51 protein-coding genes and 2 pseudogenes (2 of these 53 only partly in view) are annotated in these 57,671 nt (G+C 56.0%); 31 read left to right on the top strand and 22 right to left on the bottom strand.

The genetic code is table 11. The annotated features are described in order from the left end of the window. On the top strand, positions 1–1,268 hold the 3' portion of the coding sequence (locus MRS74_RS06480; protein WP_254579458.1) for an MFS transporter. It extends 4 nt beyond the left edge of the window; only the last 1,268 of its 1,272 coding nucleotides appear in the window; its start codon lies off the left edge, out of view; its stop codon occupies positions 1,266–1,268. 327 nt (positions 1,269–1,595) lie between these two features. On the opposite strand, the gene MRS74_RS06475 is transcribed toward MRS74_RS06480, so the two are convergent. Together MRS74_RS06475 and MRS74_RS06470 are read right to left on the bottom strand one after the other, a co-directional pair. Beyond that, complete coding sequence (locus MRS74_RS06475) at positions 1,596–2,366, bottom strand: NAD(P)-binding domain-containing protein (RefSeq protein WP_254579457.1); 771 nt, start codon at positions 2,364–2,366, stop codon at positions 1,596–1,598. A 94-nt stretch (positions 2,367–2,460) separates the two neighbouring features. Further along, positions 2,461–2,664 carry a hypothetical protein gene (locus tag MRS74_RS06470; protein WP_254579456.1) on the bottom strand — a complete coding sequence of 68 codons (204 nt, stop codon included), beginning with the start codon at positions 2,662–2,664 and terminating at the stop codon, positions 2,461–2,463. Positions 2,665–2,819: 155 nt separating this feature from the next. On the opposite strand from MRS74_RS06470, the pseudogene MRS74_RS06465 reads away from it, so the two are divergent. Together MRS74_RS06465 and MRS74_RS06460 are read left to right on the top strand one after the other, a co-directional pair. Then, positions 2,820–3,370 (top strand): annotated as a pseudogene (locus MRS74_RS06465) (IS5 family transposase); the annotation flags it as partial. Between the two features lie 24 nt (positions 3,371–3,394). Further along, positions 3,395–3,865, top strand: a pseudogene (locus tag MRS74_RS06460) (integrase core domain-containing protein); the annotation flags it as partial. 58 nt (positions 3,866–3,923) lie between these two features. Here MRS74_RS06460 and MRS74_RS06455 read toward each other — a convergent pair. The 3 genes from MRS74_RS06455 to MRS74_RS06445 form a co-directional block, all read right to left on the bottom strand. Then, positions 3,924–4,289, bottom strand: a complete 366-nt coding sequence (locus tag MRS74_RS06455; protein ID WP_254579455.1) for a nucleotide pyrophosphohydrolase — start codon at positions 4,287–4,289, stop codon at positions 3,924–3,926. A 97-nt stretch (positions 4,290–4,386) separates the two neighbouring features. After that, positions 4,387–6,777, bottom strand: coding sequence for a DNA/RNA helicase domain-containing protein (locus MRS74_RS06450; RefSeq protein WP_254579454.1), 2,391 nt, complete (start codon positions 6,775–6,777; stop codon positions 4,387–4,389). Positions 6,778–7,022: 245 nt separating this feature from the next. Then, on the bottom strand, positions 7,023–7,283 hold the full coding sequence (locus tag MRS74_RS06445; RefSeq protein ID WP_254579453.1) for a hypothetical protein: 261 nt from the start codon (positions 7,281–7,283) through the stop codon (positions 7,023–7,025). 654 nt (positions 7,284–7,937) lie between these two features. Between MRS74_RS06445 and MRS74_RS06440 the strand changes: the two genes are divergently transcribed. The 7 genes from MRS74_RS06440 (at position 7,938) to MRS74_RS06415 (ending at position 13,855) form a co-directional block, all read left to right on the top strand. Beyond that, positions 7,938–9,311, top strand: coding sequence for a tyrosine-type recombinase/integrase (locus MRS74_RS06440; RefSeq protein ID WP_254579452.1), 1,374 nt, complete (start codon positions 7,938–7,940; stop codon positions 9,309–9,311). Between the two features lie 239 nt (positions 9,312–9,550). Further along, positions 9,551–9,760, top strand: a complete 210-nt coding sequence (locus tag MRS74_RS24190; protein WP_368671253.1) for a transposase — start codon at positions 9,551–9,553, stop codon at positions 9,758–9,760. A 118-nt stretch (positions 9,761–9,878) separates the two neighbouring features. Beyond that, on the top strand, positions 9,879–10,043 hold the full coding sequence (locus tag MRS74_RS06435; protein WP_254579451.1) for a hypothetical protein: 165 nt from the start codon (positions 9,879–9,881) through the stop codon (positions 10,041–10,043). A gap of 138 nt (positions 10,044–10,181) precedes the next feature. Continuing rightward, complete coding sequence (locus MRS74_RS06430; protein WP_067296601.1) at positions 10,182–10,877, top strand: isochorismatase family protein; 696 nt, start codon at positions 10,182–10,184, stop codon at positions 10,875–10,877. A gap of 138 nt (positions 10,878–11,015) precedes the next feature. Further along, positions 11,016–12,026 carry a TRAP transporter substrate-binding protein gene (locus MRS74_RS06425; protein ID WP_254579450.1) on the top strand — a complete coding sequence of 337 codons (1,011 nt, stop codon included), beginning with the start codon at positions 11,016–11,018 and terminating at the stop codon, positions 12,024–12,026. A gap of 51 nt (positions 12,027–12,077) precedes the next feature. Beyond that, on the top strand, positions 12,078–12,566 hold the full coding sequence (locus MRS74_RS06420) for a TRAP transporter small permease (protein ID WP_067296611.1): 489 nt from the start codon (positions 12,078–12,080) through the stop codon (positions 12,564–12,566). Beyond that, positions 12,563–13,855 carry a TRAP transporter large permease gene (locus tag MRS74_RS06415; protein ID WP_254579449.1) on the top strand — a complete coding sequence of 431 codons (1,293 nt, stop codon included), beginning with the start codon at positions 12,563–12,565 and terminating at the stop codon, positions 13,853–13,855. The genes MRS74_RS06420 and MRS74_RS06415 overlap by 4 nt, the downstream gene beginning before the upstream one ends. Before the next feature lie 581 nt (positions 13,856–14,436). Here MRS74_RS06415 and MRS74_RS06410 read toward each other — a convergent pair. Next, complete coding sequence (locus tag MRS74_RS06410; RefSeq protein ID WP_254579448.1) at positions 14,437–14,574, bottom strand: hypothetical protein; 138 nt, start codon at positions 14,572–14,574, stop codon at positions 14,437–14,439. 97 nt (positions 14,575–14,671) lie between these two features. Here MRS74_RS06410 and MRS74_RS06405 point away from each other — a divergent pair, with 97 nt between their 5' ends. Next, complete coding sequence (locus MRS74_RS06405; protein ID WP_254579447.1) at positions 14,672–14,842, top strand: hypothetical protein; 171 nt, start codon at positions 14,672–14,674, stop codon at positions 14,840–14,842. A gap of 911 nt (positions 14,843–15,753) precedes the next feature. Here the strand turns inward: MRS74_RS06405 and MRS74_RS06400 are convergent. From MRS74_RS06400 to MRS74_RS06390, 3 genes are all read right to left on the bottom strand, one after another. After that, positions 15,754–17,271 (bottom strand): NCS1 family transporter, encoded by a 1,518-nt coding sequence (locus MRS74_RS06400; RefSeq protein WP_254579446.1) that lies wholly within the window; start codon positions 17,269–17,271, stop codon positions 15,754–15,756. 74 nt (positions 17,272–17,345) lie between these two features. Next, complete coding sequence (locus MRS74_RS06395; protein WP_254579445.1) at positions 17,346–19,124, bottom strand: hydantoinase B/oxoprolinase family protein; 1,779 nt, start codon at positions 19,122–19,124, stop codon at positions 17,346–17,348. Positions 19,125–19,140: 16 nt separating this feature from the next. After that, complete coding sequence (locus MRS74_RS06390; RefSeq protein WP_254579444.1) at positions 19,141–21,231, bottom strand: hydantoinase/oxoprolinase family protein; 2,091 nt, start codon at positions 21,229–21,231, stop codon at positions 19,141–19,143. Between the two features lie 251 nt (positions 21,232–21,482). Here MRS74_RS06390 and MRS74_RS06385 point away from each other — a divergent pair, with 251 nt between their 5' ends. Then, positions 21,483–22,379: a LysR family transcriptional regulator gene (locus MRS74_RS06385; RefSeq protein WP_254579443.1), complete on the top strand. Its 897-nt coding sequence runs from the start codon at positions 21,483–21,485 to the stop codon at positions 22,377–22,379. A 590-nt stretch (positions 22,380–22,969) separates the two neighbouring features. On the opposite strand, the gene MRS74_RS06380 is transcribed toward MRS74_RS06385, so the two are convergent. Continuing rightward, positions 22,970–24,178, bottom strand: a complete 1,209-nt coding sequence (locus MRS74_RS06380) for a beta-ketoacyl synthase N-terminal-like domain-containing protein (RefSeq protein WP_254579442.1) — start codon at positions 24,176–24,178, stop codon at positions 22,970–22,972. Between the two features lie 290 nt (positions 24,179–24,468). Between MRS74_RS06380 and MRS74_RS06375 the strand changes: the two genes are divergently transcribed. After that, complete coding sequence (locus tag MRS74_RS06375) at positions 24,469–24,642, top strand: beta/alpha barrel domain-containing protein (RefSeq protein WP_254579441.1); 174 nt, start codon at positions 24,469–24,471, stop codon at positions 24,640–24,642. Positions 24,643–24,809: 167 nt separating this feature from the next. On the opposite strand, the gene MRS74_RS06370 is transcribed toward MRS74_RS06375, so the two are convergent. The 4 genes from MRS74_RS06370 to aptA all read right to left on the bottom strand — a co-directional run bounded on the left by MRS74_RS06370 (position 24,810) and on the right by aptA (position 29,307). Further along, positions 24,810–26,126: a TRAP transporter large permease gene (locus MRS74_RS06370; protein WP_254579440.1), complete on the bottom strand. Its 1,317-nt coding sequence runs from the start codon at positions 26,124–26,126 to the stop codon at positions 24,810–24,812. Beyond that, entirely contained in the window at positions 26,116–26,667 is a 552-nt protein-coding gene (locus tag MRS74_RS06365; RefSeq protein ID WP_067296639.1) for a TRAP transporter small permease subunit, read from the bottom strand. Before MRS74_RS06365 ends, MRS74_RS06370 begins: the two co-directional genes overlap by 11 nt. A 129-nt stretch (positions 26,668–26,796) precedes the next feature. Next, positions 26,797–27,780, bottom strand: a complete 984-nt coding sequence (locus MRS74_RS06360; RefSeq protein WP_254579439.1) for a TRAP transporter substrate-binding protein — start codon at positions 27,778–27,780, stop codon at positions 26,797–26,799. A gap of 210 nt (positions 27,781–27,990) precedes the next feature. Further along, the gene (gene aptA, locus MRS74_RS06355; RefSeq protein ID WP_254579438.1) at positions 27,991–29,307 is read right to left on the bottom strand and encodes an omega-aminotransferase AptA; all 1,317 of its coding nucleotides are present in this window, start codon (positions 29,305–29,307) and stop codon (positions 27,991–27,993) included. 410 nt (positions 29,308–29,717) lie between these two features. Here aptA and MRS74_RS06350 point away from each other — a divergent pair, with 410 nt between their 5' ends. Then, positions 29,718–30,650, top strand: coding sequence for a LysR family transcriptional regulator (locus MRS74_RS06350; RefSeq protein WP_254579437.1), 933 nt, complete (start codon positions 29,718–29,720; stop codon positions 30,648–30,650). Positions 30,651–30,680: 30 nt separating this feature from the next. Here MRS74_RS06350 and csiR read toward each other — a convergent pair whose 3' ends face one another. After that, positions 30,681–31,376, bottom strand: a complete 696-nt coding sequence (gene csiR, locus MRS74_RS06345; protein WP_254579436.1) for a DNA-binding transcriptional regulator CsiR — start codon at positions 31,374–31,376, stop codon at positions 30,681–30,683. A 177-nt stretch (positions 31,377–31,553) separates the two neighbouring features. Between csiR and glaH the strand changes: the two genes are divergently transcribed. From glaH to MRS74_RS24185, 4 genes are all read left to right on the top strand, one after another. Further along, positions 31,554–32,534: a glutarate dioxygenase GlaH gene (glaH, locus tag MRS74_RS06340; RefSeq protein WP_254579435.1), complete on the top strand. Its 981-nt coding sequence runs from the start codon at positions 31,554–31,556 to the stop codon at positions 32,532–32,534. Between the two features lie 157 nt (positions 32,535–32,691). Next, positions 32,692–33,915 carry an L-2-hydroxyglutarate dehydrogenase gene (gene lhgD / locus MRS74_RS06335; RefSeq protein ID WP_254579434.1) on the top strand — a complete coding sequence of 408 codons (1,224 nt, stop codon included), beginning with the start codon at positions 32,692–32,694 and terminating at the stop codon, positions 33,913–33,915. Between the two features lie 180 nt (positions 33,916–34,095). After that, positions 34,096–34,416 carry a transposase gene (locus MRS74_RS06330; RefSeq protein WP_254579433.1) on the top strand — a complete coding sequence of 107 codons (321 nt, stop codon included), beginning with the start codon at positions 34,096–34,098 and terminating at the stop codon, positions 34,414–34,416. Continuing rightward, the gene (locus MRS74_RS24185; protein WP_368671252.1) at positions 34,413–35,126 is read left to right on the top strand and encodes an IS3 family transposase; all 714 of its coding nucleotides are present in this window, start codon (positions 34,413–34,415) and stop codon (positions 35,124–35,126) included. Before MRS74_RS06330 ends, MRS74_RS24185 begins: the two co-directional genes overlap by 4 nt. A gap of 496 nt (positions 35,127–35,622) precedes the next feature. Here the strand turns inward: MRS74_RS24185 and MRS74_RS06325 are convergent, their stop codons facing one another. The 4 genes from MRS74_RS06325 to capB all read right to left on the bottom strand — a co-directional run bounded on the left by MRS74_RS06325 (position 35,623) and on the right by capB (position 42,296). After that, the gene (locus tag MRS74_RS06325) at positions 35,623–36,981 is read right to left on the bottom strand and encodes a purine-cytosine permease family protein (RefSeq protein WP_254579432.1); all 1,359 of its coding nucleotides are present in this window, start codon (positions 36,979–36,981) and stop codon (positions 35,623–35,625) included. Between the two features lie 324 nt (positions 36,982–37,305). Continuing rightward, a complete protein-coding gene (locus tag MRS74_RS06320) occupies positions 37,306–38,262 on the bottom strand; it encodes an AraC-like ligand-binding domain-containing protein (protein WP_254579431.1) in 957 nt (318 codons plus the stop codon). Positions 38,263–38,425: 163 nt separating this feature from the next. Continuing rightward, positions 38,426–40,507: a caprolactamase subunit alpha gene (gene capA / locus MRS74_RS06315; RefSeq protein ID WP_254579430.1), complete on the bottom strand. Its 2,082-nt coding sequence runs from the start codon at positions 40,505–40,507 to the stop codon at positions 38,426–38,428. Between the two features lie 28 nt (positions 40,508–40,535). Next, positions 40,536–42,296, bottom strand: a complete 1,761-nt coding sequence (gene capB, locus MRS74_RS06310) for a caprolactamase subunit beta (protein ID WP_254579429.1) — start codon at positions 42,294–42,296, stop codon at positions 40,536–40,538. 496 nt (positions 42,297–42,792) lie between these two features. On the opposite strand from capB, the gene MRS74_RS06305 reads away from it, so the two are divergent. From MRS74_RS06305 to MRS74_RS06285, 5 genes are all read left to right on the top strand, one after another. Continuing rightward, the gene (locus MRS74_RS06305; RefSeq protein WP_254579428.1) at positions 42,793–42,987 is read left to right on the top strand and encodes a helix-turn-helix transcriptional regulator; all 195 of its coding nucleotides are present in this window, start codon (positions 42,793–42,795) and stop codon (positions 42,985–42,987) included. Positions 42,988–43,277: 290 nt separating this feature from the next. After that, the gene (locus MRS74_RS06300; RefSeq protein ID WP_254579427.1) at positions 43,278–43,934 is read left to right on the top strand and encodes an inovirus Gp2 family protein; all 657 of its coding nucleotides are present in this window, start codon (positions 43,278–43,280) and stop codon (positions 43,932–43,934) included. A gap of 30 nt (positions 43,935–43,964) precedes the next feature. Continuing rightward, complete coding sequence (locus MRS74_RS06295) at positions 43,965–44,489, top strand: helix-turn-helix domain-containing protein (protein ID WP_306421963.1); 525 nt, start codon at positions 43,965–43,967, stop codon at positions 44,487–44,489. 85 nt (positions 44,490–44,574) lie between these two features. After that, the gene (locus MRS74_RS06290; RefSeq protein ID WP_254579426.1) at positions 44,575–44,856 is read left to right on the top strand and encodes a hypothetical protein; all 282 of its coding nucleotides are present in this window, start codon (positions 44,575–44,577) and stop codon (positions 44,854–44,856) included. Between the two features lie 160 nt (positions 44,857–45,016). Continuing rightward, entirely contained in the window at positions 45,017–46,477 is a 1,461-nt protein-coding gene (locus MRS74_RS06285; protein WP_254579425.1) for an ATP-dependent DNA helicase, read from the top strand. Between the two features lie 200 nt (positions 46,478–46,677). On the opposite strand, the gene MRS74_RS06280 is transcribed toward MRS74_RS06285, so the two are convergent. Beyond that, positions 46,678–48,573: an AICE-type RepA C-terminal domain-containing protein gene (locus MRS74_RS06280; protein ID WP_254579424.1), complete on the bottom strand. Its 1,896-nt coding sequence runs from the start codon at positions 48,571–48,573 to the stop codon at positions 46,678–46,680. 418 nt (positions 48,574–48,991) lie between these two features. After that, entirely contained in the window at positions 48,992–50,086 is a 1,095-nt protein-coding gene (locus tag MRS74_RS06275; RefSeq protein WP_254579423.1) for an IS5 family transposase, read from the bottom strand. Between the two features lie 192 nt (positions 50,087–50,278). On the opposite strand from MRS74_RS06275, the gene MRS74_RS06270 reads away from it, so the two are divergent. The 8 genes from MRS74_RS06270 (at position 50,279) to radC (ending at position 57,446) form a co-directional block, all read left to right on the top strand. Beyond that, positions 50,279–50,644: a hypothetical protein gene (locus MRS74_RS06270; protein ID WP_254579422.1), complete on the top strand. Its 366-nt coding sequence runs from the start codon at positions 50,279–50,281 to the stop codon at positions 50,642–50,644. Next, entirely contained in the window at positions 50,637–51,455 is an 819-nt protein-coding gene (gene bet / locus MRS74_RS06265; protein WP_254579421.1) for a phage recombination protein Bet, read from the top strand. The genes MRS74_RS06270 and bet overlap by 8 nt, the downstream gene beginning before the upstream one ends. Positions 51,456–51,526: 71 nt before the next feature. After that, positions 51,527–52,582: a YqaJ viral recombinase family nuclease gene (locus MRS74_RS06260; protein WP_306421962.1), complete on the top strand. Its 1,056-nt coding sequence runs from the start codon at positions 51,527–51,529 to the stop codon at positions 52,580–52,582. A 112-nt stretch (positions 52,583–52,694) separates the two neighbouring features. Further along, positions 52,695–53,654: an AAA family ATPase gene (locus MRS74_RS06255; protein WP_254579420.1), complete on the top strand. Its 960-nt coding sequence runs from the start codon at positions 52,695–52,697 to the stop codon at positions 53,652–53,654. Between the two features lie 131 nt (positions 53,655–53,785). Then, a complete protein-coding gene (locus tag MRS74_RS06250; RefSeq protein WP_306421961.1) occupies positions 53,786–54,769 on the top strand; it encodes a DUF3150 domain-containing protein in 984 nt (327 codons plus the stop codon). Positions 54,770–54,795: 26 nt separating this feature from the next. Next, complete coding sequence (locus MRS74_RS06245) at positions 54,796–55,041, top strand: hypothetical protein (RefSeq protein ID WP_254579419.1); 246 nt, start codon at positions 54,796–54,798, stop codon at positions 55,039–55,041. 131 nt (positions 55,042–55,172) lie between these two features. Beyond that, positions 55,173–56,864 carry a VWA domain-containing protein gene (locus tag MRS74_RS06240; protein WP_254579418.1) on the top strand — a complete coding sequence of 564 codons (1,692 nt, stop codon included), beginning with the start codon at positions 55,173–55,175 and terminating at the stop codon, positions 56,862–56,864. 84 nt (positions 56,865–56,948) lie between these two features. Further along, positions 56,949–57,446, top strand: a complete 498-nt coding sequence (gene radC / locus MRS74_RS06235) for a RadC family protein (protein WP_254579417.1) — start codon at positions 56,949–56,951, stop codon at positions 57,444–57,446. A 157-nt stretch (positions 57,447–57,603) separates the two neighbouring features. Here the strand turns inward: radC and MRS74_RS06230 are convergent, their stop codons facing one another. Further along, positions 57,604–57,671, bottom strand: partial view of a hypothetical protein gene (locus tag MRS74_RS06230; RefSeq protein ID WP_254579416.1) — the end only. It continues 589 nt past the right edge of the window; the window shows 68 of its 657 coding nt (coding positions 590–657); the start codon falls outside the window, past its right edge; its stop codon occupies positions 57,604–57,606.

The raw sequence follows: 57,671 nt of genomic DNA, 5'->3' as shown, positions 1-57,671 counted from the left end.
AATCTCTTTCCAGCACTGGGTTTGCGCTGTTCGGTGCAGCGCTGGTCGCGATCAGTTACGGGCTCGCGCGCTTCGCCTTCGGGCTCTTCGTGCCCCCTATTCGCGCCGAGCTGGAACTAACGCCGTACGTGATCGGCATCATCGGCGCGCTGCCGCTCATTAGTTTCTTGCTGGCCACGCTGGTCGCGCCGTTCACCGCCGATCGCCTCGGTGCCCGCAACACGGCGGTGCTGTCCGGTGGTTTTGCCGTCGGCGGTCTGGCGCTGATCAGCCAGGCCTCTGACGCTCTATCGCTCGGCGCAGGCGTGTTCGCTTGCGGGATCTGCACCGGCCTGATGATGCCGGCGCTCACGGCCGCCATGCAGGCGCTGGTGAAACGCTCGCTGCACGGACGCGTAAGCGCGGTCATGAACGCGGGTACCAGCATTGGCGTGGCCGTTGCGGTACCGTCGGTTCTGTTCCTAGCCGGCGCCTGGCGTTTCGCTTACCTGTCCTTTGCCGTTATGGCGGGCATCGGGATGGTTGCCGCGTGGTACTTTATCCCCTCTGTGTCGCGGATCACGCCGACGGACGCAGCGCCGCCGCCTCCGATCAGCACCCTGCAGTGGTCGCGTCTATTCAGGCTCTCGCTGTTTGCATTCGTGATGGGCTTCGTCGCCTCGGCATACTGGATCTTCGCGCCCGACCTGATGACCACCCTCGGCGCCCTGCCGCCCAGCGCAACCGGGTGGTTGTGGCTAGCGGTTGGCATCGCCGGTCTCGGAGGTGCCGTGGTGGCCGACCTGGCCGACCGCAACAACCCACCCATCACGCACGCATTGATGCTGACAATGCTGTCCGCGAGCCTGGCATTGCTCGCCGCCAGCCCCGGTCAGATAGCGCTCGCGACATTTTCCGCGCTGGTCTTCGGCCTGGCCTATATGAGTCTGACGGGGCTCTATCTGATGACCGGTATCCGGCTGTTGCCGGGCCGACTGTCGATGGGGCCGGTACTGCCATTCATGGCTTGCGCGCTCGGGCAGGCGGCCGGCTCGCCCGTCGTCGGCGTTCTGGTGAATGAATTCGGCTACGCCGATACCTTTGCCATATTCTCTGCGATCGGCATCCTGGTGGCGATCTTGTCGCCGCTGTACCCACGCCACCTTGACCATGGGCACGAAGAGGAAATGGAGGACGATACCGGTCTCCAGGCGGCGTTCGATCACCAGCTCCTGGACGCGGATGGCGAGCCGCTAATGCCCGTCACGGGTGAAGCTAAAAGCCCGTAGCCTACACGAAAAGCCAGAGAATCCGGCACACCCTCCGCGTCTATCTTAAAGGTGCCGATACACAGGCGGCGGGACCTAGTGTACTGGTGCACTCTTGATGGTGCTTTAGAACGCGCTCATTTTTTCGCCAGTCAAGGCGTGAGGCGGAGTCATAGTGGGGCTACGGCGACAACGAACAACGCAGGATGGCGGAAAAAGGGGCCGTTATAATCTTCATATAGCGTGCAACAGTACACTAGCTGTCAGCGCTGCAGCGAAGCAAATACAGACTCAGCGCCCACTCCTCAGGCCTTAGAAAACATATCGGTCAGCCAACATGCGTAGCATTTAGTCTCTGTCCCGGGTGTCCAATTGCTGGCTCAAAAGTTTACAGGCCTCAGCCCAGGGCTGAAATGCACCTCTGTCGTTCAGGTGGTCGAGCCCGAGCCGGGTCAGGGTATTGGGCGTGGCGATCCCTTCGCTGAGTTCACGCAGACTCTGCTCAATCCTCCCTGTACCCAGCGCCGCCGCACCGGAGCTGGCGCTCAAAGTCAAAGCACGGGCCTTATCCGGCGCCATTCCCTGTTGCTCCAGCCACTCGCTGACGGTCGCAAAGAGATCGAGCAGCCAGCCGTTGTAGCAAGCGGCGACTGTTGCCAGTTCAAACTGCTCTTCGTTGTCGAGAGGTATTACCGAACCCAGGCAACCGAACAGCCCTTCGACCTCTGCGCTGGGCGGATGGATCGCAACGGCGCCGGCGCCAAACTCGGCGCAGGATAGCGGCATGGCTCGGACCAGCCGTATCGGAAGGCCTGCAAAACGCCCGGCAGCGACGCCAGCGATACAGGAGATCACCAGCTGGTCGTCACGGAAACAGCATTCCGTCAGCACCGAGTCGAGGAACTCTGGGCGGACTGCGAGCAGGATCCAGTCGGCTGTGTCGATCACGGACTGATTAGTGGCCATGATCTCGCAGTCGTAATCGCGCCCGAGGCGGGCCGCAACCTCGCGGTTGCGGGGCGAGACGAGAATACGGCGATTGTCGCCGCCATTACGCAGTCCGGCGACGGTGTAGCTGGCGAGATGACCGGCGCCGATGATGCCAAGGGTTGGACTCATAATAGGTAGCTCTTTTTAGAAAACTTTTCGGAAAGTAAACAAGCCGCAGACCACCGGTCTGCGGCAAAGGGTGAGGCATTAGACCTTCTCTGGACTATAGCAATCCCAGCACACGCGGGAGAAACAGTGACGGTTCCGGCACAAAGGTGGTCACCAGCATCACGGGTACCACGGGTACCACGGCGAGCAAAATAAAGGCCAGTGCCGGTATTACGGCCTTGTGTATCGATACATTGCCGATACGGCAGGTCATGTAGAGTATCGAGGCGACCGCAGGGCTATTGGTGCCGATCACCACGGAGCAAGATCGTTCGGGTAAGCTCTACTACGCGGGTAACGCCATCAGGAGGCTGCAGTTACCAATAGCCGCAAAGGTACGACAGTTAGGGAAGCTGTGATCAAGTCCGCGCCATGAGACAATAGCAGCCATCATCTACATCAAGGAAAGCTCGGATGGATCAGCAGCTCACATTCGCTGACAGTGAGTTCAGCAACAAACGCCGCCAGACGCGAAAGGAAAAGGTCCTCGGCCGGATGGACAAGCTGATCCCTTGGGCACGGCTGGAAGCGGTGATTGAGCCGCATTATCCAAAGGCGGGTAATGGGCCTATCCACTGGCGACCATGCTGCAGATTCACTGCATGCAACAGTGGTACAACCTCAGCGGTCCAGGCATGGAAGATGCGTTGTACGAAATTGCCTCCATGCGCCTGTTTGCCGGCCTGTCGCTGGACAAGGCCATCCCGGATCACTCCACGATTTTGAAGTTCCGTCACCTGCTGGAGCAACGCGGGTTGGCGCGCCAGATCTTCGACGAGGTCAATCAGTGGCTATCTGAGGCGGGTGTACTGCTCAAGGAAGGTTCCCTGATCGATGCCACCATTATCGAGGCACCCAGTTCAACCAGGAATCGCAACGGCGAGCGCGATCCTGAGATGTATCAGACCAAGAAAGGCAATCAGTGGCACTTTGGCTTGAAAGCACATATCGGTGTGGATGCCCAATGGGTTTGATCTTACCCAGCAATTGTCGATACCTACTCGAAGGTGGCCTGTGCGAAGCTCTATACGACCAAGACGCCGATTACGGCAGCGGACCTACTGAACGATCGAGTGCTACCGATGTTCGAGTTCCATGACCTGCCGATGCTGCGCATCCTGATCGACCGTGGGACCGAATACTGCGGCAAAGCAGAGCAGCATGACTACCAACCCTATCTCGCCATCAACGACATTGAGCACACGCGTACCAAGGCACAATAGCCGCAGACCAACGGCATTTGTGAGCGCTTCCACAAGACAATCTTGCAGGAGTTTTACCAGGTCACGTTCAGGCGGAAGATCTATGACAGCATCGAAGTGCTTCAAGCCGACCTGGACGACTGGATTAATGACTACAAAACTGAAAGAACCCATCAAGGCAAAATGTGTTGCGGCCGGACACCAATGGCAACTCTGCTGGATGGAAAATCAGTTTGGCTGGAGAAGAAACTGAACTGATTTTGGCCTGACGGGCACGGCCCGAAGAGCCGGTAACTGTCAGATCGAGTCTGAATTACTACACATTATGTTTTTGATAACTAGTGTACTTTTGTGCACTCCCTTTCACCTGCTCTGCAGGATATTTCTCTGCGTTTTTATCCATTTTCTCCCAACAAGCCTGCTCAATGTCTACTTTCAGCTTGCCGGCCAGACGAATCAGATAGAGCTGGACATCAGCAATCTCGTCACGAACGGCGGATAACTGCTTCTCGTCCAGCTCTTTCGATTGCTCCTCAGTGAACCACTGAAAGCACTCCTGAAGCTCCGCCGCCTCCACCGTCAGTGCCATGGCAAGGTTCTTGGGCGAATGGAACTGATCCCAGTCTCGCTCGGTGGCGAACTGGTCCATGGCGTCGTGAAGCTGCTTGAACGGATCGGGCATGATGGACTCACTTGGTTCGGCTGTATCGGATTACTGCGAGCATGCCTTTTCTGCTACTCAGTATCCAGCCTGAATACAGCTGGATTACCTGAGGGGCTCACAGCACGGAGAGAAACTCACCGATGACTATCAGATCCTCCAGCTCATCTTCGAGCACGATGTCCTTGTAGCCGAAGGCATTGGTCTGCGGCTTTAACACGATGCGCTGATTGATGAACTCGCCGTACTCTTCAATCTTCTCGCTCTGGTATAGCTTGACCGTGAAACTGCCGCCATGGTCCGGGTCCTCGATGGATCGATGCTGTACCACAACGATCTTTCCTTGCCGCGTGCCGCCAGGATTTGCGCGGAACAGACACCAGGCGCCGCTGGGGATGCGCCGGTTCATTGACTCACCGACTACCCGGCTGACGAACAGGCCGGGGCTTGCCCGCATGAAGTCCGGCAGCTCGACCCAGTGCTCGGCTTCAGCGATCTGAATCTCGCTGAAACCGCCAGCGGCAATGCTCAGATCGTACACCGGCACATGACGCTCGAACGGCTCCGCCTGTTCCCGCGACACGATGGGGAGATTCAGGCCATTCAGAGCTCCACTTTCCTCGTATGTATCTGGAGGCCCGGCCTTTGCCGGGGAGCGGACGAAGCTCGCGAAGTACTTACGTGTTTCGGCGTCGGTTGCGTAGACGTAACAGCCCCTCTGCCCACGAGTCATCAAGGTGCGGTAGGTGTTCTTTATGATCTGGTCGGCCAGGGCTCTAGCATGCGCAGGCTCGTTCTTGTGCATTATCTTGTAGCCATGAACAGACCGGTCCTGCCGTGCACGCTTCTCCGCATTGGTCACCACGCGGCCATCTCGAATCACGAAGTCGTCTCCAATAATGACGCCGACGTAGTCGAACTCCAGGCCCTGACATGTGTGGATGCAACCTATCTGTTCGACTGATTGATCGGCGATGGCCCAGAGCATGCCATCGTCATCCAGGTTCCACTGGGCAGCGAAGCCATGATCGGGAAAGACAATGTCCATGGCCTGCTTGTCCTTCTTGCTCGCCCAGGGCCAGCAGTACCCCGCCACCATACGTGCCTTGTTGGCCGTGCGGTTCTTTTCAAGAATGGCTCGCCGCAAAGCGCTGGGATCGTCAAATACCCGAAAGTCGTAATCGATGTCGTCAAGGTCGGTGTTGGCCGTGGTGCGAATCTGGAGCGCGTGATCAAGCCAGGCCAGGTAGCCATCGGAGCCATTGCAGCGAAATTGCGAGGCCAGTTCTAGTTCCTGCACATCGGCCCCGCACGCTTCTGCCCAATGCCTGATTTCTTCGACCGTGCCCACATCCTTCAGTGTCACTCGCTGCGCTTCATCGATGAAGAAGATGGAAAAATGCGACGCCAAGATGATTTCCTTGATCTGGTTTTCCCCCAAATTCTGGTACATGCCAGACTTTTCATTCAGTCGGTGTGCTTCGTCCACGATAAGGGCATGGAAGGTATTAGGTTCCGCATTTACGTAGCTTCCGGAGCCCTTGAACAGGTTGTCGATGTGCGTCTTTTTGCGAGTGCCCGTCAGCTTTTTCTTGAAGACCTCACGTGGGGCCGAGTTGCGTGACACATACTGCGTCATCATCTCGCGTCTAGTCAGCTCTACCAGCAGGTTAATAGCTACCACAGACTTACCGGTTCCCGGACCGCCCTTGACGACAAGGCACTGCTTTTTCCCATTGGCTGCTCGATGCGCAAGGTCGAGCGCGGTTTCATAAACCAGTTTCTGGTCATCAATCATTAGAAACTCGGCATTGCCCTGCATCATCGACACCAGAGCATCCGCCAGGTTTTTACTCGGTTTGATCACACCATGCTCGATGCGATACATGATGTCGCTACTGTCGCCGTACTTGATGTGCTGGCTTAGGAACTTGGAAAGCCGCATGGCATCGCGCGAAATAAAAACTGGGGCACGGCGGGTGTGGTGTTCGTAGAAGGGGTCATTGATCGCGTCCGCCTGCTTCATGTTGTGAAGGTAGGCACAGGGCACAAGGCTGATTGACTCGGAACGCACTGTCTCGTTGTAATCTTCGATCAGCGCCGCATAGGACCACGCCTGATAGGAGGGATGGTTGGTTTCGCGAATACCGGAACCCAACTGGGTACGAACAATCGCATCCTTGTTCGTCACCTCAACGGACTGCCACTGTTTCAACTCAACAATAACTGCAGCATCGTCACGCTGGTGGTTCTTGCCGGTGAGGATGAAGTCTACACGGCGGTTAGTCAGCGGAATATTGTACTCGATAGCCACCCCTGCCGATGCGGGAATCCCCTCATCAAGCAGCACGCTCATCATGAAGCGAAGGGAGTTCTCCCAAGACGTCACCTCATTGCGAGGAGAGTTGCGGTTCAACCTGCGCGCCACCTCGTTCTCTATGGAGTCGGTGATGACGTTGGCTCGCACGTCATCAATGAACTGCTGTTTGGTGGCGTTGTAGACCAGCATATCCTCGAAAGTTCCCTTTTCGTATCAACCATTTATGGATTTTAGTTTGGATACATCTGACAATTATGCACGCTAGTTGCTGCAATCGCATCGCTCAGTGTCGAAAAGGGCTTATAAGGCTGTACGTACCGGGCTTGGGAAACCTGATTTCAGTCTTCATTTGTGCTGTGACTCGCAATCGCAATCGCAGTAATTGCAAACACGAAATCGACCGTCAGTCGCTGTTTGTATGATCTATGCAGTATTCAGCTATCGATATACGCTTTAACCGCATGTCCTTCAAAGTACATTTTCCCGTTCGTCACACGATTCAGGGCCGGCGGATTCTTCCCCTTCAGCGGCAGGTTATGCTGCACCGCATGTTTCAAGTCAGTGATTCTGACGCCCAGGACACAGGCAACCTCTTCGATAGACAGCATACGGTCCCAGTAACTTGTTGCCTGGCTGTTATGCCAGCCAACACTACCAGGGACGGCCCATGACTTCGACGATGTATCCTGTGTCATTTCAATTTTCCTGTGATCGGACGGTTAAGCATCATTGTACCTACCGTAGGTATCGTATCCAGGCCCAGTAGTTAAACTATCTGGCTTGTTACAGCTAGCTGATACTTTGCTTGATGGCCTGATTCAGCACAAACCCAATGGGGCTCGCTGGCTATCGCTGTAGTAGGACTAAATGCACTCAAAGCGGCCTAGGTATCCAGAGTGGAGGCTATATAGGCAAGCAGTACACCTGTACTACAGTCATAAACAGAAATGGAACAAGAGAACAGAATTACGATAATGCGGTGATCGAGGAATTGCGAAGTATCCCTGGAATCTTGATCGAGCGGTATGCAGCCAGGACAACCAAGGCGTTAAGCAAAATCCAATTGGCAACCAGAAACGCCAGACTCCAGATGCAACAAAGGCCGGTTGCTTTCGCAAACCGGCCTTTGTCTTTTGAATAATGGTCGGGACGAAAGGATTTGAACCTTCTACCCCTTGCACCCCATAAAAGAAAGTCAACATCCACACCGATCCCACCCCGTCCACTACGTTGTTATATATCAATAACTTAGACATAAATTAATCATCTTCTTGTCCCTAGCCTTCCCATGGCGTCCCACCAAAGCTATTCTCAAACGGTCACAGAACGGGCACGAGAAGCGACTTAGTATGGCAACGATTACGGATCGACAGATTAATGCTAAACCAGACAGCAAGGATCGCTGGCTGAATGAAACCGTTATTCGAGGTCATGGTGTATTGGTAGCCCGCATCACACCAAGCGGCCAGCGCTCCTTTTATTTCCGTTACACCAATAATGAAGGCCGTCGGGATCGGCTCCCCATCGGAAGTTATAGCCGGGAAGTCCAGCCAGGTTACCTCACCCTGACTCAAGCCAGATTGAAGGCCAAAGAGTTGGCGGCACTTCACCAGAGCGGCCTCTCTAATATCCGTGAGCAGCTCCAAACAGAGGAGCGCCAGCGACAGGCTGAGCGGGATATCGAGCTTGTGCGCTTAGAACAAGAGAGTCAGACGCACCGCAGCCGAAGAACAGTAACAGAGCTGTTCGAGCATTGGGCAAAAGTAGACTTGGTACGCCGCAAGGACAAGGGCGCAGAGATGCGCCGCCTCTTCACCAAAGAGGTATTCCCGCTAATCGGTTCGATCGCAGTCGAAGATATTCGCCGCCGCGATATCACCAACATTACCGACACCCTCTTGGCACGAGGCGTGCCTCGTATGGCGAAAGTTACACTCAGCTCACTCCGGCAGATGTTCCGATTTGCAGTTGTACGTGAAATTCTCGACGCCGATCCAACAGCAGCTATCAGCAAGACCAGCATCGGTGGACCAAGCATAGAACGAGATCGTATTTTGTCGGATGATGAAATCCGCCAGTTAAAGGAAGGTATTCCGAACGCCGGGCTGCTAATAACCACGGAAACTGCTGTATGGATTTGCTTTTCCACCTGCTGTCGCATCGGAGAGCTGTTAGCTGCTGAGTGGCGAAATATTGACCTCAGAAAACAGGAATGGCTAATCCCCGCAGAAAATAGCAAAAACGGGAAACCCCACACCGTCTACCTTTCTTCATTTGCAATGCGACATTTTGAGCAGCTTCATAATCTTACGGGTGCAGGCCGCTGGTGCTACCCTAACCGCAGCGGCTCAACGTCAGTATGCTCAAAGACAATCACCAAACAGCTGACTGATCGACAACGCCCACTGGAGAAAGGACCCATGAGTGGGCGAAGCCAGAATGGACAGGCTTTGCTAATGCCTGGTGGCAAATGGACCCCACATGACCTCCGCCGCACCGGAGCGACCATCATGGTTGCCTCAGGGGTGCTACCGGAGGTTGCAGAGCGTTGCTTGAACCATACCGAAGAAAACAAAGTAAAGCGCACATACCAACGGCACAACTATGCCAAAGAGATGCAAGAAGCTTGGCAAATACTAGGGCAGCGTTTACAACTTCTTACAGAGAATGATGCCTCCCATGCAATCCCAACCTGCTTCGACAGACAAGTGCATCTCGAATAACCGATGATTTTCTCAACTGCGCAGCGTCCCTAAGGCGACAACGAAACCAGGGCCAATTCATCGGTGAGTGAAGGTCAATTCCGTCATATTGAGCCCTACCTGTAGTTCGGTTCACGCCCGATAGGCCCTTCCGACCTACGACTAATTGCGGTGAACCCATCTTGAGCCAGATACGGTAGCTATCCGATAGTGTCCACCCATCTTCAAGTGGAAACCTATGATGACTTTATGAAGCTTATCTGAAGCATCGTCATTATACCGCCGAGCTCAAATCCAGAATTGTGACAACCTGCCAGCAGCCGGGTACCTCAGTCGCCGGGGCCGCGCTTGATCATGGGCTCAATACCAACTTGGTCCATAAATGGATTCGCACCGCGCAATCACCACAGTCCTCAACACCTTCCTTATATACCGCTCGCGTTGTCGGCCCCCCCCAGATAAAAAAATGATACCGAGCTCTGACGACAGCATTCGCATCGAGATCCCGCGCGCGGGTGGCAGCGTGGCCGTAAGCTGGCCCGTAGCGCAAGCCGATCGCTGCCAGCTCTGGTTACAAGAACCGCTGCGATGATCCGTATTGATGAGACCTGGCGCGGCGAGCGTCTGGAGCTGAACCCAAAACTTCTTGCGCTTGTGCAAGGCCTGCCGTGGCGGCGCATGGGCGCTGCCGGTGTGATCACCGTTCACTTACGTTTCTGCATCTGGTCTCTCACGGCACCCCAAATACTTTAATACCAAAAATGATAATAATCACTTACAACAATGAATTAGACGACATCAATCAATCACCCTAAAGTGTCTTTACCGGAGCAAAGGGCGATCCCAGTCCCGGCACTCACTTATCCAGTAAATCACACGAGAGCAAAAGACATGTCTCAACAACTGATGGAAATGCTTGAACAGGCGTTTGAGGAATCCACCAAGCTTTATCAGGATCGCGGCTTTCAGCGTCGCGTCGGTTTCGGTAAGAAACCCGCGCTGATCAACGTCGACCTCGCCAACGCCTGGACACGTCCAGGCAACCCCTTCACCTGCGATAAAATTGACGACGAAATCATTCCTGGCGTGCAGCGTCTGCTTGAAGCCTGCCGTGCCCACGGTTTCCCGGTTATCCATGTCACCACCTGCTATCAAGTCACCGACCGTGAAAACCCCAATACCGATATGGGCTTGTGGCACAACAAGATCCCGGTTGACGTGGTGGATCAAAGTAATGAAGACCTTTGGGCAATCGATTCGCGTATTGCGCCGATCGAGGGCGAACAAGTACTAATCAAGAAACGCGCCAGCTCCTTCCACGGCACCTACCTGGCAGGCTTCCTGCGCGCAGCCGGCGTGGACACCATTCTGGTAACCGGTGTTACTGCGTCAGCCTGTGTTCGCACTACCCTCTGCGACGGTCTGGCTGAAGGCTTTCGCACCATCGCAGTGAAAGAATGTATCGGTGACCGCGTGCCTGGGGCTGTGGCCTGGAATCTGTTCGATATCGACGCTAAATTCGCCGATGTGGAGCCGGTCGACAAGTGTGTTGATTACCTGAATACCGTTGGTGCAGCGAAAGGCTGAGACTGACTGCATCGGGGCCCCGCGCATTGCACAATCGTGGCAGTCGACACCCAACGCCGACAACCGCAGCGAGGGCCCCTTTTTCAAGTACAGCCAATAACCTATACCGCCTACCCACAACAAGAAGAAGGAACGGTAATGAGCACAGTTATCCGAACACTGCTACTGGCCTCGCTACTGGCCCTGATGCCAATAGCCCATGCCAATGAGGCTACTCGACTCAAGCTGCATAGCAGCATCGCTCAAACACGCCCCGAGGCACAGCAAGTCGAACACTTCGCTCGACTAGTGGATGAAAAGTCCGGCGGCAAGCTGAAAATCGAGGTTTACCATTCAGGATCCCTCGGCCTCAAGGAAACCGATATGATGCGGATCATGAAGGCAGGACTAGTCGACATGGCCTTCCTCTACGGCGAATACTACAACCGCGATGCGCCTGCACTGCCGGCGATCTACGCCCAAGGCGCCATCACTGAAGGTAGCCAACATCTTGAGGTACTGCCTACCCTGCGCGACCTCTATAGCGAGGCCTACGCAAAATGGGGCATCCACAGCGTGGGTGGCGTTGTTGCACCAGTTTTCGATGTAGGCTTGCATTGCAAGGATCCAGTCAACTCCCTTGCACAACTGCAGGACAAAAAAGTCCGCGTATGGTCCAGCCATCTAGTCGATACCTTCAAGCATCTCGGTATCAGCGCCCAGGTGATTCCGCAAAGCGATATGTACCTAGCGCTGCAGACCGGCGTCGTCGACTGCGCCTACTACCTTTCTACTGTTGCTAAAACCGTCTCGCTACAGGAAGTCACAAAGTATGAGGCCTACCTGCATCCCTGGGCAGCCTCGCCCTGGATCTTCGGTGTTAGTGACAAAACTTGGCAACGCCTGAGCCCGGAGCATCGCACTATTCTGCAGTTGGCTGGCGAAGAGGTCTGGGCTGAAACCCGCGACTTGGCCGTAGATCCGGAGCGTGAACGCCTGGCTCGGTCTGAGCGTGAAGCATTAGGTATCACCATGCTGCCGGCCTTCAGCACAAATGACGTAAAAATCTTTGTTAGCGCCGCCAACCGTGCATGGGAAGAAATGGCCGAACGTGCCGGCCCCGAAGGCCTCGGTTACTACCGTACCGTATCCGGCATAACCCACCACTGATCCGAACCCCATTGCGCCGGGCCTTGGCCCGGCCGTTTCCAGGTACAGCTTATGTCCATGCTTACGACGCTGATCGACCGCCTGGCCCGGATGCTGTTCATCCTTGGCGTGCTGGCAGGCATCCTGATGACGGTGCTGATCTTCACCAGCACCCTACTGCGTTACCTGATTGGCCACCCGATTGGATTCTCCGACGAACTGGCTGGGCTGATGTTTGTCACCCTGGCCTTTACCACCATCCCTCATGTGCTGAATCAGAACCGGCATATAGGACTGGACCTGTTTACCGGCATGCTGTCCCACACAGCGCAACTCTATGTGCAATGGCTGGCTGCTCTGATCTTTATTGCTTTCGCACTGATCCTTGCCTGGGAGTCCTGGCAATTCATGACATTTTCCCACCAGATCAGCGCTCGCTCTGATATCAGTGGTCTGCTGCTCTGGCCCTGGATGGCGATCATGCCATTTTCGATGGTGCTAACCATCCTGATTCAACTTAAAAACACCTTTAACCAAAGTACTAGGGAGACACCCCTATGAGCTGGATTATTCTGGGTTCCAGCCTGATCATCTTGCTAGGCACTGGCGCCCTGCTGGGTGCCGCACTGGGGTTGACCGGCTTTATACTGTTACATTTCCAGGCAGGCGGCGCCAGCTCGTTGGCAGTCAATGCGGCCTGGAACCTTCTGACCGAATTTACCCTTAGCGCCGTACCGCTGTTTATCTTTCTCGGTGATATTTTGCTGGCCAGCGGCGTGTCGACGCGGGTTTACAACGGGCTTGCACCACTGTTTCGCTGCGTGCCGGGCCAGCTACTGCATACCAACATCGCCGTCTGCACTCTGTTTGGGGCCGTCAGCGGCTCAAGCACATCCACGGCCGCTGCAATCGGCTCAGTCGGCTACCCGGAGCTGAGCCGACGCGGTTATGACCCTGCCATGGTGGTCGGCACCTTGGCCGCCGGCGGAACTCTCGGCCTGTTGATTCCGCCAAGCCTTTCACTGCTAATCTATGGTGCGACTCAGGATGTATCGATCGGCAAACTGTTCCTCGCAGGACTCGTACCCGGCGTAATGATTGCTCTGGGATTCTTTTGCTGGATCCTACTACGCTCGCGTATCGGCAGCAGGGTCACGCCGCTGGAACAAGATACCTTCAGCTGGCTGGATGCCGGACGCGGCCTGCTGCAAGTCTGGCCCCTACCGATCCTGATTTTTTTCGTGCTTGGCACCATCTATATGGGCATCGCGACCCCCACGGAAGCAGCTGCCTTGGGCGTAGCCGCCTCGATCGGCCTAGGTTTGACATGGGGCGACTTGACCTTGCCCAAGCTCTGGCTTGCCTTCCAGCGCGCCGCCATGATGTTCAGCTCCATCGCCCTAATCCTGGTTGGCACTGTAATCCTGGCCCAGGCAGTAAGCCTGCTTGGCCTCCCCCGAACAGCCGTCGACATGATCTCGACACTTGGTTTTGATCGCTACGGCGTATTGGTGATGGTCGTACTGATTTATCTGGTGCTGGGCTGCTTCTTCGATGGTATCTCGCTGCTACTAATGACACTACCGATCACCTTCCCGATGGTAACCAGCCTTGGCTTCGACCCAGTCTGGTTCGGCGTTATCGTCACCCTGCTGATGGAGGTCGGCATGATTACTCCACCGGTAGGGTTGAATCTGTTCGTGCTTACCTCGATCACCAACAACGAGGTCAATATCGCCGAAGCCGCCAAAGCCTCGGTGCCCTACTGGCTTATATTACTTGGGGCAGTGGGTTTACTGACGCTGTTTCCGGTAATAGTGTTGTGGTTGCCTGATATGGTTTTGAATTGAGAGGAACCTGCCCTTAGCGCAACCCCAGTTAAGCCATAGCGCCTCAGCCTTGCTGCCGAACCATAAACTTCTATGGTTTTGGCTGGGTATTGCGTGGCTTGGACAAACCTTCTCGGTGATTGAAGATTCATCGTGCGACCAACGACAACACATCCTGCGATAGTGGAATAGCTATACCACCAACCAGTGACTGGAGTAACCTCGCCCCAGAAGTAGGAAGTCCTCTTCGTGCAGGCGGTCGAGGTGCTCCATTCACCCTCTAATATGCTGTGCCACAATGTGTCGCCACGCCTTATCAGCGCCCCCTCGAAGTGGCACCTTGCATATAACTCTTCCGAAAACCGTAGCGTTCCAATATGCGAACTCAGGTATCAGCGAAACAAAAATTCGGAAGAGTGTATGTACTGAGTGACTTCAAATTACAGCGTGGAGAACGCTCGGAGCGTCCCTTGCAGCGGATACCCTTTCAACTTTTTTCTCAAGAGCCCTGAAACTGTTGCCCGAGACCGAGTAACGTGAACCATGCTGACTAAAAGGCACCTCGAAAAACCTCGCAGGCCCGTAGTACCCTTGGGTTAAATTCATTGCGTCTGATACAGCGATGGACTGACACCGATGAAAAACCACACAGTGCCCTCAAAACCGATTTGTTTGCCGTCGACCAGCACCGGGAGAAGATCGATCGCCTGGTTGATCCGCTGGTGGAGATCAATCTGCACATCGACTTTTTCCCCTGGCGGCAATCGTTGGTCAAGTTGCGCCCTGCAGAGTGGCCGGCCTCCCTTCTAGACGACGAACACGGTGGTGCGTGTTCTGGTGTTCAAACTGCGATACAACCTGTCTGACGCGAAGATTGATGATGCAGGCACCAAAGCTTTGTTTGATGGTGTAGCGAACCAACTGATGCGCAGGAGCTATATTGCGAGCGGCGGTCAGATCATCGATGCGACGCTTGCCCCTGCCCAAGCAGCGTATTCGCAGTCATGAAAAGACATCATCAAGCAGCAGGCCACGCCCGTCGACTGGAAGCAGGCCCAGCGCAGTCAGAAAGACCTGGATGCCACCTGGACCAAAAGCATGGCAAGCGCCATTTCGGCTACAAGGTGTCAGATAAAGCCTGAACTAATGCACGTTATAAGGTGATTCGCTCAAGTGAGACCGGCACCGCTTCCGTGCATGACAACCGCCGCTGCGACCAGGTAATTGCCCCCTATAACACCAGCCCGAATGTCTACTCCGATCGCGGCCATGACTGCTAGGCTTCGCGGCAATCGCCCTAAAATACAACGCAATGGGGCGCACGCCCACTGTCCGACGGCCAAAAACGTCACAACCATCGGCTTGATTCGGTCTACGAATAGGCATCGATCCGAAGAAATAAACCTTCTTTCCTCGAGGAATTCATCTAATGCCTTCGCTCAACCGAGCGCCAACGCTAGTCGGTTAACGCCACTTCATTACCCATAAAACAGTCCAAAAAAACCTTATCGCCGATATAGAGTTAACGACATCGTGGCATCGTTCTAGGCCTTGCCGCAGCGCCTTTCTAAAGCCCGCCCACGCGCCGATGTGGGCCCTGGTAGAACGCCGACAGATCAGTTTCTCGGTCACCGACAGGAACCAACTGGTGTCAAGCAACTCCATTTTAAGCTCACTCACGCAGCGACCTTCTTCGCTCAGGCGCTCACCGCCCTTCAGCAACTCATCATCACGAGGTCACTCCGGCTCCCCAACGGGTGAAAGGCCCTCTGGGCCGCCATCAAAAAACTGACCGGATCGATAATTCGACACCTTCCCCCACGCAAAAAAAGGCCCCGAACGAGTCGAGGCATAAAAAGGACACAGTAAATGGGACCGGCCGGTATTTGCACCATCCCTAGATCAGGATTCTGGTCGGCTTATGAAACCTCCTCGTTGCCATTCAGCGCCAGCTGCTCGGTCTTAATCCGCCGAAAGCCACCAGAGGCCGGATCATGCACCCAGTTAACGCCAACGCTGGTCGCCAGATAATGGTCGCCGTCAACTGCGCGAACTTCGGCCTGAGGATGCTGTTTTAGTACCCAGAATTTCATCAGCAAGTAATAGAACACCAGGCCGGCGGCAAAACCAACGACAAACGCCCAGCTTCCAGAGAAAAAGGCCAGCCCGCCAGCAAGGGCCCAGGCAAGAATGCCCGCCAGGTTGAAACCACTGCTGTAGCGGTACTGACCCTCGGCCCGATAGAGTTCCGGCACATTGAGACGGCGACGACGGATCAGATAGTAGTCTGCGATCATTATGCCGCCGATGGCCGATAGAAAGGCTCCATAGGAAAACAGGAAAGCAAAGAGATTATCGAGAATGACCCAGGGCATTGCCAGAGTGCCAATAATTCCGGTAAGCAGCACCGCCACCGGGTACTTTATGTAGGGTGCACCGGCATTGACAAAGGTCAAGGCCGCCGGAATCAGGTTGGCCGCGTTGTTGGTTGACCACTGTGCCAGTAGTACCAACGCCAGCAGCACTATTAGACTCAGTCCCTCACTCTGTCCCTGGATCACATTGATCGGATTCCAGTCACCAGCGGCGATAAAGGATGCGGCGCCAATCACCGCGATCCAGGTCTGAGTCAGCGGCAGTGCAATCAGCTGGGCCACAAAGATGTTTTTGTTACGCCGAACAAAACCCCGCGCCCCCGATTCGGTTTTCACATAGCGGGTAATATTCGGAATATCGATAGCCAGGGTCGACCAGAAGGCCACATTGGCTAGGAACAGCGTCAGCGGCGCGATCTCTTGCTCGCCGACGAAGGTCCAGATATTGATGCCCTGGGTGTTGGCCAGTACATCCAGGGTGAAATACATCCACACAGAGATCGCCATGATGGCCGGTGCTGCAATGGATGCCAGCACTTCAACGGCCTTGATACCCAGCGCGGTATTCCCAATCTGCACCAGCGCAAACACGAGATACCATAGAGGCCAGCTGGAGAATCCACTCAGGTATTCGACAATGCCGTTAAGCGCCAGCGCGCCAAGGTACGTCTGGATACCAAACCAGATCGCTGCGATCAGGCCACGGAATATCGACGGCAGATGTGTACCGTAGATGCCGAAGGGAGCACGCAGGTAAACCGAAAACGACAGGCCGTGTTCAGTGCCAATATCGGCGGTTAGCGTCATCAGTAACGCCAGCACCAGGTTGGCAACCAGGATAATGCCGACCACCTGTGGTAGCGGTAGGCCGGCGACACCGTTGGCGCCAAGCTGAAAGGTCGCGATAATCACCGCGATACCAATCCATATCCAGACAAACCCCAGCGCGCCGATGGGGCGCTGCTGTATGCTGACCGGCAAAATGGATTCTTCGAGCAGATGATTGACTGCGGCGGACTCGAGACGAGCGCCAGCCACAGCCGATGATGTATCGGAAGTCATAATAGGGTACCCCATTGATGTAGTAATCGAACGGGTGGGAGCGGACGGCGTCCGCTCCCGGATTGAAGCCTGCGTTAGGCCGAGATAGCCTGGCGTTGTCGCATTTCTGAACGACGGCGCTGGGTTGCATCCGCATCTATCACTACCGCTTCGCTGAGCACCACACCATAGATGTCACGGGCATGCTCTAGACTGCAGAAGTCATCTAGAACGTCCTCGCGAACCTGCTCTGGCGTGCGCTCCAGCGGGTCACCGTAGCCGCCGCCGCAGGGCGAATAGTAGGCCATCACATCGCCGGCCTGAGTGGCGTAACCGGAAAACTTGGACGGCATCAGAGTACGCTCATCGGGGTTGGCCGCGTTGTAGATCTCGGTTCTGCCCACCGCGCCATCAGTGCCACCGAAGATGCCCCAGGGCACATCGTAATGGCGTTCACTCTCATGGGTAATAAAACCTGGCGTTAAAACGCGTTGCGCCTTAACCACCCCTATACCACCGCGGTGCTTGCCTGCTCCCGGCATGACATCGTCACGCAGTTCGTAACGATCGCAGATCATCGGCAGATGCATGCCCAGGTCTTCAATCGGGTTGTTGCGCGTATTTGCCATCAGGTTGTCAATGCAGTCCGGGCCATCCGAACGTGGCCGCCCGCCATAGGCGCCTTCATTGACCTCAAGAAACACCCAGTAGTCGCCGTCCTCCTTCAGGCCCGAATAGGACGCAAAAGAGATTGACGCCGAGCTACCTGCAATCACACGCTCCGGCAGCACCGGTGCCAGGGCACGGATGATCAGGTCGATCATACGATTGCACTGGGTAAAGCGTGCCTCAGCCGCTGCCGGGAATATCGGATTAAAGATGGACCCCTTGGGCGCTACCACCTTGATGGGCCGGAACGATCCCTCATTCGACGGCACCGGCGTTTCCAGTGTGTAGCTATCGAGCAAAAGCATACGAAAGGCTGCGTAAGCCGCCACCTTACAGGAGCCTTCAAAGGGTACGTTGTAAGCAGTTGGCGTCTGGTCGGCGGAGCCGGTCAGGTCGACCGTGACTGAATCCCCCGCCACCGTTACCGTGACAACCACCGGCAATCGGGTTTCACGATTGCGGCCATCATCATCGAGGAACCCCTCTGCGCGATAATCACCGTCCGGAATCGCTGCAATACGCTGCCGTAGCATGGTTTCGGAATAGTCGATTAACTGCTCGATCGCCGCGAAGGCGGTGTCTTTGCCATAACGCGTCAGCAGCTCCTTGAATCGTTTTACACCTAACTGCGCAGAGGCGACCTGGGCCTCGATATCCCGTATCAGCTGCGTCGAGGCACGGCTGTTATGGGTGATCATTTGCGCAAGACCCTCATTACGCTTGCCCTTTTCGTACAGTTTGATGCCAGCCAGCAGCATGCCTTCGGCATAGACATCGGCGACATCAATGATCAGCCCCGGTGTAGCCGCACCGATATCGATATGGTGGGCGGTATTGCCCGCAAAAGCGATCAGTTCACCTTCGTGGAAAATTGGAATGATCACGGCCAGATCCGGGCTGTGGCTTGAGCCGTAGTAAGGGTGGTTGTGCACCACAACATCACCTTCATGCCATTCGCCACCCTGCAGGGTCTGTTCAATACCCCGCAGGTAGGCCGGGATTGAACCGATATGCATTGGCGTCGATTCTGATTCACAGATCGTCTGGTAATTCAGGTCAAACAGCCCGGCCCCCAGGTCCTGGGATTCACGTATGATCGACGAGAACGACATGCGGTACAGCACATGCCCCATCTCTTCGGCGATGGTATCGAGCGCCCCGCTGATCACCTGCAGGGTGATCGGGTCAACTTTAATAGTGTTCATGGCCTCGTCCTCGCATTTAATGTTGGGAGATGATGACATTGCCATAGGGCGTCACTTTGGCGACCCAGCCCGGTGGCACCAGCGACGTGGAGTCATGCTGCATCAGCATGGCTGGCCCCTCGATAAATTGCCCTGCCCGCAATCGCGAGCGGTCGTAGCGGGGTGTTATGCGTGCGCTACCATCGTCGAATATTGTTTCGCGCTCGTAGAGAAACGCATCGACAGTATCACCGGGCTGAGCAGCAGCCAGCGGTGGCCATTCGAGCTTTTGCGACTCAGAATTTCCGATCAGGCGCAATGTCACAAGCTCAACAACCGCCCCCTCAAAGCAGTAGCCGTAGTCCTGCTCATGCTGCCGATGAAAGGTTTCAATAACCTGATTTACCGCAATGCGATCGATAGCTCCCGCGGGGAACTCGGCCCGCAACTCGAAGCCCTGGCCATAGTAGCGACACTCGGCGATCCGACTGATGCGCATCATCTCTTCCGATACATCGTCATTGCGCAGTTGCTCACGAACCTCGCTCTCCAGGCTATCCATACTCAGCTGTAAACGCTCAAGCTGCTGATCGCTAATGGTATTAAGGTCACACATCAGAGACCGGGTATTCTCGTACTGAATATCAGTCGTAAGGAGACCAGCGGCAGCTGTAATACCAGGGGCAGGCGGCACCAGTACCGCCTTCGCGTTCACTTCCTCGGCCAGTGCCGGACCATGCACCGGCCCTGCCCCGCCAAAGGGCATCAGCACGAAATCGCGTGGATCAACCCCCCGTGCAACAGAGCTGGAGCGAATGGCCAGGGCCATGTTGTTATTAACGATCTTGAGGATACCCAGCGCCGCTTCCTCTAGCGACAGCCCTAAAGGTTCGGCAATCTTCTCGCGAATGGCCTGTTCCGACAGCGCCCGGTCTACCTTGAGATCGCCGCCAAGCATCTGATCAGGGTCCAGCCTACCGAGGACAATATTGGCGTCCGTCACCGTCGGTTCGCTGCCTCCTCGGCCATAACAGGCCGGCCCCGGGTTTGATCCAGCCGAGCGCGGCCCGACCTGAAAGCCTCCCGCCTCGTCGACGAACGCTATCGAGCCACCACCCGCCCCAATGGTAATCAGATCAATCATCGGCGCCAGCACCGGATGGCCGGATACGTAGGAGTCCCGCGGATTCATGATCTTGATGCTGCCATCAACCAGAGTGGAGATATCGGCCGACGTCCCCCCTATATCCACGGTAATCAGGTTGCGCTCACCATCGAGGCTGGCGAAATAATGTCCCCCGATCACCCCGCCAGCGGGGCCGGACATCAGGATATTCACCGGGCGCTCGCAGCAGCTCTCAACCGTTGCGACACCGCCATTGGACTGCATAATGCGCAGTTCGGCATCGATGCCATTTTCACGTAATTGGCTGGAAAGATGGGTCAGATAGAATGAGGTTCGGGGGCCTATATAGGCGTTCATTGCGGTAGTGGAAAAACGTTCGTATTCACGCATGACATCGACGACTTCGCTCGAACAGCAAACATAAGCGTCCGGCATCTCCTGTTGCACAATCTCCTTGGCTCGCAATTCGTGGTCCCGATTCAGGAAGGAATAGAGAAAGCCGATGATGACCGCCTCAACACCGCGGGATTTAAGCAACCGGGCCGCCTCTCGCACCTCTGCTTCATCCAGAGCCGTTTCAACATCACCGTGCGGTGGCAGTACCCGCTCGTTGATGGGTATGCGATTGCGACGCCTGACCAGCGGATCTGTTTGCCAGGGAGCATCGAAATGCAGCGAAAAGTTATGCGGCCGCTTGTGCCGTCCGATATGCAGGATGTCGCGAAAGCCTTTGGTCGTCAGCATTCCCACTTCAGCACCGTTGTGCTCGATAGAGATATTGGTTGCGACTGTGGTGCCGTGAACGATCAGATCCACCTCTTCCTTGCCGATACCCGCCTGATTGCAGAGCTCCAATATCCCCCGCATCACGGCGATTGATTGATCCTCGAGGGTACTTGGCACCTTGTGCTTGAAGATCGCGCGGCCGATCGAGTCACGCTCCGTGGTTTCCAGTATCAAGTCCGTATTCGTCCCGCCTACATCTACGCCTATACGTGCCATAGTGCTTGCTTCCTCTGTACGTCGATTGCTGAGCCAGATTGCTGCCGACTTTTGCGAACAGTCGTTCGGGATGCATGATTGCGCATACCCTTGTGATCTTGAGACATGAGACTCTGCTCCATCTTTATACTTATTCGAAAGGTTCCAGGGCCCTGAATCCGGTGGCTGTTCAACTTGTCACCACTTGCAACCTAGTCTATGCTCGGCAATTGATACCGTCTAATTCATTTTAATGAAGAATTGATAACTCCATGAGCATTAATGTTCGATTTGATCTGCGCCACCTGAAAGCCTTCATGGCCGTTGCCGAACTGCTCCATTTCAAGAAAGCAGCAGAGGCGCTGTTTATCACCCAGCCTGCCCTCAGTCGCCTGATAAAGAATTTGGAGAATGAAGTGAAGGCCGAGTTATTTGCCCGAACAACCCGCCAGGTAGCACTAACAGAGGCTGGCCGGCTGCTTCAGGATGAATGTCGGCTGGCATTCAGTCATATCGAGCGCGGAGTCCATCTTGCGCAACGCGCTGCCGAAGGGGACATTGGCCATATTACAATTGCTTATAATGACTTCTCGATCAACGGCAACCTGCCGCGCATTCTCGAAGCCTTTAAGGAAAAGTTCCCACAGGTTGCGGTCGAACTCAGCTATATACCATCTCATCTCCAGCATGAAGCCCTGCGCGACTGCCAGATAGATATCGGTTTCTTAATAGGGCCGTCCGAGGACGACTGCATCGAATCCTTGCTGGTGGACCGGGAAAAAACGGTGGTAATCCTTCCGGTCAAGCATCCACTGGCCCAGCGCAAAACAATCCGACTGAAAGAGCTGGCCGACGAGAAGTTTATTATCGGCTCGGAAGGCGGCTGGCAGGCCTTCCGAGCCCATATATTCACCATTTGCCAAAAGGCCGGTTTTATTCCTCAAATAATTCAGGAGGCTTCCACCAGTAATGGTATTTTCGGCCTGGTGGCCGCCAATATGGGAATCTCACTCTATGCGGAGTGCGTAAAAAACTTCACGCGCCGGGATATCGTCGTGGTACCACTAGAGGAAGACCAGAGCATCATCGAAACTGTCGCAGCCTGGAACACGGCCTACGAAAGCCCTAGCGCACGACGGTTCAAGGAGCTACTCAAGCAGGCACTTTAAGATTGAGAGGTGAGTAATGCCTCTGACTCATCCACAGACTACGATCCCACGACACTACTCGAATATCGCCGCCAGCGGCATAAACGCACAGCCACCGCGATCGAGATCCTGTTCAGAGCGCATTTGGAAGATCATTGCAGCGAGCTGGCCCATCAGTACAGCCAGCACGACAAGGTTCCGCCATCCAAAAAATCCAAAGACCCACTCACACGAGTTCTCAACTTGATTCTGACCTTAGCGGAAAGCGCACGGCGAAACGAGCAGGAGCTGAGGTTACAGCTTGGTATCGGTCCCGATGGATGGCCATCAAGGGGCATCCCCTGAAATGGAGGCGACCTACCGTCAAGACTTGACGCTCTGTCGCGAGGGGCCGCGCCCTTTTCGGTACTGGTGGAGTTGCGCCGGTTTTACAAGTTACACGCAGAATACCAGACGGCCTTTAAGCTGGCAGAGCAGTTCCGTAGACTGGCCAAAACTCGCGCCAGGCAGCGTTTTATATATCAATCAGGGGCTCTTTCTATCTTCAATCCAGCCATGACATTCGAACACTTCAGGAACCTCGCAATGGCAACCATGAAGTCTACCCTTGCTCAATGTCGAGCAAAAATAAGACTGGCATTTACGCCGCCAAACCCGAAGCTATTAGACATCACCGTATCGACCCGGCAGCCACTACGGGTTTCATGAATCGGCGGACAGCCTTCCAGTTCCGGATCCAGCTGTTCGATATTATGGGACGCGATCATCAGGCCCTGTTGCATCATAAGCAATGAGTAGATGGCCTCATGCACACCGGCCGCTCCCAGCGCATGGCCACTCAGTGCCTTAGTCGAGCTATACGGCGGCACTTCACCGCCAAAGGCAGCCAGCGCCGCGCGAATTTCCACCAGATCACCGGCCTGGGTACTGGTCCCGTGGGTGTTGAGGTAATCAACAGGTCCGTGCCAGCTATCCAGTGCCATTTGCATTGCGCGCAGAGCGCCCTCGCCGGAGGGCGCCACCATATCCAGGCCATCCGAAGCGGTGCCATATCCCACCACTTCGGCATAGATATGGGCACCGCGGCGCAGGGCGTGATCCCTTTCCTCAAGCACCATTACCCCCCCACCACCACTGATCACAAACCCATCGCGATCCCGGTCATAGGGTCGGCTCGCCCGCTCAGGTGTGGCGTTAAAGCGGGTTGAAAAGGCGCCCATCCCATCAAACATGCAGCTCTGACTCAAGTGCTCGGCTTCCGCGCCGCCGGCAAAAACAATTTCCTGCTTGCCGAACTGGATTTGTTCGAAGGCATGACCTATACAGTGCGCACTGGTGGCACAGGCCGATCCAATAGAGTAGTTCAGCCCTTTGATGCCAAAATAGCTAGATGCACAAGCCGACGCGGTGCTCGCCATCGTTCGGGGTACCCGATAGGGACCGACCTTGCGAGCGCCCTGATTTTCGAGCAGACGGTTAGCCTCGACAATATCTTTACTCGACGCGCCCCCGGATCCCAGCACACACCCTGTTCGCGGATGTGATACCAAATCCGCATTCAGTCCGGCATCGGCAATGGCGTCTCGCATCGCCAAACAGGCATAGACAGCTGCATCCCCCATAAAACGTGCCTGCTTGCGCTCAATTGACTCAGAATTAGCCGTCACCTGACCGGACAAATGACAACGCAGCCCTGCATCACGGTAAGTGCTGTTTATCCCGATGCCCGAGCAACCGCCTACTAGCGATGCCAACACTTCATCCAGACTGTTGCCCAGGCTCGATACGATTCCCATTCCGGTTACAACCACTCGACGCATAGCACAGTCTCCGCATCCACAATTGTTCAGCTGCCGAGTCAATACGACAGCAGGCGGCCCGATATTAAGCCAAAGCAACATGAAGATTAATTGCCTTTGCGGAATCGATTGATAACACCAATGAGAGTAGTTACAGCCCGCGGTGATAAGGGGCCTGATGATCACAACAGTGCCAGGCTATAGTGGTGAAATAGGAGGTATGTCGGCCTTTACTGCCAGCGTTCCCTACGAGTCCTTTTGACTGGCCGCCTCCCATAACCACAGTTGGCAGCAGCACCCCGGATTTGTCGTTGGAAGACTACGTGGCCGCAATCCGTGCCACCAAAACCCTCCCACTCACCACCGACTTTGGCATCAATAACTGTGCCCAAGTACAGGCACTGCACCGTCATAGCGATATCGCCGTGATCGGCTCAGGCCTGCTGGATGCCTATAACCGCGGTGGCCCCGCGGCCGTACTGTAGCCGTGAGGCCGCTGCGAGCCTGAGTATCCGCCGAGTGGGATCAGCAATAAAGAAGATAAAGAAACGGGTGCGATCTTGAGCACCTACCTGATCGAAAATAGAGTCTTACCGCCCCGACCAGCAGAGCTTGACCGCCCGCTTGATCTCAGAAAATCAATACTCGTTACCTACCCCATCACCAGGTTCGGCAGCCACATGACCAGCTCCGGAAAGAGCATGCAGAACACCAGAACCATAAGCTTCAGCAGAATGAAGGGCGTCACCGACTTGTAGATATCCAGCATGCTGACATCGGGGGGCGCAATTCCCTTCAGATAGAACAACGCAAAACCATAGGGCGGCGTCTGCACCGCGATTTCAATATTCAGGATCATCAGAATACCGAACCAGATCGGATCAAAACCAAGATCCACCACTATGGGAGTAAAGAGCGGCGCGCACATCAGTACGATGATGAACTCATCGATAATGAAGCCCAGCAACAACATAATCAGCTGCATCAGAATTACCACGCCCAAAGGCGGTAATCCCAAGTCCTTGGTGAAGCCGGCCACCATATCCTGCACGCCCATCATCAGATGAAAGTTGCTGAACAGCGTGGCTCCCAGAATAATCCACATAGCCACACTGACCAGCATGGCCGTCTCGATACCGGCCATGCGAAACATGCCCATGCGGAAACGCTTGAAAAAGAAAGCAAGTATCAAGGCCCCGACGACCCCAATGGCGCCGGACTCGGTCGGTGTCGCGATGCCGCTGACAATACTGCCCAACACCGCCATAATCAGCAGGAGAGAAAACAGACCATCCCGCAGCGTCCGCAGTTTTTCCTGCGGTGACATCGACGCTTCCTTTCCCGTCCCCATCGGAGCGCGTGCCGGATTTAGCTTGCAACTGATAACGATATAAGCCACTAACAGGCAGATCGTAACCAGCGCCGGCACCAATGCGGCAATGAACATCCTCCCGACAGAGTTCTGGGTGGAGGCTGCAAACATGATCATAGGCACACTGGGAGGAATCAGAATCCCGAGGCCCCCGCCGGCCATAATCACCCCCAGCGCCAGCCGTCGGTCATAGCCGCGCTCCAGCATCGGCCTTAGCGCAATACTGCCGGAGGTCATGATACCAGCACCGATAATACCAACCATTGCGCCAATCATGGAGCAGACACCCACCACGCTGATTGCCAATGACCCGCGCACCCGTCCTATGATCAACTGGCTGGCATTGAACATCGCGTCGCCAATGCCCGAGCGGGTAAGCAACTGGCCCATATAGATATAAAGCGGAATCGCCAGCAGGATAAAACTGAACAATGTCGATTCAAAGGTACTGGGCAATATATTGAAAATCCCCTCGCCCCAGGTGCCATACCCCACGGCCATGGCAATACCGCCCAGCGCCAGACCAACCGGTGTTCCAATCACAAACGCAATCAGGATACAAAGCAGCAAAACACCCGTAAGCAACTCAATTCCCATCTTCACGGACCTCCTTCGGATTCAGCAGCAGGTCTTTTCCCGCCAGTAGATGATAAGCATCCCTGATCATGTCGCTGAAAAGCTGCAGGATCATCAGCACCGCCGAGATCACCAGCATAAGCCAGAAGTGGTGCATGTTCGGCGCCCATTCACTCATGCGGCGATATTTAAACTCGATTGCTTCGTTAAACTTTTCGATGCAGACAATAATGACTATCACCATAAAGAAAATCGCCAATAGCGCCGACAGCAGATTAAAGATACGGCGACTCTTGCCGGAAACCGACATATAAAGAATATCGACGTTGATATGAGCCTTTCGCTGTTGCGCATAGGCGCCGCCAAGTGCCGCCAGATAACCGAAGCAAAACAACGACAAATCATAGGCCCATATAGTTGGCTGATTCAGTAGATAGCGGGAAAACACTTCGAAGGCCACGATCAGAGCAAGCAAAGGCATCAGATAAGAGGTGGAACGGCCAATAAAGGCCACTAGGCGTTCAACACTGGCGCAGTAGGTTCTGAGAACGTTTTTAATCATGGACAAGCTCTGAGAAGAATAGGCAGAGGCCACACCCGTGCCTTCGACAATCAGCCCCCGCTTCGGGTAGCGGCGATGAATATAATTGACGCAGCACGCACAGTGCGCCCCTGTCTAGAGGGTCGGCGATTACTTCAATTTCAGGATATCTACAAGCTGCTTGCTGTATTTGTCCTGCTCAGCGTACTCGTCCCACAGGGACTCACCTGCACTGGCCCAGGCAGACTGGTCATCGGCGCTCGGCAGAGGGCTCCACTGCATCCCCTTGGCTTCCATGTCTGCGATAGCCTCTGACTCCCACAGACGAGACTTAGTCATCTGCAGCTGCGCATGCTTGGCGGTGGCAGACTGCACTATGGCTTTGAGGTCTTCGGGCAATTTATTCCAGGCACTTTGATTAACCACTACCGGCAGCACTTGGGCTCCGGCCAACGGCAGACGGTACATGTACTTCGCCACTTCGACATGGTTACCATCACGATGATCAATCAGGTTGCTGCCGATGGAGCCATCAATAACCCCTGTGGCCAGCGCGGTATAGATTTCGCTCCAGGTCAGGGACACAGGCGCAGCCCCGAGCTTGCGCACGAATTTACCATAGGCGCCCGGGGCCCGCAGTTTCAAGCCCTTAAAGTCTTCAATTGAATTGATCGGTTCCTTGGTCAAGAGATAGACTGGCGGCTGAATATAGGGATCCAGCCATACCAACCCCTGCTCGCCGTAGGCACTTTTCAGCACCTTATCCCAGCCCTTCTCATGAAACAGGACGCTGAGCTCCCCTACATCGGCGGTACCGCCTGGCAGACCCACTTCAACAATACCCACCGGCATCTCTCCGGCATTCATCGGCTGAAAAGGTGCCCCCATAGTAATAAGACCCGATTTAACCGCCCCCAGAATACCGGTGGTCGCCACACCCTCTCCGGCATACATCATTTTGACGGCCATGCGCCCACCGGACATGGTTTCAATATCCTGTGCCAGGCTCGCATAAACTTCACCAAACGCCGTGCCTCGCGTATAGAGGTTGGCAAAACGCCAGTTGTACTCCGCAGCCGAGGCGCTTGATACCAGGGTGGTGCAGCCCAGCAGAAGTGCAACGGATCCCGTCATCAATCGCTTCTTCACTTTACCTAGTAATGTGCGCATCCATAATTACCTTTCTAGTTATTTGAAATAGCCGCGAACCGACCATTCACTCATCAGTTCGCGGGCAGGTTAACAAAGGCCCTGCGGCCGTTACATCACGTCTTGCACACCTAAAGGTGAGGTGCCATCAAACATTCACCTACCGCTGCGGCGAGGGACATCCAGCAGCCCCCCTCAAAACAGCTGCGAAGCCGTTGTGCGGATCGCGGTTACCAGTTGATCGACATGCGGCTTTTCGATGGTTAATGGCGGCGAGAAGGCGATACTGTTGCCCACCGCCCGAATCATCACGCCGTTGTCGTAGCAGGTGCCCTGGAAGGCCGCGCCGACCGGCTTGTCGCCGAAGGCCCCTTCCGCAAACTGTACTGCACCGATCAGGCCGTAGTTGCGTACATCCACTACCTGCTCGATATCCCGCAACGAATGCAGCGACTGCTGCCAGTACTGGCCGATCTCGCCGGAGGCTCGTGTCAGCAGGCCTTCACGCTCGTAGATATCCAGGGTGGCAAGCCCCGCTGCACAGGCAACCGGGTTACCCGAGTAGGTGTAGCCGTGATAGAACTCGACGGCGCCAGCGGGTGCACTTTCCATAATGCAGTCGTGAATGGCATCGTCGACGAACACGGCGCCCAGCGGCACGATACCGTTGGTGATGCCCTTGGCCGAGACGATCATGTCGGGCACCACATCGAATTCGGTGGCTGCAAAGGCGGATCCCAGTCGCCCCCAACCCGTGATAACCTCATCAAAGATCAGCAGGATATCGTGCTGGGTACAAAGTTCGCGCAGCCGTTTCAGGTAGCCGGCCGGCGGCAGGATAACGCCACCTGCACCGCTAATCGGTTCCACTATCACCGCAGCGATACTGCTGGCATCGTGCAATCGGATCAGCTCCTCCAGCGCATCGGCTTTTTCCAGCCCGTGCTCCGGCAACCCCTTGCTGAAGGCATTCCGGGTCAAATCCAGCGTATGTGGCAGATGATCGACCGGCAGCAACGGCCCGAACCCCTTGCGATTAGACGTCAGCCCCCCGACCGATATACCGCCGAAGTTAACCCCGTGGTACGCCAATTCCCGGCCAATCAGCTTATATTTTCCGGCCTTACCGCGGGCCACCTGGTAGGCCAGCGCAATTTTCAGTGCGCTTTCAACAGCTTCGGAACCTGAGTTGGCAAAAAAGACCTTGTTCAGGTTTCCCGGCGTATGCTGAATCAGACGCTCGGCAAACTCGAAACCGATATCATGCCCGAAGCTGAACGGCGAGGTGTAATCAAGCTCAAGCGCCTGGCGGCCAATGGCCTCGGCGATTTCGGGGCGGCCATGGCCAGCATTGACACACCACAAACCGGCGGTCGCATCCAGAATCTGGCGCCCCTCATCGGTATAGCAGTAAACGCCCTCGGTTTTTTCGATAATGCGCGGCTTCGCTTTAAAAGACCGGTTCGGCGTAAAGGGCATCCAAAAAGCATCTAGGCTTTTATACTTTTTCATTTCACAAAAACCCCGGGTACAGTGTATTAAAGGGTACAGACATAACCTGAACGATATGCCAACGGGACCCGGCGAAAAATAACCGTATCGCTAACTAAAGTTTGAACCCTGTCAAACAAATGCCCCATTAACGCCCGCAAACCGGTCAGATGCCGCAACTATCCCTAGAGCCAGACCAGCTGATCGGCGCGCTCGACAATCAGTTCATGCCAACGCTGCGCGAGCCCTGGCAGGGGTATTTCCCAACTGGAAAAGGCCGTATTGGCCACGTCGATCGCTGTATTGCATTGTTATGCTATTCGAAGTCGCTTAACATGAATTTTGCGCAGCGTATATATATGCACCCCGTCATTGCGCCCGACACGACAGATGATGATGATCTCTTAATGTTTAGTTTTAGACAGTAACTCATGAGTCAGAAGAACTACTCACTCGGGCAGGTCGGCGACTTTGAAATCAAGCAGCTGCGTATATTCAAGGCGGTGGTCGACAACGGTGGCTTTTCCGCCGCCGAGACTGAGCTCAACATCAATCGCTCGACGATCAGCATTCATATCTCCAATCTTGAATCGCGTCTCAATCTGAGCCTGTGCCGCCGCGGGCGCGGCGGTTTTGCGTTGACCCCGGAGGGGCGCGTGATCTACGAAATGACCCGCACACTGCTCGACTCCCTCGAGCAGTTCCGCGATGTAGCCAATGAGATGAGTCACAACCCGGCAGGGGAACTGCGGATCGTGGTCAGCGACGGCATCAGCCTGGACCCGCGCTGCCGATTCCCGGAGATGATCGGCCGCTTCTGCGATCTGGCACCCGAGATGACGCTGCACAGCGAGGTCGCCGCGATGGCCGATATCGAACGCATAGTGCTGAACGATGAAGCCAATGTGGGTCTGACTCCCTATCACCGCAGGCTCGACGGCCTGAACTATATCCACCTGTACAGCGATACCTGCCGGCTTTACTGTGGTCAGGCCCATCCCCTGTTAGCGCTGACCGATGACGAGCTCACCGATAAGATGATCGACGGCTTTACGGCGATCCAGCCCGGCCTGAAGCTCCACGAGGAGGCCAGTCAGCAGCTTTGCGCCATGAGCCTGAAGGCGACAGCCTACTTCTACGAAACCCGGCTGGCGCTGATTTTGTCCGGCAAGTTCATTGCCTTCCTGCCGGAAGCCTATGCCGAGCCCTATGTGCAGAGCGGCCAGCTGAAACGGCTCGGCGGTGATGACCGCTTCTATACCCTCGGGATCGCGGCCATTACCAAGAAACGCGCAAAGCCGAACAGACTCACCGCGCTCTTCCTGGACATCATCCAGGAGTTCAGTGGCCAGCCGGCCGGTTGAGAAGTCTCGATCAGGGTACTCAGCGCAGGGCTACTCCTCTGCGAGCTTCGCCTCGCGCACGATCGCCGTGATGATTGGCACCGGCGTCAGCAAATGGTCCAACATCAGGGTTCCGGCCCGCTGCGCATCACGCTCGAGCAGCGCCTCTACGATCGCCGCATGTTCCCGGCGCTTGTTCACCAGTGCTTCAGTGGAAAATACCGTCTGACGTAACCATAGCTGCCGATAGCGCTCAGCCTGATCCATCAGGGTCGCGCGCAACTCAAGCAGTTTCGACGAACCGCAGCCCCGGGCGATGGCGGTATGAAATTCCTTATGTCGTTTGTCCCAAAGATTCATCATCTCGTCGGTACTGTGGAGTGCTGCAACACTGGCCAGCGTGTGGGCCTTGCCGATCACCTCGGCTTCCCAGTGTTCATCGCCGCGCTCGACGGCCAGGCGCACGATCATGGCCTCGAGATGGGCGCGCGCATCGTAGATGTCGTTCAGTTCCTGCAGTGACATTTTCGCCACCCGGAAGCCCCGCTGGCTGGCCGCCGTGACCATACGTTCGGCCACCAGTTGCGACAGCGCCTCACGCATCGGACCGGCACCGATCTGATAGCGCTCTTTCAGGTGGCTCATGAGCAGCTTGTCGCCCGGCCGGAATTGCCCGCTCGTAATATCCCGCTTGAGCAGCCCGTAGGCAATCACCGCCTGATTCTGTCGTTCAGCTTCCATCGTCATCGCTCGTCACAAAGTCCGTATCGGTTCACAGCAGACCGATTATACCCACTGAATCCGCTCAACAGACAGACTACATTCAATAATTGTGTTGACGAAATTACAAAATGTAGATATTTTTAAAAAACGAATACATTAACTCCGTTTACGCCGAGCACTCAACACACCGAGGTTGCCACCATGACTCACGTTGCCGCCATCCAGAACACCGCGAATCTGAAGAGAACGACTGATTATCAGGGCTTTACCCTGAAAGCGAGTGACTACTCCAAGCGCCTGCTGGCGCTGGATTTCTCCGCCGACACTATCAGTCGATTCGTTGAAGCCATGGCCGAATACCCGGTGCAGGCGCTGGAGTACAAGTCTTTCCTGCGTTTTCGGGCCGGCCAAATTCTGGACGACCTCTGCGGTAATCAGCTCCAGCCTCTGCTGATTGAGACCCTGGCCGACCGTGCCACCGGTGCCCTGCTGATTAATCCGCAGGGGCTGGAACGCGTGGAGCAGGCGGAGGAGATGGTCAAGCTCACCACGGCGGTCGCGCACCTGTTCGGACGCTCCAACCTCGATGCAATGAGCGGACAGTATTACGCTCGCTTCGTCGTGCAAAATGTGGACAACTCCGATAGCTACCTTCGCCAGCCGCATCGAGTCATGGAACTGCACAATGACGGTACCTACGTTGAGCAGGATACCGACTACGTGATGATGCTGAAGATCGACGAACAGAACATGGACGGCGGAAACTCCCTGCTGCTTCACCTCGACGACTGGGAACATCTGGAGCGCTTCAACACCGATCCCATGGCACACAGGGTCATGCGCTGGGCCGCTCCCCCGAGCAAGAATACCCGCAAGGACGTCTTCCACCCGGTGTTCGATGTCGACAACCTGGGTCGGCCGATCATGTCCTATATTGATCAGTTCGTGCAGCCGAAAGACTTCGCAGAAGGCACCTGGCTGGCCGATCTGTCCGATGCTCTGGAAGGCAGCGCACACAAAGTGTCCATTCCGGTACCGGTTGGCAGCTTCCTGCTGATGAACAACCATTGCTGGCTGCACGGTCGTGACAAGTTTACGCCGCACGATGGACTGCGTCGTGAACTGATGCGTCAGCGCGGCTACTTCACCCACGCCAAGGTCCTGCGCAACCCGGGCCAGTAAGCGAACGTCTGAACAGGGCAACCGCGAGCCGCCACCGGCATTGAGGGTTGCCCTGCAAACCAAGCGCTGCAGCCTGGGATTGACTCTGGCTGGGCTGCATCAACCTCCTGGCCACCGGCAACACCGGTGGCCCAATCAATCGAAAAGTGAGGTCAGGATGTACGATTTCATCATCATTGGCGGCGGCATCGTGGGCATGTCGACGGCCATGCAACTGCTGAAAGCCTTTCCCGAGCGCAAGGTCCTGGTCCTCGAGAAAGAGTCCCGGCTGGCCAAGCATCAGACAGGCCATAACAGCGGCGTGATCCATGCCGGCGTCTACTATACCCCGGGCAGCCTGAAGGCGAAGTTCTGCCTCGAAGGCAACCGCGACACCAAGGCCTTCTGCGACAGCCACGGCATTGCGTACCAGACATGCGGCAAACTGCTGGTGGCCACCAATGCGCTGGAAATGGAGCGCATGAAGGCCTTGTGGGAGCGCACCGAGGCCAACGGTCTCGAACGCTACTGGCTCAGTGCCGGCGAGCTGAAGGAACGTGAACCCAACATCACCGGCGTGGGGGGAATCTTTATCCCCTCGAGCGGCATTGTCGATTACCGCGCCGTCACCGAGGCGATGGGACGCGAGTTCAGGGCCATGGGTGGCGAGATCCACTTCAACAGTACCGTCACCGGCATTGAGGAGCGGGCGTCAGAGGTACAGGTCCAGACCCGCCAGGGCACCTTCAGCAGTCGCTATATGATTTCCTGCTCCGGCCTTATGGCCGACCGCATCGTGCGTATGCTCGGCCAGAAGCCCTCATTCCGGATCTGCCCGTTCCGCGGCGAATATTTCAGGCTCAAGCCCGAACACAATCAGATAGTCAACCATCTGATCTATCCGATTCCCGATCCGTCGATGCCGTTTCTTGGGGTCCATCTGACGCGGATGATCGATGGCAGCGTCACAGTCGGGCCCAATGCGGTACTGGCCTGGAAGCGGGAGGGTTACCGCAAGACCGACATTTCACTGCGGGACAGCCTCGAAACCCTGTCCTATCCGGGTATTATCAAGGTGCTGAAACAGAATTTGCAACCCGGCCTCACCGAACTGAAAAATTCACTGCACAAGGGCGGTTACCTGAAGCTGGTGCGCAAGTACTGCCCCATAATCGAAAAAGCGGACCTGCTGCCCTACCCGGCCGGCGTGCGGGCCCAGGCGGTATCTCACGACGGCAAACTGGTCGACGACTTCCTATTCGTCAATAGCGCCCGCACCATCAACGTCTGCAATGCGCCGTCCCCCGCCGCCACCTCGGCACTACCGATCGGTCGGCATATTATCGCAACGGCCATTAAACAGTTCAGTCTGGACACCCCGACAGACACCCGGGTTGCCTGAAAAAACCCGAAAGAACGAACCGAGGGGCCGACTCAGGCCCCTCCACACTGTTCTTCAACTGCTGATTTAATTCTTGCGATTTAATATCCTATTCGTGCCTCGCAGGGTGCCCACCTGTCGGCTTTTGATGTGACCCCGAATTAGTGGACACCTTTTTTCACAACCAGAAAAGGTGGTTCCATGAAGACGCAGTCCTATCGACAGTACACACCGGAGTTTAAGTGCGCTGCGGTGCAGGCCTCCATCGACTCAGCAGAGACAGTACATGCTGTCGCTGTTAAATTGGGTATCACCCCCCGTATTCTTTACCGATGGAGAAGCGCCTTAACTCGCAAAGCAGCATCAACGGGCACGCCAGCCGTGCAGAATACGGGCCCTGAGAAGAGCATCAAGGATCTGGAACGGGCCAATAAGGCACTGCAGCGCAAGCTCGCACGGTTGGAGCTGGAGAACGAAATCCTAAAAAAGGCGCAAGCGTACTTGGGCGACCACCCGACATAAGGTTCACGTTTTTCCGTCGTTATCAGTCGGTACGCTGGCCTGTGGCGCCGCTCTGTGCAGCGCTCGATGTCGCTCGCTCAGGATATTATCGTTGGTTGCACGCAACCCCGTCCCCGCAGCAGCATGCGAACCTGGCGCTGAGAACGTTTTTGCTGAACACGGCCAAGGCGGAGCATGGGATCCCGGGGTACCGAAAACTCTGGCGGATCGCGGTTGGGGCAGGCTATGACTGCAGCCGTAACCGGGTTCAGCGGGTGTTGCAAAAAGCCGGTTATCGCTCATGCAGAGCGCTCAAACCAGGCCACAGGCGGCCTTCAGCTGGGCTACCGGTGCTGCCAAATCTGCTGAACAGACAGTTCGCTGTCAGTCAGCCTAACCGGGTCTGGGTGTCCGACATTACACAGATCCGGGCGACGAACGGCTGGCTGTACATCGCGACGGTAATGGACTTGCACTCCAGACGCATCGTGGGGTGGGCCGCTGGCGCGATAAACAATGCCGACCTGGTGGTTAAGGCGTTGGACAAAGCATGGACGTGCCGCCGCCCAGACGGTAACAAGCTGTTATTTCATTCCGACCAGGGAGCGCAGTATCGTTCGGAGCCGGTGATGAAGTGGCTCAACAACCGCCACGTGACAATCAGCATGTCACGCCGCGGAAACTGTTGGGACACTCAGTCCACTATAGTTCCGAGCACCGGCCCGATCTGACCCGTGCTGGGATTGGCCAAGCTGCCTTTGCGTTGACCTCTCGATCGACGTCGGTGTTCCCTGAACATTCCGTGCCCAGCGTTTGTGACCTGATAGGAGCCTTGTATTGCACCCGCCGCCCCGCCGCTGTGCTTCTGCCATATTAAAAAGCAAGAGCTAGACCGCTAGCCGCCTGTCGGGCTTGACCGATCGTCGCGAGGGAAAGATCGATTTGGGATAGTTTTGAACCATTACAGCCCAAGCTCAGTTAGGCGCGGCAGGATGCCCCAGTGCTGGGCAAGGTCCGATTTCATATCTCAGTTGGCCGGGGACGTTCGTGCTTTGCGCATGACAGTGCCGGTATAGTTGAGAGCCAAACGCCTGACAGTGCTTTCCCAGACAGAAAACCTGTATATGAAACAAAGCAGCCAGGGCGACCTCAAAGGTCGCCCTGGCTGCGGGTCAGGAGGAAGGCGTGTATACAGGGGACATTAATGGAGCCCCGGATTTACGGCGCTCAGGCTTCGGCTTTAACGAACCAGTGCTGCCTGGCACTGTTGAGCAGCAGCCAGTAACTGCAGAACGCCACGACAAAGGTCACCGGTGAGGCAAACAGGGCCAGCTCCGCATTACCGTAATTGAGTAACAGAATTCCGAGTCCGGCCGCGAGGAACCAGGCAATCAGGCCGCAGGGGTTGAGCGCAGTGACGCGGTCGAGCTGATACTCGATGCGGCCATCGAACAGCTGGTCGTAACGGGGCGAAAATATATGCGCCAGCGCAATTGCCACCCAGGCCACGACAAAGATGCCCTGATACGCCAACGCCTGCAGAATGAAACTGAACACATTCAGGCGCATCAGAAAATATACCACGGCTCCCACCGCCATGGCCCAGGCAAAGCGAGGAACCCGGACCAGGCCGAAGCGTTCGAAAAATGCCTGCATGTTTTCTGCGGCCAGGTAAAAGTTGGCTGTATTAATCCGTGTCTGGCTGACCCAGACGAACAGCAGCCCCCAGATGCCCATCAGCTGAATGATGGCCAGTACCACGGACACTTCCGACAAGCCGCCCTCGGTCGGGATGGTTGCCGCCAGGAAAATCCCGACCAGGCCATTGACCAGGAAAGTAAACAGATAGAACGGCATGCCAAAATTGACCTTGGCATGGTAATCCGCATCGTCCTGATGTCCGAAGCGGGCGTAATCCCATGTATACATCATCAGGATCCAAACACCCATAAAGTAGGTAAAGCAGTTCCACCAGCCATTTTCGACCGGTCCTGTTTCAGGCCCCATAGTCAGCCAGTCGTTGGAATAACCGAACGCCCAGATTGACATGACCACTGCGGCAATCAGACCCAGGATATAAAAGGGCAGCAGTACGCCGTTGAATTTATCAAGCCAGTTCTGGACACTGCCAAAGACCAACGGCACGCTATAGAAGACCACCAGCAAGTAAGCCTCGTTCAGCGTCAGCGACGGGAAATAGCTCTGTATCGCCACCGCGATCACAGAACCTTCAAACACGCTGTAATAGATCGCCGTGGCGAAAAATATCAGGGTCGCGAGACTCGCCCCCAGATGACCGAACAATACGCGGGAGAACAAGGCTACCGAAAGTCCGGTCTTGATGGCATAACGGGCGATAATGCCGTTAACGACACCAAAAGTGATTACCGACAGCACCAGCCCGATGATCGCATTGAGGGTGCCGAAGTTCATCGCCAGGGTGGCCGCGACCACCAGCCAGAACATGGCACTACAGATGGCCCACCAGGCCATGGTCAGGGAATTCTTTTTCATCCGTTCCTTATGGGGAACGGCCACCGCGGAATAATCGGCATTGCTGCCGTCTGATTTTATATTTCCAGCCATGATGTCTCTCTTTATTGTTGGATTAAGACCCTCCAAAAGTACAAGAGATAGAAAATCGTTAATTGACCGAAAGCGCACGATCTATTGCACGCGGCGGTACCGGTGAATAACTGCTCCATGGGAATCCCTGTTGGGTTACGCGGCGCCCGGTCATCGGCTGTATATAAATGCAGCCTGCCAGCGCCGTTAACCTACATTTGGTCGCGATCCGCACACCGAGGATGGGTTGAGTCTTGCGAAACCCATCTCTAGCTCACAAAAAAACCGGACAAAGTCCGGCGGGTAAAAATAAGACGCTGCTCCATGCTCAACTATTTTCCAGTTCTACAGGTCCTCCCGAGCAGATTCCCGCGCTTCCCTGGCGGTGCAGCCGAAGCGTGACTTGAAGGAACGGCAGAAATGAGCCTGGTCTGCGAAGCCCCACCTATAGGCAACCTCGGCCAGGGTGACTTTCGACGAGCCGCTCCTGATATCGTTCATCGCTGCCTGCAGTCGAACTTCCTTAATCCACTGGCCAACCGTCTGGCCGGAGCCCTGAAAAAGCTTGTGCATGTAGCGTGTCGAAATCTGGCACGCCGAGGCGATCAGCTCCGGAGACAGATCCGGATTGGTGATGTTCTCGCGCACGAAATGCTCGATCCGCATCAGGTGAGCATTGCTTACGCAGGCCTCACCGCTGGCAATGACCCGGTCATCATCCTCCAGCGTCAGTGCCAGTAATTCCAACAGTTGCTGACTGGCCAGGCCTGCTCCTTGAGTGCCCAGGTAGGGTACCTGCCTGACCAGGCTAGCGAGGAAATCCGAAAACAGCGCCCCGGCCCCCTGCAGCAGGCTGAACTCCATATAGAGGAAGCGCTCCGGTGTCCGCACCCGGGTGCGCAGATTGGCATCAGGCACTCGCAGCACCCAGAGCTGATTATCCCGGGCATAGCTAAACTCATAGGGCAGGTCGCTGCGTTCCAGGATGAAAGAACCCGGATTGCAAATCACCTTGTGACGATCCTGGCTAAAATCGACCGGCTGCAGTTGCGGAATGGTAATCAGAAAGGGGCTATCTTCTTCTTTGCTGATATTGCGGGCATTGCGCCGGTAACGGGTCGCGGATGTTTCCAGCCGGGAAATACTGATCTGCTCGACGTTCCAGCACGACAGCGAACCGCTAAAAGCTTCCGGCTCGCGGAAATCGAGCGTGAGCGGAAAATAAGTCTTGTCGATCACTTCACGCCAGTACCCCGCCCGTTCGGCACGGGGAATCAGGCTAGTATTGTAACTCTTGTGCATTTGAGCACCCTCTTATTCTAGTTATTATGCTCCTTGCGATACCGCCGGCTCCAAAGCGGCGCCTGTCTATCCTTAAACGGTGCCACCCAGGGCAACCGCGGGAGTTGCATTATACAAGCTAACCCCGGGGTCTCCCGGGGTTAGCTTGTGGCGCGGGCCTCCCCTATGCGTTGCGCGTGATGCGATAACAGTTGTTAGGCTCGAGCACCAGCGTCCAGCCTGGACGCACAACGATATTAGTCGTCGGCTCTTCCACCACCGCGGGACCTTCAACCAGGAGACCCGGATCCAGCCGCTCGCCAGCATAGACCGGTGTATCAACCCAGTGGCCCTCACCGTCGAACAACATCGGCCGGGTTTCGGTCAGGGCATCGCTCAGTGTGCAACCCGAGGGGGTGAGTGTGCGTACCGGCGGTTTGCTGACCTGCCCGACCAGCGTGGTCTCAATATTGACCAGCTCCACCGGATTATGCGGCTCAGCATAGGTATACAACTCCTCATGCCGCTTGTGGAAATCCGCCAGGATGGTCGCAAGCCTATCCGGCGTAATCACCCCCCCTGCTATATCTACACTGCACTCATGAATCTGACCGACATAGCGCATCTCAGCGCTGCGCGAGGCCGAAATAGCCTCAGGCGCGAAACCATCGGCCTGCAGGTGCTCGGTACCGCGTTGCTCCAGATCGTCGAAGCGCATATTGAGCGTATCCAAGTTGGCCGTGCCATCAAGACGCATCGGTTCGGTAGCCATGTAATTATAGCGAACATCGGAAATGATCTGACCGAAGGCACAGAACACCGAGGCTACCTTAGGTACCAGCACTGTATTGCTGCCGATCTCCTCGGCCAGGGCGGTGATATGCATACCACCGGCGCCGCCGGCGCAGACCAGGGCAAAATCTCGGGGGTCATAGCCACGCTCGATCGAGACCCGGCGAATGCCGCTGACCATATTGAGGTTGACGATGGTGCTGATGCCGTAGGCCGCCCGCTCGACACTGATACCCAGCGGCTCGGCAACATGCTTGCGCACCGCCGCAAGGGCGGCCTCGGCATCCAGCCGGATGGTGCCGCCGAGCACGGCATCGGGGTTCAGGTAGCCCAGTACCAGGTTGGCATCGGTCACCGTCGGCCGGGTGCCGCCCTTGCCATAGCAGACAGGTCCGGGCGTCGCGCCTGCGCTCTCAGGTCCCACCTGCAGCATACCGTATTCGTCCACCTGGCAGATAGAGCCGCCGCCGGCACCCAGGGTCTCAACCTGGATCATCGGCACCCCGATGCGATAGCGCAGAAAGTCGATGTTCTTGTTCAGGTTGGTCTGCCCACCCTTGGTCAGGGTGATATCGAACGAGGTGCCCCCCATATCAACAGTAATCACATTATCGATATCAAAGGGCTTGGCGACGTAGAGCCCCGCCTGCGGCGCCGAAGCCGGCCCCGAGTTGATGGCATTCACCGCCCGCCCCTGCATCGCTTCGCCGATGGACAGACCGCCGTTGGACTGGAAGTAACGCACCGGATGACGCACGCCCAATGAACGGAAATAGTCGTCAATACGCTCGACATAGCGCCGCATCACCGGACTCAGGTAAGCGTTGACGACGGTGGTGGAGGTACGGGTGTACTCACGCACTTGCGGATCAACCTCGGTACCGGTGCAGACGAACACCCCCGGCATCATCTCCTGCACGATCTCACGGGCGCGGCGCTCATGATCAGGGTTGCGCACCGCCCAGACAAAGGAGATCGCCACGCTTTCAACGCCCTCTTCCTTGAAATAGCGCACCGCTTCGCGCACTGCCGCCTCATCCAACGGTGTGTGCTCCGATCCATCGACCAAAACACGCCCCGAAATCGGCCGGCGCAGATGGCGTGGCACTATCATATGGGCCGGTGGGAAGTCGGCATCATAACGGTAGCCTTCCTCCTTGTGACCGAGGCGGATCTCGATGCTGTCTTCATGACCTGCAGTACAGAGCAGCCCGACCTTGGCCCCCTTCTTCTCGATCAGCGCATTCAGCGCCACAGTAGTGCCGTTGATGCAAAGGTCACACTGCTGAATAATCGACTCCACCGACTCACCCAGCGCCTCGCTGATCTGGGCCAGGCCCGCCTTGATGGCAATGGTGCCGTCGTGCGGGGTCGACGGGCTCTTGAAGACCCGCACGTCGCCAGTCTTCTCAGCCAGTACGAAGTCGGTAAAGGTGCCACCGGCATCCACACCCAGACGATATTTACTACGCATATTATTATCCTCAGTCGTTGGTGTTTGATCACGCAGAATGGCGATGGGCCTGTTCACGCAGACGCGCGGTCTGCGCCTCGTCAAGAGAGCCATCCTGCGGCCGGATGGCGACACCGTATTCAAGCTCGGCACCTTTCAGCGATACCAGACCATTACGATAATCTTCCAGCACCGCATCGATAGTGCGGCTAAACGGATCGCCGTAGCCACCGCCGCCCGGGTTAACATTAGTGACGCGCTCGCCCGGATTGATGGTGACGATGGTATTGGCCCGGTAGACCTGTTCCTTGCCGTTACCGGACACCACCAGCCGGCCGAGTTTCTCGTCCTGCAGCCCGTTCTTCGCCCCAGCCGCGCCCATCGTCGGAATCTGTCGCCCCTCACCGAAGGCAATCACCGTCATCTCGTGACCAATCGGTTCGACCTCCCAGGCCGTGCCCGAGCCGCCCCGGTGGTAACCTGCCCCGCCGCTGTCCTGCACCAGGCCATAACGATGGATGATGATCGGGTAGGCATATTCAAGCAGTTCTATATCACCGGAACTAAGCGCACCGAAGCAGCTCAGCGGGCCACAGGCGTGCCAGCCGTCCATCACCTGGGTGGCACCCGCACCGGAGATAATCGACGCCAGCACCATGGTGACGTACTGTTCGTCACTACGGGGATCGATGCCGGCGATATTAATACCACTGGCGTGTCCCCAGGAGGCAGTGACCCGTTCGGGCGCCGCCTTTTCCAGCGCCATGCGCACCGCATCAGTCAGCGTCTCCATGGGTGTCGTGGTGCAGTTGACATGGGGCGCGGGTTCCTGGGCGTTACACAGGGTGCCCTTCGCGCCCAGGTCCACTGTTACGCAGCGATAGAGACCCTCGTTGTAAGGCGGCGGCAGCTGCGCAAACATCATCAACCCCAGGTAGACGCCGGACATCGAGTTGCCTTCGTAGGAATTGATGAAATAGGGTATCTGCGGCGGGCTCTGTACCTCGATATGCAGGTTATCGCCCTGCACGGTCACCTTGGCGGTGATTTCCATCTCACCAAAGCCATGGCCGGCATCTTCAAGCAGTGCGCTGCCAAGATATTCACCATCGGGCACCGAGCGGACCAGGGAACGCATCTGCTGATCGGCCGCGTTCTTTAGTTCGGCAATACAGGCCTTAACCGTATCCACGCCGTACTTGTCGAGCAGCGCGATCATGTTGCGCTCGCCAACACGGCAGGCGCCGTACTGCGCATTGATATCGCCTTCCTGATCACGGCGCGCACGCATGTTGGTCAGTAGCAGATTAATCACATCCTCGCGCCGCTTGCCTCGCTCCCACAGCTTGACCGGTGGAATGCGCAGGCCCTCGGCATAAATCTCTTTGGCATCCGGGTTATAGCCGGCGGGTACCGGGCCACCGATATCGGTCAGGTGACCCTTGCAGACGCTCCAAAATACCAGCTCGCCCTGATAGAACACCGGTTTGTACATGCAGCAGTCGAGAATATGACTGCCCTTGTAGGCGGGATCGTTGTGGTAGATCACATCGCCTTCCTGAATGTCGTCTCCGAAATACTCGGCCACACACTTCATCGCCGGAATCAGCGAGCCCAGGTGAATCGGGATATCCTGCCCCTGCAGAATCATCTCCGGAAAGTGATCGAACAGCGCGTTGCTGTAATCGTGCGCCAGGTTGAAGACGCTGGAACGCCCGGTTTTCTCCAGCGTCAGCGTCATCTCGCGCTGCGCCGTCTCAAGCGCGCCGCGGACAACAGCCAGCGTAATCGGGTCTACTGTAGCGGTCATAAACTACCCCTTTATTTGTTCTTGTAGGTCAAAACCCCGTAAAGACCGTAACGCCTTCGCAGGAGATTGAAGCCAGTATAAGAAGCGGAACCCGGCATTTATTGACGGCCAGTGAACAGTGAATTGTTGCAGAGGGACAAAGAGCGGCAGAGGCTGTAGTAGCGGACGCTGTAACCGAACCCCTCGTAGGCCTGCGCTGTCGCCTAGCACGCAACAGAACAGTAGCTGGGATCCAGAGCGAGCTGCTTCAAGCCACTCCTGAACGTAACCCGTGTCTGTGAGGGGCTCGTTTGGGGGCTGCGTGGCAGCCCAAGTTCCCGCACGATTACATTGATGCCATGACCTTGGTGGGCCAACACGTTGACCTTCACTGTTGGCTTTTGGATCAACATCTCAGTGCCTCAAATAGCCGCGATGAGACCCTGTGAGCTCCCTCGGAGTAAATTCTTACAGGGCTGCCCTATCGCATGAGTCAATCTGCTAGGGAGCAATACTCATGCGACTTTTACGTTTACCCGAAGTTCTGTACCTGACTGCTCAGTGCCGATCCAGCGTTTACCGCAAAATTAAAGAGGGTACTTTCCCAGCATCCGTGGGTCTTGGCGCGAATTCTGTTGCCTGGGTGGAGGAGGAAGTGCTTGCTTGGATTCAAGCGCGTATAGACGAGCGCGACCAGCCAGATATTCGGTAGACCCTGCAAAACCCAAGAGGCTGTCGCCTCATTTCTTTATTTTCCTGCAACCTTCTTTTTTCCTCGAGTAGCCAGGGCATCAAAACGCCGTGATTTGTGGGGTTTTTGGGGTTATTTGCCTAGGTTTGCCGTCAATATGGCTCCGGTATATTAATATAAACCCCTCCCCACTCTCTGGGCGCTCAAGTGCGCCAAGTCTCCATACTATATGCATAATTTACTGACTAAACATTTGGTCAGTAATGGTGCGTGCATGGCTACTGAGGATTCTGACTTCAACGGAGTTCATCATGTATCAAAAACGTGTACCGGGAAATCATAATCTGACGCTCTGGAACGAATCCCATTATCGGGGCTGGCCTGTCTACAACGACGGGGCACTGGTCAAGGAGTATCTGGATCGTCTGCTGTACGTTATCAACAACGCCACACAGGACTTCACGAGAGTATTTGCTGTACGGGTAGACCTGAGGTGTGCCGGGCCGACAGGTGACATCATATCCGGTAATGAAGTCATCGATCGCTTCAAGAAGGCGCTTGATTCCAGACTGGATAGCTATCAGAAACGTCGGGCTCGACAGGGCAAGCGTGCCTGCCGCTCAGCGGTCAGAATGGTCTGGGCCAGGGAGTTAAAGGACTCCCGTACGCCGCATTACCATCTCTTACTGCTATTCAATCGTGAGCAATTTCACAGCCTAGGGGAGTACCACTCTGTTTCTGGCAGTCTCATGAACATGATCAGAGATGCCTGGTACTCGGCTTTAGGTCTCTCGCTGCATTTGGCGCCAGGTCTGGTTTATATCCCAGCGAACGCTGAGTACTACCTTAACCGATCTGATCACTATGCACAGCTGCCGGCCCTGTTTTTCCGTGCCAGCTATCTATGCAAGGCCGACACCAAGTGTTTTGGCCAAGGGCTCCAGAGCTTCGGTGGGACGCGCAAGTAACAAGGTCCGGACTGTCGGGCTCTCCTGCAGATGATATGGCTGCGGCTTTGCCGTACGCCCCCTTACAGCAGGAGAACGATCATGTCCGACGATAGCCTATCCATCACTGAACTCTGGATGAGGCGCTACGAACAAGCGCACCCTGAAGCCTTACAGCAGGGGATATGTAGGCCTCATATCCCGCAGAACCACTGGCAACCCCATCCCCATAATCCCGAAACTCCGTCACAGCCGTCGAAAACAGGGGGTAATGCGTGTCTTTGGCCCGCACCGGAAGATTCTGTTGCCAGAACAACCGATCCGGTGGTGCTGGCGGCTATAGAGGCGCGTAAATCGCTGAAGCTGACACAGACAACATTTGCCCGTTGCTTGGGGATCAGTCCTCGAACTGTCAGTGAGTGGGAGCAAGGGCGCCGTCAACCCAGTGGTGCTGCACGGACGTTACTGCACTGGGCGGCGCAAAGGCCTGAGCACCTAAAGCAGGCGCTTAAGATCTATAGGCACAGCAAGGCAAAGGGACTGTTTCCAGGAGGAGCCAGTACGTCAGCGCAGTAAATTTCTACGGATGATGACAATGATACAGACAGGTATGTCACTTCAGCCCACGGACGGGATTCCCACACTTTCAAAGGACCTCATCATGCTAGATCTTCCCTCAATCGACGACTCTCAAGAGAATGCAAAAGGACCAACTAAGCCTATTAATAAGCGCGCCATGAACCGTGAATCCAGCCGGCAATTGCTGGAGAGCCGAAACATCGAGTACTGCACCAACAACGACGGTATCCATCTGATAGTCACCGGTAACGGCTGCTTGATCGACTTCTGGCCAGGCAAAGGCAAGTGGACGGCTCGTGACAACAGCATGTCTGGCTTCGGCGTCTTCAATTTAATCGACATGATCGAATCAGGCCTGCTCTGACTTCGACTGCTCATCGCCGGCTCACATCCAGAGCCGGTTCTATCCCGTGCAGCATTCCGTGAATCGCTTGCACCGTTCTTCTAAACCACCCCAACCACAGCTTCTGCATATGGGCTACCCGAGCTTAGGGGAAGCTGTGGCCTTTTCGGACGTATATCACATGCACAAACAGATTCAGCTCAACCCGGATCAGCTCGAAGCGCTGAAGGCTATAGAGCACTTTCTCAACACCCCATCTAGCCAGGCGTTCGTCCTTTGCGGCAGCGCGGGTACAGGCAAAACCACACTCGTCGCCAAGATTATTGAGCTTGTTCATCGCTTGGGGATGAACAGCATGCTGGTGGCCCCGACCGGCCGTGCGGCCCAGATACTGCAAGGCAAGCTCGATAGGATGCTACCCAATGCGATTGGGCCTGCCACGGTATCCACACTCCATGGGGCAATCTATTACATGGCGAGCCTGAGCGTCGACGACACGCGCCCAGAGGAAGGGCTCAGTGCTGTACAGATGGATTTCCCAATCCGGCAGCAAGGTAACCCCTTTGATCTGATGATCGTTGATGAAGCATCGATGGTTGGCGATACCGCGACCTACCAGTCTTCTATGCGCTTCGGTTCCGGCAAGTTGCTGAGTGACCTGGTGGGGTACGTCCAGCACCTGTATAGAGAGGGGGTTGCGAGTTGTCCGATTAAGCTGCTCTTTGTCGGCGATCTGGCTCAGTTGCCTCCCGTAGGAAGCAAACAATCGCCTGCACTTTCTCCAGAATACCTCCATAACGGGTTCGGACTTCAGACTCGGCGGTATGAGTTAACAACCGTCATGCGCCAAGGCGAGAAAAGCGGCATTCTGTCATTGGCCAACTCAATTCGAGACCAGATCTTTCGCGGGACGGGTGGAGGTATTTCGATACCCTTCAATAGCCAAGATATACGTTCCATAGATTTTCACTCAGCCGTGGGCCTGATTGCTATTAATAGCCGTAAGAGGTGCTCATCTGTAGCCGTGGTCTACAGCAACGCGATAGCAAGCGAGTATAACCTGGGAGTCCGATCGCAGCTCTGGGGCAACTCTTGGGCTCCAGTCACACCAGAAGACCGGCTGCTCGTGACGCGCAACTGCCCGGCCGTAGGACTGAGTAATGGTGACCAGGTGCAGGTGCATACCGTGATGTCCTCGGCGGTGATAGAGCGGGTGCGTCTACCGAGTGGTCAGGTAGTCACGTTGCGTTTCAGAGAGCTGAGGCTCCTGTTCAATCTCACTCATGACTCCTCGAATACTGTGGAGTGCTTGGTGTTAGAGAATTTATTGTTCTCTGACAAACGGGACCTTGAGGATACCGAGCAGTATGCGCTGCTTGAGCTGCTCAGGCAGCGGCATCCCTATGTGGATCCGGATAGCGCCGAGTTTCGGGATCTGATGCAAACAGACCCCTACTACAACGCGTTACAGGTGAAGTTCGGCTATGCCATGACCTGCCACAAGGCCCAGGGTGGTGAATGGGAGCAGGTGATCGTAGATCCGATGGGGCTAAGGCTGGACACCGAGGAGGGTTGTCGTTGGCTGTACACGGCGGTAACGAGGGCGTCAGGTTTATTGATGGTTGTAGATGGATGTCTATGAGGACATTGAGCGAGAGTAGATGATGAGGCGCTTTGCCTCCTGACAGCTGCTGATCCGTCATCTTGATTACGAAATTAGTGACATTGTGATGTTTAAAATTCTAATTTATATGAAATATGGCCTTAAAATCAGCCTTTTTTCAGAATTCAATCTCACAATGTCACTTTGGTAGAGAGAGTGGCGGGCTTTCCCGTGCCGCCCTACTCTTTGCCTTCAGAGGATGGATTCCTGAAAAGTCTCCAGCGGCGATTAGCAGCTCGTTGCCCTAAAGGCTCAAGCGTGATGCCGAAGGATCGAAGTATCGGCGCCGCTATTTTGAACTGTGCACCCATTGCTCGAGGGGTCTGGGGCCAGTCGGATTGCTTATTATCTAGTCGATACTCAGAGAGAAGTTCTTGCCAATCTTTCACAGCCTCCTCAAGTTCGGCCTCGCCTTTGTCCTTGAAACAACGCAGTAACGCCTGGGCTACTGGGTGTTCATCCAGTTCATACTCACGGCGAGTCTGCTGGTTCATATCTAGCTGACTCGGAAAGTCTGCATCATCTCGATCAAGGCTTCTAGCAACAAGAACGCCGACCCTACAGAGGTCGCTTAGTTCGCCATACCGCTCAAACGCAGGGTCGGTTTCCACCGATGCCCAATGGCTATTCACGTATCCAAAGACTGATAGCAAGCCGTTGAATGTGTCATCCAGCAAAGTTCGAGTGGCCGGATCAGAAAAGGATACAGGTGCGACATCTCCATTTTTAGAAAGCTCAATGGTGAGGGTTCTATCTGCCAAAGGTTTATACGAAACGACACTTTCCAGGCTGTTCAACATGACCGGACAAACCACTCTGATTTCAGTGGGTACTGAGGAGGGTTTTGACTTCCACGATATAGCTTTTCCATCGAGTAGTTGCAGCAGACCTTGCTGGATGGTCTCGGAAAATTCGTCCACACGATCGAAGCTCAATAAGTAATTTCTTAGCGCACAATCATCCAGCTGCTTTAAGTTTTTGGGTAATTGTGGGCTCCCCAACACCGTCGCAGGGTCCAATAGATACTTTATGGCTGCCTGAGTAAAAACAGGGGAGAATGGAGTGTCACCGAGTAGTTCAAGCAGCACCTGCTTTTGGTCAGGCATCCAAGACAAGATGCTCCATGCAATTATTAACAGGTCGTTTTCTACAGGGATGTCTGTGACCTCGAATAGATGCTTGACCAACCCTGCAGGGGTGCTACCTCTACGAACGTTGAACGCGCTAGGTAGGCTGTCTTTGGGTTCGATATGAGACTGTTGTTGATTCCATACTTCGTATGTAGGGTCACCCATGGCGTATCGGATGGTCTCATGACCCAGAAAAATGTATCGATTTCTTTCTACGTCGGAACCCGCTCGACCGAAACAAGGAGAGATATCATAAGGCGTGATAGATATGCGAAACCTGGCAAGTGCTGACTTGGCGGCCTTGGAAGACAAGTCTTGTTGGAATTTGTTGAAGAATTCCAGCTTAAGCTGATCTTCGATCGCTTCAGGCGTTGCCGGTAAAACCTCTCCACTGCGCCGCTCTTGCAACAGAACGCTTTTGAGTTCATTTCGAACCAGCCAGAAAGTCTGCTCTAGGATCTGAAGTGCGCTGACAACCTGCTTATCATGCGCACTTAGCTTGGACCCAAACGGAGTGCCGGTAAAAAAGGAAGTTGGCTTGTACCCAAACGGATTGCCGACAGAAGGAAAAATTTGATTGGTGATCGGCGGCCAGCTGCTAGGCGAGTGAGGATACGGTCCCTCTGTAGCGAAGCTGTTCGCTGCCCTGTTGTCACCAAAAACATTACCGTGGGCTCCTGGCACGCCAGTGGAGGGGCGAGCGCCTCCATCGTTCAGCCCTTGAGCGCCCGGTACTGCCTGGCAGGGCTCATTCATATTTGTTGAAAACTTGTTCTCCTGCCCAGAAGTCTTAGTGGTTTTCGGAGAATATCCATCGCAACCATCCTGAGCCACATACTTCGCTTGTGCCAATAGATGTGCCTTGAGCCGTTTTCTCCTGGCTTCCTTAGACCCAAGAGGCTCATCTTGTTCGCCGTCGTGGGTTACGTCGTCTGCTTCGTCCATGCGCTAACCTACCGATATTAAAAATGTATTTCTTCGTAACATTAAAGAGAGGCCGCATAGGGTGCAACTGGAACCGCAGAATTACGGGCTAAGCTCTTGATGTCCACCCCTCTCCATTCGTTGACCCCTGCAGGCAGAATGACAGTCACGAACGGTGATCACACCGGCGGTGCCTGAAGTTCCGCTCGCCGTGCCAGCATTAGGCCCACCAACGTGCCCTGATACAAACGCCGCTAGTCAGCTCCACTGGAGTAGCAAGTGTTACTCTTTCTCATCTCAAACTTGGCTCGTCCAACTCAAACAAAAGGGCACCTCGATTAACCGATGATTTTCGCTGAATTGAGCAACAGCTCTACGGCGACGACAAAAACAGGGTAATTTCCCCGGCAAATGAAGGTTTATTTCATCAGTTTGATGCCTATCCGTGGTTCGAATCACGCCTGCTGGGCGCCATTCGACCCACGGCGGCCATCAGAAAGCCTCGATTCGAGGCTCGGCGTAAATACACCAACCGCTTCAGGTTGTAGCAGGTCGCCATCATCGTCATTTTTACGTTCGCCCGTGCCTGACCGATGGTGCGTATCAGCATGCCTCCCATCTGCTCGATGGCCCCGAACACATGCTCTACCCGGGCGCGGATCTTGGCGATGCGGTGGTTGCGCCGTTTCTGGCAGTCGGACAGTGGACGGTTACGCGCCCCTTTGCGTTGAATTTCAGGGCGATTGCCACGCTGCCTGAGATCCGCCTCCCGCGCCTGGCTGGCATAGCCGCGATCGGCGTAGACATTCCGGCTGGTGTTATAGGGATCCAGTACTTGCTCGAAGTGACGGCTGTCATGCACCGAGGCGGTGCTGGTCTCAATTTCGCGGATCACCTTATAGCGCTTGTCTACATTGATCGACAGCTTATAGCCGAAGTGGCTCTTGCCATGTTTCTTGGTCCAGGTGGCATCCAGGTCCTTCTGACGGCGCTGGGCCGGCTTCCAGTCGGCGGGCGTGGCCTGCTGTTCGATGATGTCTTTTTCATGACGGCGGATATGTTGCTTGGGCGCAGGGACCAGCGTCGCATCGATGATCTGACCGCCACGTGCAATATAGCCCCTGCGCATCAGTTGATCCGCCACACCGTCAAACAGGGCTCTGGCGCCCGCTTCACCGATCCGGTTCTCAAACGCCCAGATCGTGGTGCGATCCGGAATGTTGCTGACCTGCGTGAGTCCGCAAAAGCGCTGGTAACTCATGCGGTCCAGCAGTTGGTATTCCATCTGCTCGTCGGACAGGTTGTATAGCCGCTTGAGCACCAGAATCCGCACCATCGTGTCCGTCGGGAAGGGAGGCCGGCCACCCTGCGAGCTGACCGGACGCGGCGCAACTCGATCAACGGCTGCCGCCAGGGCAGAAAAGTCGATGTGCAGATTGATCTCCGCCAGCGGATCGCCCAGGCGGTCGATCTTCTCCCGGTGCTGATCGGCGGCAAACAAATCGGTCTTGAGGGCGCTGCGTAGCTTCTTCATCGGTGTCAGTCCGTGGCTGTATCAGACGCTGTGAATTTTACCCAAGGGTACAGCTGGTCGGCGAGGTTTTTCGAGGCGCCCAAAAAAATCTCAGATACATATTACCTACCCGATCACGCACCAAGTGCCGTGTTTCAGGGCCGGAGCTCTCCCGGCCCTATTCAATATCTCATTCGTATCTGGAGGTTTCTCATGACTGTTCGTTGTTCAGCCTGCGGCTCAACGCAGGTGTTTACCCGTAATTATGGCAAGAAGATTGGCGCTGCTGCCGGTGGCATCGCCGGCACTGTGACCGGCGTCACTGGTGCGCTGTCTGGCGCTCGAGTGGGTATGACGGTCGGTGTGGTCGGTGGTCCGGTGGGGATTGCCGTGAGCAGTATCGCTGGCGCTATTATTGGCGGCCTGATTGGCGGAGCATCCGGAAGTATCGCGGGTGCCAAGGTGGGCGCGGTGATTGATGAGCGCGTACTCGACAACTTTGAGTGCCGCGACTGCGGTCATACCTTCTCGCTGATACTGACCGACCTTCCTCTGGGTGGAGGGAGTCGCCATGAATAACCCCAAACTCACAGAACGCTTTGCCGAGCGCTTCAATGTGAGTCCCGGCAAACTGTTCGAGACGCTCAAGGCGACTGCTTTCCGGCAACGGGATGGCAGTGCGCCCAGTAACGAGCAAATGATGGCGTTGCTGGTTGTTGCAGACCAATACGGTCTAAACCCCTTCACCAAGGAGATCTATGCCTTTCCGGACAAGCATGCCGGGATCATACCGGTGGTCGGGGTCGATGGTTGGTCGCGAATCATCAACCAGCATGATCAGTTCGATGGCATGGAGTTTCGCAGTGCCGACACCCGCGTTACGCCGGACGGTGCCAAGGAATGCCCTGAGTGGATGGAGTGCATCATTTACCGGCGCGACCGCTCGCATCCGGTCAAGATTACAGAGCACCTGGATGAGGTCTACCGTCCACCGTTTGAGGGTGTTGGAAGCAACGGCCCTTATCGTAACAGCGGCCCCTGGCAGACCCACACCAAACGCATGCTCCGGCACAAGGCGATGATTCAGTGTTCGCGCCTTGCCTTCGGCTTTGTCGGCATCTTTGATCAGGATGAAGCCGAGCGGATCATTGAGGCCCAAGCCACGGTCATGGTTGAGCCACAGTTGGCCGATCTCTCACAGATCCCTGCGCGGACCCAAGGTCTGGTCAGCAAGCTCATCGAACGAGCAGAGGCGGCCGGCGCCTGGAATAGCGCCCTGGAATACGCACAGGAACATTTCCAGGGAACGGATCTGGCGTTTGCTCAACAGCAGATTCATATCGCTCGCCAGCAGGTCCCCGCACCGCTTGAGGCGCGCCAGGCGTCCTGAGCCTTTCCCACTAACCCACCCGGGGGAGACTGTCACCCCGGCCGGGTACGGTCTCCCGTTTAGGAGGCTGCATGCGTATCGTGGATCTCTCCCAGCGAACACCCGTCTGGCACCGCTGGCGTAATGGCGGTATTACGGCGTCGGAAGCCCCAGTCATCATGGACCGTTCGCCCTATAAAACACCCTGGCGCCTCTGGGCCGAAAAAACGGCACTGATACTGCCTGACGACCTGTCCGCTAACCCTAACGTGCAACGCGGTATCCAACTGGAACCCAAAGCTCGCCTGGCCTTCGAGCAGGCGCACCAGGATATGCTGCTGCCGTTGTGTGCAGAAGCGGACCATAACCCCCTGCTGCGCGCCAGCTTCGATGGCATCAACAACGCCGGTGAACCGGTCGAGCTAAAATGCCCAACCGCCAACGTATTCGAGGAGGTGCGCTCAGCCGCAGAACAAAGCAGCGCCTATCAGCTTTACTGGGTTCAGGTGCAGCACCAGATTCTAGTCGCCAACGCGCCTCGTGGCTGGTTGGCGTTCTTTTATGCCGATGAGCTGATCGAGTTCGAGATTGCCCGGGATGATGCCTTCCTTGCAACACTGGAGGAAAACGCCCGTCAGTTCTGGACGCTGATCCAGAACCGACAGGAACCTGCTAAATGCCCTGAGCGGGATTATTTTGTTCCCGCAGGGGCTGATCAGTCTCGCTGGGCAGCCCTCTCCCACCATTACCTGGAGGTGAACCATCAAGCCAAAGCACTTGAGCAACAACTCAAAACACATAAGCAGGCCATGACCGAGGTGCAGCAGCGCCTGGTGGCGATGATGGGTGCATTCGCCCATGCGGAGTATGCCGGCATTAAACTCTGCCGTTATTGGGTCAACGGTAATGTCGATTATCCCGCGCTCATTGCCGATCGGCAGGGCGAGATCGATGAAGCCACACTATCGCAATACCGTAAGCCCGCAGCGGAACGTATCCGCCTCACCGTGACTCAGCCCGAGACTGCAGACACGACTATTCCTGCAGCGGTCCCAACTGAGGAGCACACGGCTCAGGTGCGCAATACGCCCGACAATCAGCCTCAGCCCGCGTTGTCCTCAAAACAACCACGCTCATTTTATTTCTGAATAGCCACGGCGCACGTCGCCGACCTTAACTCCACCCACAACCATCACCCCATCCATAAAAGCCCCCTGACCTCCTGGTCAGGGGGCTTTTGTATTTATGCCGAGGTTAATCATGACGGATACCACGCACTACCTGGTTCAGGTGAACACCACCTTCAACGTGCCCGCGCCCGACAGCTTTGTACTGGAGGGGTTCGGCCCGGACAGTGACCACCCCAATATCCCGCGCCTCAGAGATGAGTATGTATTTCGCAAGGAGGATCTGCGCGACGTGTTGGCCTTTTTGTCCAACCCGGACGGTGACGGTCTGTACATCAGCGGCCCCACGGGATGTGGCAAGACGTCGCTGATCTGCCAGATCGCCGCACGCCTTAATTGGCCCGTACAGCAGATCACGGCCCATGGCCGGTTGGAGCTGTCGGATCTCACCGGGCATCACACTCTGGTCAACGGCAACATGGCCTTTGTTGACGGCCCCCTGGCGTTGGCGGTTAAACACGGTCATTTGCTGATCATCAACGAACTGGACCTGGCAGAGCCGACTGAGCTGGCCGGGCTCAATGACATCCTTGAAGGCGCACCGCTGGTCATTGCCCAGAACGGCGGTGAAATCATTCAGCCCCATCCCAAGTTTCGCTTTATTGCCACCGGCAACAGTGCCGGCAGCGGTGATCAGACGGGGCTGTATCAGGGCGTGCTGCAACAGAACCTGGCCTTTCTGGATCGCTTTCGCCTCCTTGAGGCCCGCTATGCCGACACGGCTATAGAAGAAGCCATACTCGAGCGCGTCGTGCCCGCCTTGCCGCAGCTCTTCCGGCAGAAGATGGTGAAGGTGGCCAACGATATTCGACGCTTGTTTATCGGGGGGGCCGACAACGGCGCGGAGCTCAGCATCACGCTATCAACGCGTACCCTGCTGCGCTGGGCCAAGCTGACACTGGCCTTTAAGGGCGCACCCAATGCCGTGGAATACGCCCTGGTCCGTGCGCTGACAGCCCGGGCAGAACCGGAGCAGCGCGAAGCCATTCACCGTATTGCGGCCGATGTCTTTGGCGATCACTGGCAGGCATGACGAAGGCGCCTCTGGGTATCCACAACACCATCAACACCGCCAACCGCCATTACCACCTACCACATAACGCCCCCGGCGGCACGTCATCCATCAGGCTGGCGCGTACCCCCATATCTTAAGGAACCACCCTCATGAGCATTAAGACCCTGGAAAAACTGGTGATCTGCCATATCGATTGTTCCATCTGGAGTGGCCGTAAAAAGCTGCGTCCCGAGGACCTGCGTCTCGTGGATGGCAGCGAGCTGCCCCCCACCGATGTCGCGAGCCTGGGGAGCAAGAAGATCTGTGATCCCGAAGCCCTCGCGCAGTTTGAGCGGCTGAAGAAGGAAGCGCAGCGCCTGTGTGAGCAGATCGGTGTGCGCTTTCTCGGCGGCTATGCGGTACCTGAGGCCCGCATCGAGCAGATACTGCCGGAACTGGACCGAATTGGCCGAGAGTTTGCGGCCTGCAAAAACACCTTCCTCGATAACTATGATCAGGTCACCCATGACTGGATCGCCAAACACCCCGACTTTGCGGAGGCGATTCGTCGCGCTATTGCCCCGGTCGCCGATGTCGCCCAGCGGTTGCAGTTCGATTACACGGTCTACCGGATACAACCCTCCCACCAAGCAGCCCCGCTGGATGACAAGATTAGCGGCATGGGCCATACCCTCCTGTGCGAAGTGGCCCGGGATGCCAATGAACTCTTTGAACGCTCTGTGGCCGGTAAAAATCAGATCAGTCAGCGCTCCCTCAACCCCCTGCGACGCCTGCATGACAAGCTCAACGGCCTGTCCTTTCTTGATCACCGCGTACAACCGATGGTCGATGCCATGGACCGACTCTTCCCGCAACTGCCCAAAGCCGGGCCGATAACAGGTCACCAGTACCATGAACTGCTGGCCCTGATTCTGATCCTGTCCGACCCGGACAAAATGAAGCGCCATGGCGAAGGACAACTGACGCTGCAGCACATGCTGGCCAGTACCCTCCCTCACGCCGACATACCCACCGATGAGGATACCCTCTCCACACCGCACTCAAAACCGCACACCGGCCCTGGTTCCAGACCAGCGACGCTGCCGTCGCGCACACCCGCGGTTCCTGCCCAGCCAGGGTCCTTCTATTTCTAGCCGAAGCCCAACGCGGAGATATCACCATGCCCTCAAACGCCTATCTGCACTCAGCCACAGAACTGCAACGACTGGAACCTGAACTCTCAGCATTGATAGAGCCGGTCGACAGCGAGCAGCTGTTCGACGTTCAGCGTTGCCGCCATATCGCACAACAGAGCTATGCCACCCACAGTGTCGTCATTCCGAAAAGCCCGCTGGTTGTTGCGTCCGCCGATACTGCAGGCATCTGGGTGACGGCGATGGTGTTCCTGCCGGCAGACCCTGCCTGAGCGCACCAAACGAAGGGGGGGAAGCAACAGCATACAAAGACCCGCTCAGGTGGTCTCTCACCTGGCCAATCCACTAACCCAACCGGGGTGTCACTCCCCGAGGGAGTCGCGCCCCTGCAAAGGAGCTAAAGATGAACCATCCACTGAAGAATGCCCTGCCGATCGTGGCTGCGGCCTATGGTGAAAAGTTTGGCGTCAAAGTCCTCATCCAGGGTCAGGACGCCTATACCGACGGTGACAGCATCGTCATACCGGCCGCCAATCCGGATGATCCCCGTTTCCAGCAGGTCGCCTGGGGTTATCTGGCCCATGAAGCCGCACATATCCGCCATACCGATTTCGACGTAGTGGCTGAGGCGGTCTCACATCCGCTACGCAAGGCGCTGTTGAACATCATCGAAGACATCCGTATCGAAGCCGCACTCGCCCAGGATTACCCCGGAACTCGTCGCACCATTCACGAGGTGCTGAGATACATGGTGGATCACCAGCAACTCACCGTGTCTACAGACAACCACCCCGCTACGTTATTACAGAGTTGGTTGCTGTTCCGGCTGCGGAGTCAGCTACTGGGTCAGTCGGTACTGGCGCCGCTGTATCAGGCCGTGGATGCCCAGTTCAGTACACAGCTTCCGGCGAGCGTGCTGTCACGCCTGACGGCTATCACAGATGCGATCAAAGATCTGGCATCCACGGCAGACGCCCTGCAGAGTGCTGATGCCATTATTCAACTGTTTGAGGAGGTTGAGGAGGATGCTGAACCGGTGCCGCGACCGGCGGGCCATCACCACGCCCCTCCAGCTGGGGACGAGCCTGACACCTCAGCCACTAACGAGGAGAGTTCTCAGACCTCCCCGAACAACGACACCCAGGACGACTGCCTCCCCCACGAGCCTGGCAGTTCATCCACAGACCAAGGCAGGTCGTCCGCAGATCTAAACGAATCCATGTTGCAGCAGATTCTGTCAGCGGGCGAAGATGCATTCAACGCAGACCTGTTTACCCAGGTCGCAAGCCTGCTACAGGCTGAAGCGCAGCAACATCAGGGGGCTACGGCATTCAACATGCCCCGGCCCGAGCTGGCACAGCCCGGCGATCCAGCCATTCTGCAACACGCAGCAGGAGAGTCTGCCCGAGTCCGTGCCCGCTTGCGGGGCCTGGTGCAGTCCAGTCAGGACAACCGCCCCCATGCCAAACACCAGGGACGACAGATCGACCATAACCGGCTCGCTCGTTCTCGAACCGGCGAATCTCGCCTGTTCCTGACCCGCAGCAACCGGGTGGCACCGAATGCGGCTGTGCACCTGCTGGTCGATGTCTCAGGCTCCATGGCCAAAACCGCCGCTGACAGCGGTCGCAAATACTATCAGATCGCCAATGAAGCAGCCTTGGCCTTAGCGCTGGCGCTGGAAGGCATACCCGGCGTCTCGACCGCGGTCAGTTTCTTTCCAGGCTGCGCTGAAGATGTCGCGGTGGCATTACGACCCCGCCAATCCGTACGTCGAGAGGCAGCGCGCTTTGCCCAGACACCCCGAGGTTGCACACCACTGGCGCCGGCGATGTGGTTTGTCGCCAACGACCTGCTCAGACAAAAGGAGAAACGCAAACTGATAATCGTACTGACCGACGGTGAGCCGGACGACTGGAACGCCGCCCACGATATCGTCAACCGTTGCCACCGCAGTGGCTTTGAACTGCTGGGCATCGGCATACAAACCCGCTCCGTCGAGCGGTTCTTCCCCTCCAGCCTGGTGATCAACGATCTGAAAGACCTGAAGCGCGAACTGTTCAACGTCACGAAAAACCTGCTGTTAAAACCCTAACCCAACACCACCCACTCGCCCAAGGGGAGACACGCCGCACCCTATGGGCGGTCGGTCTCCCGGGGTTTTCCGGAGTAGCCTTCAATGAAATACCACAAATTCAAAGCCGGCGAGAAAGCCGGTACCTATGTTGCCGAAACGCCTGTCACTGAAGAGGACATTCTCACCATGGCCCAACAGTTATCACGCCAGCGTCTGGCCAAGGGGCGCCGCATCGAGCAACCCGCCGATGCCTTCAGCTATCTGCAGACCCTGATGCATGCCTACGAACATGAAGTCTTTGGTGCACTGCTGCTGGATAACCGTCATCGAATTATTACGTTTGAGGAGATTTTTCGAGGCACACTGGATGCAGCCAGCGTCTACCCGCGGGAAGTCGTCAAGATCGCGCTATCTCACAACGCCGCCGCCCTGGTCTTGGTCCATAACCACCCATCGGGTGACCCGGAGCCCAGCGAGGCCGATAAGCGGATCACTATCCAGCTTCGGGATGCGTTGAGCATGGTCGGCGTGCGCACTCTGGATCACGTCGTCGTCAGTACCGAGGGACATGTATCACTGGCTGAGCGAGGGATGCTGTAGGAACTGGACGATTAACTCGCGACAACTTGATCGTCAAAAACTCAACGAGGGGAAGCCCAGTCGTCTTCCCCTTTTCAACGTCCAAACCCAGCGTCCTACAGACAACGAACAAACACCAATCTAACCTGTCCACCACTCGTGCCAACACCCACTGCAACTAATCGCTCGGTACCGAGCAATGCTGCATTACAAACTCCGTAACCGCGGTGGTTACAAAGCGATTCC

It is taken from the genome of Marinobacterium sedimentorum (assembly GCF_024267675.1).
Taxonomy (GTDB): domain Bacteria; phylum Pseudomonadota; class Gammaproteobacteria; order Pseudomonadales; family Balneatricaceae; genus Marinobacterium_A; species Marinobacterium_A sedimentorum.
This window is presented reverse-complemented; position numbering and strand designations above follow the sequence as displayed.

Bases quoted from the DNA above. Each gene is read 5' to 3' on its own strand.
- csiR (WP_254579436.1), bottom strand. From the start codon at position 31,376: ATGACGATGGAAGCTGAACGACAGAATCAGGCGGTGATTGCCTACGGG.
- MRS74_RS06420 (WP_067296611.1), top strand. From the start codon at position 12,078: ATGTCCATGCTTACGACGCTGATCGACCGCCTGGCCCGGATGCTGTTC.
- aptA (WP_254579438.1), bottom strand. From the start codon at position 29,307: ATGAAAAAGTATAAAAGCCTAGATGCTTTTTGGATGCCCTTTACGCCG.
- MRS74_RS06325 (WP_254579432.1), bottom strand. From the start codon at position 36,981: ATGGCTGGAAATATAAAATCAGACGGCAGCAATGCCGATTATTCCGCG.
- capB (WP_254579429.1), bottom strand. From the start codon at position 42,296: ATGACCGCTACAGTAGACCCGATTACGCTGGCTGTTGTCCGCGGCGCG.
- MRS74_RS06380 (WP_254579442.1), bottom strand. From the start codon at position 24,178: ATGCGTCGAGTGGTTGTAACCGGAATGGGAATCGTATCGAGCCTGGGC.
- MRS74_RS06370 (WP_254579440.1), bottom strand. From the start codon at position 26,126: ATGGGAATTGAGTTGCTTACGGGTGTTTTGCTGCTTTGTATCCTGATT.
- MRS74_RS06285 (WP_254579425.1), top strand. From the start codon at position 45,017: ATGCACAAACAGATTCAGCTCAACCCGGATCAGCTCGAAGCGCTGAAG.
- MRS74_RS06450 (WP_254579454.1), bottom strand. From the start codon at position 6,777: ATGCTGGTCTACAACGCCACCAAACAGCAGTTCATTGATGACGTGCGA.
- MRS74_RS06275 (WP_254579423.1), bottom strand. From the start codon at position 50,086: ATGAAGAAGCTACGCAGCGCCCTCAAGACCGATTTGTTTGCCGCCGAT.
- capA (WP_254579430.1), bottom strand. From the start codon at position 40,507: ATGCGTAGTAAATATCGTCTGGGTGTGGATGCCGGTGGCACCTTTACC.
- glaH (WP_254579435.1), top strand. From the start codon at position 31,554: ATGACTCACGTTGCCGCCATCCAGAACACCGCGAATCTGAAGAGAACG.
- MRS74_RS06425 (WP_254579450.1), top strand. From the start codon at position 11,016: ATGAGCACAGTTATCCGAACACTGCTACTGGCCTCGCTACTGGCCCTG.
- MRS74_RS06260 (WP_306421962.1), top strand. From the start codon at position 51,527: ATGCGTATCGTGGATCTCTCCCAGCGAACACCCGTCTGGCACCGCTGG.
- MRS74_RS06290 (WP_254579426.1), top strand. From the start codon at position 44,575: ATGCTAGATCTTCCCTCAATCGACGACTCTCAAGAGAATGCAAAAGGA.
- MRS74_RS06400 (WP_254579446.1), bottom strand. From the start codon at position 17,271: ATGACTTCCGATACATCATCGGCTGTGGCTGGCGCTCGTCTCGAGTCC.
- MRS74_RS06350 (WP_254579437.1), top strand. From the start codon at position 29,718: ATGAGTCAGAAGAACTACTCACTCGGGCAGGTCGGCGACTTTGAAATC.
- MRS74_RS06475 (WP_254579457.1), bottom strand. From the start codon at position 2,366: ATGAGTCCAACCCTTGGCATCATCGGCGCCGGTCATCTCGCCAGCTAC.
- MRS74_RS06330 (WP_254579433.1), top strand. From the start codon at position 34,096: ATGAAGACGCAGTCCTATCGACAGTACACACCGGAGTTTAAGTGCGCT.
- MRS74_RS06385 (WP_254579443.1), top strand. From the start codon at position 21,483: ATGAGCATTAATGTTCGATTTGATCTGCGCCACCTGAAAGCCTTCATG.
- MRS74_RS06415 (WP_254579449.1), top strand. From the start codon at position 12,563: ATGAGCTGGATTATTCTGGGTTCCAGCCTGATCATCTTGCTAGGCACT.
- MRS74_RS06295 (WP_306421963.1), top strand. From the start codon at position 43,965: ATGATATGGCTGCGGCTTTGCCGTACGCCCCCTTACAGCAGGAGAACG.
- MRS74_RS06445 (WP_254579453.1), bottom strand. From the start codon at position 7,283: ATGACACAGGATACATCGTCGAAGTCATGGGCCGTCCCTGGTAGTGTT.
- MRS74_RS06320 (WP_254579431.1), bottom strand. From the start codon at position 38,262: ATGCACAAGAGTTACAATACTAGCCTGATTCCCCGTGCCGAACGGGCG.
- MRS74_RS06300 (WP_254579427.1), top strand. From the start codon at position 43,278: ATGTATCAAAAACGTGTACCGGGAAATCATAATCTGACGCTCTGGAAC.
- MRS74_RS06390 (WP_254579444.1), bottom strand. From the start codon at position 21,231: ATGGCACGTATAGGCGTAGATGTAGGCGGGACGAATACGGACTTGATA.
- MRS74_RS06435 (WP_254579451.1), top strand. From the start codon at position 9,879: ATGATCCGTATTGATGAGACCTGGCGCGGCGAGCGTCTGGAGCTGAAC.
- MRS74_RS06455 (WP_254579455.1), bottom strand. From the start codon at position 4,289: ATGCCCGATCCGTTCAAGCAGCTTCACGACGCCATGGACCAGTTCGCC.
- radC (WP_254579417.1), top strand. From the start codon at position 56,949: ATGAAATACCACAAATTCAAAGCCGGCGAGAAAGCCGGTACCTATGTT.
- MRS74_RS06245 (WP_254579419.1), top strand. From the start codon at position 54,796: ATGCCCTCAAACGCCTATCTGCACTCAGCCACAGAACTGCAACGACTG.
- lhgD (WP_254579434.1), top strand. From the start codon at position 32,692: ATGTACGATTTCATCATCATTGGCGGCGGCATCGTGGGCATGTCGACG.
- MRS74_RS06440 (WP_254579452.1), top strand. From the start codon at position 7,938: ATGGCAACGATTACGGATCGACAGATTAATGCTAAACCAGACAGCAAG.
- MRS74_RS06270 (WP_254579422.1), top strand. From the start codon at position 50,279: ATGACTGTTCGTTGTTCAGCCTGCGGCTCAACGCAGGTGTTTACCCGT.
- MRS74_RS06240 (WP_254579418.1), top strand. From the start codon at position 55,173: ATGAACCATCCACTGAAGAATGCCCTGCCGATCGTGGCTGCGGCCTAT.
- MRS74_RS06365 (WP_067296639.1), bottom strand. From the start codon at position 26,667: ATGATTAAAAACGTTCTCAGAACCTACTGCGCCAGTGTTGAACGCCTA.
- bet (WP_254579421.1), top strand. From the start codon at position 50,637: ATGAATAACCCCAAACTCACAGAACGCTTTGCCGAGCGCTTCAATGTG.
- MRS74_RS06255 (WP_254579420.1), top strand. From the start codon at position 52,695: ATGACGGATACCACGCACTACCTGGTTCAGGTGAACACCACCTTCAAC.
- MRS74_RS06430 (WP_067296601.1), top strand. From the start codon at position 10,182: ATGTCTCAACAACTGATGGAAATGCTTGAACAGGCGTTTGAGGAATCC.
- MRS74_RS06360 (WP_254579439.1), bottom strand. From the start codon at position 27,780: ATGACGGGATCCGTTGCACTTCTGCTGGGCTGCACCACCCTGGTATCA.
- MRS74_RS06305 (WP_254579428.1), top strand. From the start codon at position 42,793: ATGCGACTTTTACGTTTACCCGAAGTTCTGTACCTGACTGCTCAGTGC.
- MRS74_RS06250 (WP_306421961.1), top strand. From the start codon at position 53,786: ATGAGCATTAAGACCCTGGAAAAACTGGTGATCTGCCATATCGATTGT.
- MRS74_RS06280 (WP_254579424.1), bottom strand. From the start codon at position 48,573: ATGGACGAAGCAGACGACGTAACCCACGACGGCGAACAAGATGAGCCT.
- MRS74_RS06395 (WP_254579445.1), bottom strand. From the start codon at position 19,124: ATGAACACTATTAAAGTTGACCCGATCACCCTGCAGGTGATCAGCGGG.